At 66.8% G+C, this 45,351-nt stretch carries 49 protein-coding genes and 1 pseudogene; 24 read left to right on the forward strand and 26 right to left on the reverse strand.

From position 1 onward, the window contains the following. Positions 1-116: 116 nt before the first annotated feature. On the forward strand, positions 117-266 hold the full coding sequence (locus AC1DVA_RS20260; protein ID WP_476807095.1) for a hypothetical protein: 150 nt from the start codon (positions 117-119) through the stop codon (positions 264-266). A 14-nt stretch (positions 267-280) separates the two neighbouring features. Continuing rightward, positions 281-1,183, forward strand: coding sequence for a DMT family transporter (locus AC1DVA_RS20265; RefSeq protein ID WP_476807092.1), 903 nt, complete (start codon positions 281-283; stop codon positions 1,181-1,183). A gap of 40 nt (positions 1,184-1,223) precedes the next feature. On the opposite strand, the gene AC1DVA_RS20270 is transcribed toward AC1DVA_RS20265, so the two are convergent. Beyond that, positions 1,224-1,589, reverse strand: a complete 366-nt coding sequence (locus AC1DVA_RS20270; RefSeq protein WP_476807093.1) for a gamma-butyrobetaine hydroxylase family protein — start codon at positions 1,587-1,589, stop codon at positions 1,224-1,226. Between the two features lie 151 nt (positions 1,590-1,740). Between AC1DVA_RS20270 and moaA the strand changes: the two genes are divergently transcribed. The 4 genes from moaA to AC1DVA_RS20290 all read left to right on the forward strand — a co-directional run bounded on the left by moaA (position 1,741) and on the right by AC1DVA_RS20290 (position 5,666). Next, positions 1,741-2,754, forward strand: coding sequence for a GTP 3',8-cyclase MoaA (gene moaA / locus AC1DVA_RS20275; RefSeq protein ID WP_476807094.1), 1,014 nt, complete (start codon positions 1,741-1,743; stop codon positions 2,752-2,754). A gap of 141 nt (positions 2,755-2,895) precedes the next feature. Then, positions 2,896-3,432, forward strand: coding sequence for a hypothetical protein (locus AC1DVA_RS20280; RefSeq protein WP_476807052.1), 537 nt, complete (start codon positions 2,896-2,898; stop codon positions 3,430-3,432). Then, positions 3,422-4,891, forward strand: a complete 1,470-nt coding sequence (locus AC1DVA_RS20285; RefSeq protein WP_476807053.1) for a hypothetical protein — start codon at positions 3,422-3,424, stop codon at positions 4,889-4,891. The genes AC1DVA_RS20280 and AC1DVA_RS20285 overlap by 11 nt, the downstream gene beginning before the upstream one ends. 10 nt (positions 4,892-4,901) lie before the next feature. Then, complete coding sequence (locus tag AC1DVA_RS20290) at positions 4,902-5,666, forward strand: hypothetical protein (RefSeq protein WP_265052607.1); 765 nt, start codon at positions 4,902-4,904, stop codon at positions 5,664-5,666. 39 nt (positions 5,667-5,705) lie between these two features. Here AC1DVA_RS20290 and AC1DVA_RS20295 read toward each other — a convergent pair whose 3' ends face one another. Further along, positions 5,706-7,430, reverse strand: a complete 1,725-nt coding sequence (locus tag AC1DVA_RS20295) for a methyl-accepting chemotaxis protein (protein ID WP_476807054.1) — start codon at positions 7,428-7,430, stop codon at positions 5,706-5,708. Between the two features lie 206 nt (positions 7,431-7,636). Between AC1DVA_RS20295 and solA the strand changes: the two genes are divergently transcribed. From solA to AC1DVA_RS20310, 3 genes are read left to right on the forward strand one after another with little or no spacing between them, the layout of a single operon-like run. After that, entirely contained in the window at positions 7,637-8,776 is a 1,140-nt protein-coding gene (solA, locus tag AC1DVA_RS20300) for an N-methyl-L-tryptophan oxidase (protein ID WP_476807055.1), read from the forward strand. A 21-nt stretch (positions 8,777-8,797) separates the two neighbouring features. Further along, positions 8,798-9,700, forward strand: a complete 903-nt coding sequence (locus AC1DVA_RS20305; protein WP_265052604.1) for a DMT family transporter — start codon at positions 8,798-8,800, stop codon at positions 9,698-9,700. Continuing rightward, on the forward strand, positions 9,697-10,887 hold the full coding sequence (locus AC1DVA_RS20310; RefSeq protein WP_476807056.1) for a multidrug effflux MFS transporter: 1,191 nt from the start codon (positions 9,697-9,699) through the stop codon (positions 10,885-10,887). The genes AC1DVA_RS20305 and AC1DVA_RS20310 overlap by 4 nt, the downstream gene beginning before the upstream one ends. Before the next feature lie 53 nt (positions 10,888-10,940). Here AC1DVA_RS20310 and AC1DVA_RS20315 read toward each other — a convergent pair. Next, positions 10,941-11,816 (reverse strand): annotated as a pseudogene (locus tag AC1DVA_RS20315) (NAD(P)-dependent oxidoreductase); the annotation flags it as partial. A gap of 121 nt (positions 11,817-11,937) precedes the next feature. On the opposite strand from AC1DVA_RS20315, the gene map reads away from it, so the two are divergent. Beyond that, positions 11,938-12,690: a type I methionyl aminopeptidase gene (map, locus tag AC1DVA_RS20320; protein WP_476807057.1), complete on the forward strand. Its 753-nt coding sequence runs from the start codon at positions 11,938-11,940 to the stop codon at positions 12,688-12,690. A gap of 7 nt (positions 12,691-12,697) precedes the next feature. Here map and AC1DVA_RS20325 read toward each other — a convergent pair whose 3' ends face one another. The 4 genes from AC1DVA_RS20325 to AC1DVA_RS20340 all read right to left on the reverse strand — a co-directional run bounded on the left by AC1DVA_RS20325 (position 12,698) and on the right by AC1DVA_RS20340 (position 16,388). Next, positions 12,698-13,414 carry an ABC transporter permease gene (locus AC1DVA_RS20325; RefSeq protein WP_476807058.1) on the reverse strand — a complete coding sequence of 239 codons (717 nt, stop codon included), beginning with the start codon at positions 13,412-13,414 and terminating at the stop codon, positions 12,698-12,700. Further along, complete coding sequence (locus AC1DVA_RS20330) at positions 13,411-14,121, reverse strand: ABC transporter permease (protein ID WP_265052600.1); 711 nt, start codon at positions 14,119-14,121, stop codon at positions 13,411-13,413. The genes AC1DVA_RS20325 and AC1DVA_RS20330 overlap by 4 nt, the downstream gene beginning before the upstream one ends. A gap of 75 nt (positions 14,122-14,196) precedes the next feature. Beyond that, a complete protein-coding gene (locus AC1DVA_RS20335) occupies positions 14,197-14,970 on the reverse strand; it encodes a transporter substrate-binding domain-containing protein (RefSeq protein WP_476807059.1) in 774 nt (257 codons plus the stop codon). A gap of 215 nt (positions 14,971-15,185) precedes the next feature. Next, positions 15,186-16,388 carry an MFS transporter gene (locus tag AC1DVA_RS20340; protein ID WP_476807060.1) on the reverse strand — a complete coding sequence of 401 codons (1,203 nt, stop codon included), beginning with the start codon at positions 16,386-16,388 and terminating at the stop codon, positions 15,186-15,188. Between the two features lie 178 nt (positions 16,389-16,566). Between AC1DVA_RS20340 and AC1DVA_RS20345 the strand changes: the two genes are divergently transcribed. After that, a complete protein-coding gene (locus AC1DVA_RS20345; RefSeq protein ID WP_476807061.1) occupies positions 16,567-17,241 on the forward strand; it encodes a polyamine aminopropyltransferase in 675 nt (224 codons plus the stop codon). Positions 17,242-17,251: 10 nt separating this feature from the next. On the opposite strand, the gene AC1DVA_RS20350 is transcribed toward AC1DVA_RS20345, so the two are convergent. Genes AC1DVA_RS20350 through AC1DVA_RS20360 form a run of 3 tightly spaced genes read right to left on the reverse strand, consistent with a single transcriptional unit; the run spans position 17,252 to position 19,612 of the window. After that, positions 17,252-18,025: a hypothetical protein gene (locus AC1DVA_RS20350; protein ID WP_476807062.1), complete on the reverse strand. Its 774-nt coding sequence runs from the start codon at positions 18,023-18,025 to the stop codon at positions 17,252-17,254. Then, on the reverse strand, positions 18,022-19,074 hold the full coding sequence (gene speB, locus AC1DVA_RS20355; protein WP_476807063.1) for an agmatinase: 1,053 nt from the start codon (positions 19,072-19,074) through the stop codon (positions 18,022-18,024). Before speB ends, AC1DVA_RS20350 begins: the two co-directional genes overlap by 4 nt. Positions 19,075-19,099: 25 nt before the next feature. After that, positions 19,100-19,612, reverse strand: a complete 513-nt coding sequence (locus AC1DVA_RS20360; protein ID WP_476807064.1) for a GNAT family N-acetyltransferase — start codon at positions 19,610-19,612, stop codon at positions 19,100-19,102. 187 nt (positions 19,613-19,799) lie between these two features. On the opposite strand from AC1DVA_RS20360, the gene AC1DVA_RS20365 reads away from it, so the two are divergent. The 3 genes from AC1DVA_RS20365 (at position 19,800) to AC1DVA_RS20375 (ending at position 21,658) form a co-directional block, all read left to right on the forward strand. After that, entirely contained in the window at positions 19,800-20,888 is a 1,089-nt protein-coding gene (locus tag AC1DVA_RS20365; protein ID WP_476807065.1) for a TRAP transporter substrate-binding protein, read from the forward strand. A gap of 133 nt (positions 20,889-21,021) precedes the next feature. Continuing rightward, positions 21,022-21,258, forward strand: a complete 237-nt coding sequence (locus AC1DVA_RS20370) for a hypothetical protein (RefSeq protein WP_476807066.1) — start codon at positions 21,022-21,024, stop codon at positions 21,256-21,258. Between the two features lie 16 nt (positions 21,259-21,274). Next, the gene (locus AC1DVA_RS20375) at positions 21,275-21,658 is read left to right on the forward strand and encodes a hypothetical protein (RefSeq protein WP_476807067.1); all 384 of its coding nucleotides are present in this window, start codon (positions 21,275-21,277) and stop codon (positions 21,656-21,658) included. Here AC1DVA_RS20375 and AC1DVA_RS20380 read toward each other — a convergent pair. From AC1DVA_RS20380 to AC1DVA_RS20400, 5 genes are all read right to left on the reverse strand, one after another. Continuing rightward, a complete protein-coding gene (locus tag AC1DVA_RS20380; RefSeq protein ID WP_476807068.1) occupies positions 21,652-22,296 on the reverse strand; it encodes a uracil-DNA glycosylase family protein in 645 nt (214 codons plus the stop codon). The two genes, AC1DVA_RS20375 and AC1DVA_RS20380, sit on opposite strands and share 7 nt — an antisense overlap. Continuing rightward, the gene (locus AC1DVA_RS20385; RefSeq protein ID WP_265052590.1) at positions 22,293-22,760 is read right to left on the reverse strand and encodes a hypothetical protein; all 468 of its coding nucleotides are present in this window, start codon (positions 22,758-22,760) and stop codon (positions 22,293-22,295) included. Before AC1DVA_RS20385 ends, AC1DVA_RS20380 begins: the two co-directional genes overlap by 4 nt. Further along, positions 22,760-23,227 (reverse strand): hypothetical protein, encoded by a 468-nt coding sequence (locus AC1DVA_RS20390; protein WP_476807069.1) that lies wholly within the window; start codon positions 23,225-23,227, stop codon positions 22,760-22,762. Before AC1DVA_RS20390 ends, AC1DVA_RS20385 begins: the two co-directional genes overlap by 1 nt. After that, on the reverse strand, positions 23,227-23,838 hold the full coding sequence (locus AC1DVA_RS20395; protein WP_265052588.1) for a glutathione S-transferase family protein: 612 nt from the start codon (positions 23,836-23,838) through the stop codon (positions 23,227-23,229). The genes AC1DVA_RS20390 and AC1DVA_RS20395 overlap by 1 nt, the downstream gene beginning before the upstream one ends. Positions 23,839-23,960: 122 nt before the next feature. Then, on the reverse strand, positions 23,961-24,512 hold the full coding sequence (locus tag AC1DVA_RS20400) for a thermonuclease family protein (RefSeq protein ID WP_476807070.1): 552 nt from the start codon (positions 24,510-24,512) through the stop codon (positions 23,961-23,963). An 85-nt stretch (positions 24,513-24,597) separates the two neighbouring features. Between AC1DVA_RS20400 and AC1DVA_RS20405 the strand changes: the two genes are divergently transcribed. Together AC1DVA_RS20405 and AC1DVA_RS20410 are read left to right on the forward strand one after the other, a co-directional pair. After that, positions 24,598-26,115, forward strand: coding sequence for a sensor histidine kinase (locus AC1DVA_RS20405; protein ID WP_476807071.1), 1,518 nt, complete (start codon positions 24,598-24,600; stop codon positions 26,113-26,115). Between the two features lie 91 nt (positions 26,116-26,206). Then, on the forward strand, positions 26,207-27,325 hold the full coding sequence (locus AC1DVA_RS20410; RefSeq protein ID WP_476807072.1) for a D-alanine--D-alanine ligase family protein: 1,119 nt from the start codon (positions 26,207-26,209) through the stop codon (positions 27,323-27,325). Positions 27,326-27,514: 189 nt separating this feature from the next. Here AC1DVA_RS20410 and cobT read toward each other — a convergent pair whose 3' ends face one another. After that, positions 27,515-28,534: a nicotinate-nucleotide--dimethylbenzimidazole phosphoribosyltransferase gene (gene cobT / locus AC1DVA_RS20415; protein WP_476807073.1), complete on the reverse strand. Its 1,020-nt coding sequence runs from the start codon at positions 28,532-28,534 to the stop codon at positions 27,515-27,517. 116 nt (positions 28,535-28,650) lie between these two features. Between cobT and AC1DVA_RS20420 the strand changes: the two genes are divergently transcribed. Next, positions 28,651-29,496, forward strand: a complete 846-nt coding sequence (locus AC1DVA_RS20420) for an adenosylcobinamide-GDP ribazoletransferase (protein WP_476807074.1) — start codon at positions 28,651-28,653, stop codon at positions 29,494-29,496. Further along, positions 29,493-29,666: a DUF1289 domain-containing protein gene (locus tag AC1DVA_RS20425; protein ID WP_476807075.1), complete on the forward strand. Its 174-nt coding sequence runs from the start codon at positions 29,493-29,495 to the stop codon at positions 29,664-29,666. The genes AC1DVA_RS20420 and AC1DVA_RS20425 overlap by 4 nt, the downstream gene beginning before the upstream one ends. Before the next feature lie 103 nt (positions 29,667-29,769). Here AC1DVA_RS20425 and AC1DVA_RS20430 read toward each other — a convergent pair whose 3' ends face one another. Together AC1DVA_RS20430 and AC1DVA_RS20435 are read right to left on the reverse strand one after the other, a co-directional pair. After that, entirely contained in the window at positions 29,770-30,243 is a 474-nt protein-coding gene (locus tag AC1DVA_RS20430) for an N-acetyltransferase family protein (protein WP_476807076.1), read from the reverse strand. A 14-nt stretch (positions 30,244-30,257) separates the two neighbouring features. Then, positions 30,258-31,091: a sulfite exporter TauE/SafE family protein gene (locus AC1DVA_RS20435; RefSeq protein ID WP_476807077.1), complete on the reverse strand. Its 834-nt coding sequence runs from the start codon at positions 31,089-31,091 to the stop codon at positions 30,258-30,260. Positions 31,092-31,370: 279 nt separating this feature from the next. On the opposite strand from AC1DVA_RS20435, the gene AC1DVA_RS20440 reads away from it, so the two are divergent. Then, entirely contained in the window at positions 31,371-32,618 is a 1,248-nt protein-coding gene (locus tag AC1DVA_RS20440; RefSeq protein WP_476807078.1) for an SMP-30/gluconolactonase/LRE family protein, read from the forward strand. A 66-nt stretch (positions 32,619-32,684) separates the two neighbouring features. On the opposite strand, the gene AC1DVA_RS20445 is transcribed toward AC1DVA_RS20440, so the two are convergent. From AC1DVA_RS20445 to AC1DVA_RS20470, 6 genes are all read right to left on the reverse strand, one after another. Then, positions 32,685-33,401 carry a DUF1428 domain-containing protein gene (locus tag AC1DVA_RS20445; protein ID WP_476807079.1) on the reverse strand — a complete coding sequence of 239 codons (717 nt, stop codon included), beginning with the start codon at positions 33,399-33,401 and terminating at the stop codon, positions 32,685-32,687. Between the two features lie 94 nt (positions 33,402-33,495). After that, entirely contained in the window at positions 33,496-34,248 is a 753-nt protein-coding gene (locus tag AC1DVA_RS20450; protein WP_476807080.1) for a DUF899 domain-containing protein, read from the reverse strand. 83 nt (positions 34,249-34,331) lie between these two features. Continuing rightward, positions 34,332-34,766 (reverse strand): SRPBCC family protein, encoded by a 435-nt coding sequence (locus tag AC1DVA_RS20455; RefSeq protein ID WP_476807081.1) that lies wholly within the window; start codon positions 34,764-34,766, stop codon positions 34,332-34,334. A 16-nt stretch (positions 34,767-34,782) separates the two neighbouring features. Next, a complete protein-coding gene (locus AC1DVA_RS20460; protein WP_476807082.1) occupies positions 34,783-35,127 on the reverse strand; it encodes an ArsR/SmtB family transcription factor in 345 nt (114 codons plus the stop codon). A 243-nt stretch (positions 35,128-35,370) separates the two neighbouring features. Next, complete coding sequence (locus AC1DVA_RS20465; RefSeq protein WP_476807083.1) at positions 35,371-36,147, reverse strand: SDR family oxidoreductase; 777 nt, start codon at positions 36,145-36,147, stop codon at positions 35,371-35,373. A gap of 26 nt (positions 36,148-36,173) precedes the next feature. Continuing rightward, positions 36,174-36,929, reverse strand: a complete 756-nt coding sequence (locus tag AC1DVA_RS20470) for a GntR family transcriptional regulator (protein WP_476807084.1) — start codon at positions 36,927-36,929, stop codon at positions 36,174-36,176. 107 nt (positions 36,930-37,036) lie between these two features. Here AC1DVA_RS20470 and AC1DVA_RS20475 point away from each other — a divergent pair, with 107 nt between their 5' ends. The 5 genes from AC1DVA_RS20475 to kce all read left to right on the forward strand — a co-directional run bounded on the left by AC1DVA_RS20475 (position 37,037) and on the right by kce (position 44,019). Further along, the gene (locus tag AC1DVA_RS20475) at positions 37,037-38,299 is read left to right on the forward strand and encodes an ABC transporter substrate-binding protein (protein ID WP_476807085.1); all 1,263 of its coding nucleotides are present in this window, start codon (positions 37,037-37,039) and stop codon (positions 38,297-38,299) included. Between the two features lie 172 nt (positions 38,300-38,471). Further along, complete coding sequence (locus tag AC1DVA_RS20480; protein WP_476807086.1) at positions 38,472-39,347, forward strand: branched-chain amino acid ABC transporter permease; 876 nt, start codon at positions 38,472-38,474, stop codon at positions 39,345-39,347. 7 nt (positions 39,348-39,354) lie between these two features. Then, positions 39,355-41,898: a branched-chain amino acid ABC transporter ATP-binding protein/permease gene (locus AC1DVA_RS20485; RefSeq protein WP_476807087.1), complete on the forward strand. Its 2,544-nt coding sequence runs from the start codon at positions 39,355-39,357 to the stop codon at positions 41,896-41,898. A 202-nt stretch (positions 41,899-42,100) separates the two neighbouring features. Beyond that, positions 42,101-43,039 carry a 3-hydroxyacyl-CoA dehydrogenase gene (locus tag AC1DVA_RS20490; protein ID WP_476807088.1) on the forward strand — a complete coding sequence of 313 codons (939 nt, stop codon included), beginning with the start codon at positions 42,101-42,103 and terminating at the stop codon, positions 43,037-43,039. A gap of 47 nt (positions 43,040-43,086) precedes the next feature. Further along, positions 43,087-44,019: a 3,5-dioxohexanoate:acetyl-CoA acetone transferase gene (gene kce / locus AC1DVA_RS20495; RefSeq protein ID WP_476807089.1), complete on the forward strand. Its 933-nt coding sequence runs from the start codon at positions 43,087-43,089 to the stop codon at positions 44,017-44,019. 46 nt (positions 44,020-44,065) lie between these two features. Here the strand turns inward: kce and AC1DVA_RS20500 are convergent, their stop codons facing one another. Continuing rightward, complete coding sequence (locus AC1DVA_RS20500; RefSeq protein WP_476807090.1) at positions 44,066-44,662, reverse strand: IMPACT family protein; 597 nt, start codon at positions 44,660-44,662, stop codon at positions 44,066-44,068. 96 nt (positions 44,663-44,758) lie between these two features. Continuing rightward, positions 44,759-45,351 (reverse strand): LssY C-terminal domain-containing protein (locus AC1DVA_RS20505; protein WP_476807091.1); only part of this gene is annotated, 593 nt, incomplete at its 5' end.

Below are 45,351 nucleotides of genomic sequence, written 5' to 3' on the forward strand. Positions count from 1 at the left end.
CCGGCACGGTATCGGGCGTGGAATCGATCGTCCCGCCCCAGGCCTCGGCGATGCGGATGTCCTTGAGCGCGGGGTTGCCGGCGATCAGCGCGGCCAGCGCCGAATTGACCAGCTCCATGTCGGGCGCGGGGTCCTGCACGCGCACTGCCTCGAACGGCGCGGGCTCGCCCTGCCCGACCGACCTCTTGCGCCTCTCGACCGGCATCGAGGATGTCGGCGATCTCTACGACGATCTCGACCAGGCGCTGAAGGCAGCGCACCGCTGAGCCGGCTCGTGGCTATGGGCAGCGAGGCAGCGGCATCGGCCGAAACCGCCCATCAGCGGTCCGGCCAGATCCTTCTCATGATCACGGCCATGGGCTGGGGGCTGAACTGGGCTGTGCTCAAATTCGTCCTTCAGGACTGGCCGCCCCTGTTCGCGCGCGGCACCGCCGGGCTACTGGGTGCGATCGGGCTGGCCGCCCTCGCCTGGCTGCGCAGCGAACGTTTTGCAGTTCCACGCGACGCCCGCCTGCGGCTTGCCGCGTCGGCCGGCATCAACGTCTTCGCCTGGATGGGCTTCACCGCCCTGTCGCTGAACTGGCTGAAAGTCTCGGAAGGCGCCCTGATCGCCTATTCCATGCCGATATGGGCGGTGCTGATCGCATGGCCCCTGCTCGGCGAGAGGCCGAACCGGCAGAGCCTGCTGGCGCTCGCCCTGGGCATTGCTGGTATCGCCGTGCTGATGGGCGGTCCCGATCTCGCCGGCGGCAAATGGCCGGGTATCCTGTTCGCGCTCGCCGCGGCCATGCTGTTCGCGCTCGGCACGGTCACGGCTCGCAAGCCCATACCGATGCCTCCCACGGTACTGGTCGCCTGGCAGGTGGCACTGGGCTGCCTGCCGATGGTGATCCTCGGCCTGCTGCTGGAACAGCCGCGCGTCCTAGCACTCTCGGCGCCGGGTCTCGCCGGCCTGGTCTATATGGCGGTGGGCCCGATGGCCCTGTGCTACCTGACCTGGTTCGGCGCCCTCAGACGGCTGCCCGCTTCCGCCGCCGCAACCGGCATGCTGCTCGTGCCGATCATCGGGACGCTCGCAGCCGCCCTGCTGCTGGGCGATTCCCTGGGTGTCCGGGAGCTCGTCGCCATGGCCCTTACCCTGAGCGGTGTCGGGCTGGCGCTCCGAAGAGCCTCCCGATCATAGCCTTCCGAAGGCCGCGACAGCGCCAAGGGCCAAGCTGCGCCTAGCCGGGCCGCTCCCGCGACAGCCCTTTTTCGGCCAACGCGGCCTCGTAGGCGCGCATCTTCTCGCCGGCCTGCTCGCCGAGCTCGCGCAGATAGTCCCAGGCGTAGATACCGGTCTCGTGCATGTCGTCGAAGCCAAGCCTGACGGCATAGTGGCCGACCGGCTCGACCCGCAGGATCTCGACGGCCGCCTTGCCGGGAACGATCGTCTTCTGGCTGGGGTGGTGGCCCTGGACCTCGGCGGAGGGGCTTTCGACGCGCAGCAGCTCGGCCGGCAACGCTAAGCTCGCGCCGTCCTCGAACGTGACATGCAGGGTCCGGCGATCCTTCGACAGGCGGATTTCGGTCGGCCAGGATGACATGATCGTGTAAGCCCTTCGCAGCGGGTAGCAGCCATGCGCTTGACCTTGGCCGCATCGATGCCAATGTCTCGCTATAGCAATGTGAAAACCTGTTCGCATCCTGTGCGGAGCGGACAGTGCGTTTGGAGTTGAGGCAGACGTGCTGCTCGACGACATGAAACCGCTGACCCGGTCGCCACTGGTCGATCCGTTCGGCCGGACGATTTCCTATCTGCGCATCTCGGTGACGGATCGCTGCGATTTCCGCTGCGTCTATTGCATGGCCGAGAACATGCAGTTCCTGCCGCGCAAGGAACTGCTGACGCTTGAGGAACTGGATCGGATCGCGACAGCCTTCGTCACGCGCGGCACGCGCAAGCTGCGACTCACCGGCGGCGAACCGCTGGTGCGCCGCGACATCATGAGCCTGTTCCGCTCGCTCTCACGCCACCTCACCTCCGGCGCGCTCGATGAGCTGACGCTGACCACCAACGGCTCGCTGCTGCATCGCTATGCCGACGAGCTGGCCGGCTACGGCGTCCGTCGCATCAACGTCTCGCTCGACACGCTCGATGCCGACAAGTTCCGCGAGATCACCCGCCGGGGCGACCTGAATGTCGTGCTCGCCGGCATCGAAGCCGCGCGCAAGGCCGGCATGCGGGTCAAGATCAACGCGGTCGCGCTGAAGGGCGTCAACGACGACGAGATCGAGGAGCTGATGCTGTGGTCGCACGGCCTCGGCATGGACCTCACGCTGATCGAAGTCATGCCGATGGGCGAGATCGAGGCCGGGCGCATCGATCAGTACCTGCCGCTTTCGGTGGTGCGCGGACGGCTCATGGACAAGTACACGTTGGTCGACGATCCCTACCGCACCGGCGGCCCGGCGCGCTATGTCCGCGTCAAGGAGACCGGGGGGCTCGTCGGCTTCATCACGCCGCTCACCCATAATTTCTGCGAGAGCTGCAACCGGGTGCGCCTGACCTGCACCGGCACGCTCTATATGTGCCTCGGCCAGGAGGATGCGGCCGATCTGCGTGCCGCCGTGCGCAGCTCGCAGGACGATGCGCTGCTCTATCGCGCCATGGACGAGGCCATCGCCCGCAAGCCCAAGGGCCACGACTTCATCATCGACCGGCGCCATGCGCGCCCGGCCGTCGGCCGGCATATGAGCGTCACCGGCGGCTGATCGGCCTGGACGGAGGCCGCCGCTCGCTTGACCGGCCCGCCGAATGCGGTCACCGTCCGCGGACGGGTGGAGTTGCTGCGGGTCATGTTCAAAGCGATCGCAGGCCGCGTGAGAGCGGCCGCAAGCGCAATCGATGACGCCGTGAGGCAGACCCACGCGGCGCGGCTCGCCATCATGGCGGCGCGGTTGCGGCGTTCCCTCCCGCTTCTCGCCATTCTCATCGCTGCCGCGCTGCTCTTCTGCCTTTACCTGGCCTGGTCTTCCGCGCGCGGGGTGTTCACGGTGCTCGCTCCCGCTTCGCCAACCGGGATCGGAGCCGGCATGGCAGCCGTGATCGCCGGGCTCGTCGTGCTCGAGCTCTGCGCGGCCCTCGCCGTCACGATGATGACCGCCGCGCTGCAACTCGCCTACGACACCGGCCGCCACCGCGTTCGCGCGCTGCTCGTCATCGCAAGCGCCGTGGTGCTGGCTTGCCTCGGCTGGCGGCTGGCGGAGCTCGATGCGGCGTCGCTTTCTGCCGCCACCATCCTGCCGATCCTGGGTAGCGCCGCCTTGATTGCGCTGACGCTGTGGTTCGAACGGGCCTATCTGCGGCCTTCCTATCCCGGCTTCCGCGATTTCTGGGTCGATGTCGTCGAAGCCCGGCTTTTTCTGACGCGAGCCGCCCATGGCGAATGAGAATGGCGGCGTTGGCTCGCTGCGTGGCACCAGCCCTGCGGTGACCGCGCATCACCTGGCGGAATCCGTCAAGGCCGGCCATAACGGCGCGAGCGATGCGGTGGACAATCTGCCGCCGGCCGATGCGACGATGCTGTCCCAGACCGAACAGACTCTGATCGCCCGGGCACGCGAGCATTACGCGACGCTGCGGCAGGACGCTGCGGCGAGCCTCAACGCCATCCAGGCCGAGGTCGCGAGCCGGCGCGAACTGTTCACGCAGCAGCGCTTCGAGGGTCGCGTGCGCGGCGTCGAGGCCACGATGCGCGCGATGCTCAACAAGCACGGCAGCGAGCTGGAGCAGCGCGTCTACGATGCGCTCAGGGCCAAGCGCGAATACGCCTTCTTCAACTACGAGAACAAGCGCCGCGCCGATCCCAAGCTCGACAAGTGGCAGTTCATCCTGTTCTTCCTGGTCGTGCCGCTGGTGATCGAGAGCCTGCTCAACGGCAATTTCTTCGCCGAGGCGAGCGATTTCGGCCTGGTCGGCGGTGCGGCCACGGCCGTCATCATCTCGGCGCTCAACATCGCGCTCGGCTTCTTCATGGGGGTCGGGCCGGCGCGATACTGCCAGCATGTGAAGAGCTCGCACCTGTTCTGGGCCCTGCCCGCCTATGCCGGCATGATCGCGCTGATCGTATTGTTCAATCTCGCGGTCGGGCATTACCGCGAGATGCTGATCGCGAGCCCGGATACGCGCTCCTTCCAGGTCATGCCGCGCATGCTGGAGAACCCCTTCGCGATCTACGACATCAAATCGGTCGCTCTGGTCATCATCGGCTGCCTCGTCGCCTTCGTCTCGGCGACGAAGGGCTATACGGCCTTCGGCACCTATCCGGGCCATGCAGCCGCCTACAAGCGCTGGCGGCAGCGCTGGGGCGCGGTCGAGGAGGAGCGGCGCCGGCTCGATGTCGAGCTGCTGCCGGAGCTGGAGGCGATCCGCACCCAGATCGACGGTTTCCGCGAGGATTGCCGCGACGAGCTCGGCAAGCTGCAGGGCGTGAAGGCCGCGGCGGAGAAGGCGCGAGACCTGTTTATGTCCCGCCTCGGGCAATTGCGCGCGGCCAAGGACGCCGCGATGATGCAATATCGCGAGGCCAATCTGCGGGTCCGCACCGATCTGCCGCCCGCCTATTTCTCGCAGTCGCTCAACCTGGCCGAGATCGACCAGCCGGGGGAACTGCCGGAATATGTTGCGGCCCGCCGCCAGATCGAGGATTTCGAGCAGCAGCTCGCGAGCATGCCCGCCCTGATCGAAGCCAAGCTGAAGGACAGGCTGATCCTGCTGCGCGGGGTCGACCTCGCCGGCGAGATCGAGCAGGTCAAGCTGCGCGCGGCGAAGGCCGGCCGCGAGGCCTTCGAGAGCGACGAGGCGGCGCAGAAGCAGGCGGCCGAGGATTTCGCCGCAATGCCGCGCTAGAGAGCGACAGATGAAGACCGAGAACCTGGCCATCGTCGCTTCCGTGCTCGCCGGCGTTGCGCTCGTCGGGTTCTTCGCGGCCCCTTCCCTGCTGCGCGGCCCGCCGCGCGACCAGGAGACGCTGTGCCCGAAGAGCGGGCCGGTCGGGCATACGCTCATCCTGGTCGACAAGAGCGATCCCTGGAGCGAGGTGCAGGCCGGGCGGCTGAAGAAGCTGGTCAAGCAGATCGGCGACGAATTGCCGGCCGAGCGGATGCTGTCGATCTACGTTTTCAACGACGTGTTCGAGCCTGGCTTCCCCTCGCTGATCTCGCTGTGCAACCCGGGCAAGACGGCGAGCGAGCTGATCGGCAACCCGCGCCGCGAATATGTGAAATGGGTCGAGAAGTTCGGCCGCCCGCTCGACGATGCTCTCACCGTCCTGACCCAGCCGGCGAAGGGCAACCAGTCGCCGATCGTGGAAGCCATCGGCGACGTCGTCTCCCGGCGCGAGAACCGCGTGGCGAACGGCGATCGCTCGCTCGTCCTCGTCTCGGACATGCTCCAGAATTCGGGCCAGTTCACCGTCTTCGGCAACGCGGCCGGCGCGCGCGATCCGGAGCGCCTGCGGCGCCTGCTCGACAAGGTCTGGCAGGATTCGGGCGCCAAGAGCTGGGCGCTGAGCATCCATCAGGTCCAGGGCGTCTACGACCAAGCCCGGCTCGAACAAGCCGCATCGCTGTGGAAGCAGGCGTTCCAGAAGCTGAGCATCACGGTGAACTGGGACAGGCTGTAGCGCCGCTGCCGTCGTTGCGGCCGGTGCGAACCGCGATCGTCAGAGCCTGTAGGCCATCCGCACGCCGCCCCAGTGGCGGCCGCGCACCCGCAACGGCGCATTGATCTCGCTCAAGGCCTCGATCCGGCCGTCTCCGAGGTCGTGATGGCAGAGCTGGACCAGGAACGGGCGGACCGAGCGGCTCGCGCTGATCCCGGAGCGGCTGTCGAGAATACGGCGGTTGCAGGCATGGGCCGCGTTCCAGTCCGGATCATGGCCGCGCTGGGGCTGCGACGTCTCGGCATGATGCACCGGCATGTAGCCGTTGCGATCGCTCGGCACGGCGAAGACCAGACGTGGATCGCTCGCGAGCGTCTTCCTGAGCAATGGCGGCAGCACGGCCTCCAGAGCCTGCAGGCTCGGGCTCAGATATTGCAGCGGCTCGCTCTCGGGAACCGGCGTGTAGCTCGCCTCGAACAGATCCTCCTCGGCTATCAGACCTTTCTCGATGGCCGTTTCCATGGCTGCGGCGATTTCGTTCGCGAAATCCTGGGCGCGCTCGATGAAGGGGCGATAGGAGCGCTCGATATCCTCGATCATCAGCGCCAATGCGCCGCTGCCGGCGGCAGCATCCGCATCGAAGGCGAGATGCAACCCGCGCTCGCTGTGACCGGTCATCCGGCAGGGGAGCGGCGGCAGGCCGTCGATGGTGATCGTGCCGTCGCCGCCGCCTAACCGGATGGCCTGCGCATCGGCCAGAAGCGCTCCGCCGCGACCGACATCGACGATACGGCTCGACAGGTCGATGCCGCCGATCCTCAGCTGCGCGCGCCGCGCGGTCGGGAAACGGTCGAAGCGCCGCCGGTCGGCGAAGGCGGAGTGCCGCAGGACGGGTTTGAAGCGGCGCAACATGCGGCCGACGAGCCGGCTGCCCTTCTCCGAGGCCCGGCGCGCGCGCTCGCTCTCGGCGACCGTGACATGAGCGATGCGATCGATTTCATCCGCGCGGCGCGCGACGCCTTCGACGAAGAGCGCGGCTTCGCGGGCATTGCGGGACAATTCCGCTGTCGACGCCGCCTGCTCCTGCGAAGCCTGACTGATCGTCGTCATAAGCGGGTTGACGTCCCGCACGATCTGCAGCGCCTCGTTGACGATGCCCGTAGAGCTCTGGGCCGCATGCGTGAGCCGGTCGACCCGGCTGCGGATATGCTCGACGGCTTCGCTCACCTCGACCGAGAGCGACTTGACCTCGTAGGCGACGACGCCGAAGCCACGGCCGGCCTCTCCGGCGCGGGCCGCCTCGATCGCGGCGTTGAGCGCCAGCAGATTCGTCTGGCGAGCGATCTCCGCAATGGAATCGACGATGCCGCGGATTTCGCCTGTCGCCTCGCTGAGGCCGTCCAACATCAAGGTGGCCTGCCCCGCATGCTCCACAGCAGCGTCGAGCCGGTCGCGGACGCTCGCCATGGCGCTGTCGACCTGCTCGGCCGACTGGGAAACCTGCTGCGTCGCGGCGGCCAGGACGGAGGCGTTCTCGCTCGCCGCGCCGACGGCCATGCGCATGCTGCCGGCACTTTCCAGAATGGTGCGGGAGCCGCTTTCGGAATCGGCTGAGAGCTTCTCGACCTCACCCAGTTCCTTCGTGAGCCGATTCATCGCGAACAGAATGTCGCGCTCGATATCATCAACCGCATCGCGGACGGACAGGTCGTTGGAAGCAATCGCCACGATGGGGGCTTCTGCGACCTCGATCGGCGCCGGTTCGGTCGGGGCTTCGCTACCCATGGGAGTTCGGGCGCCCAGCCAGCGTCGAATCCTGCCCTTCATCCCAAGCCCAGTCTCACCTAAGGTCAGCCCTGCCTGCGGTTATGGGCGGCGTCCGTTAACAAAAGCTTCCTCCGCACCTGCACGGCGCCTGTGCCGCAGAAGCATTGGACCACCTCTTGCGCGGCCTGTATGGCTGGGGTTTCCACGTCGCACGGGCACGAGCCATGAGCCAGCACAGCTATGACGTCATCGTCGCCGGCGTCGGCGCCATGGGGTCGGCCGCCTGCTGGCACCTCGCCAAGCGCGGGCTCAAGGTTCTCGGCCTCGAGCGCTTCGAGCTCGGCCATGCGATGGGCTCCTCGCACGGCCTGACGCGGATCATCCGCCTCGCCTATTTCGAAGGCTCGCACTACGTCCCGATCGTGCGGCGTGCGCATGAACTCTGGGCGGAAACCGGCGAACAGGCCGGCATGAAGCTGCTCCATGTCACCGGCTCGCTCGACCTCGCGCCGAAAGGCGGCGGACCGGTCGAATCCTCCCTGCAATCCTGTCTCGACCACGGGTTGACGCATGAGGTTCTGGAGGGAGCCGAGGTGATGCGCCGCTTCCCCGGCTTCCAGCTCCCGGCCGGGCATGTCGGCCTGTGGCAGCCGGATGGCGGTTTCGTCGCCTCGGAAAAGGCGATCTACGCTCATGTCGGGCTGGCGCAATCGCGCGGGGCCGACATCCGCACCAATGAACCGCTGCTGGACTGGACGCCGACGGCGCAGGGCGGCGTCGTCGTCCGCACCGAACGTGGCACCTACTCGGCCGGCCGCCTCGTCATCACCTCGGGTGGCTGGATCGCCGACGCGGTGCCGGCCCTGTCGGAACGGGTCAGCACCGTGAAGCAGGCGATCGGCTGGTTCACCACGCGGCGGCCCGAACTCTTCCGCGAGGGTGCCTTCCCCGTCTTCATCCTCAGCGTCGAGGAAGGCAATTTCTACGGTTTCCCACTCTACGAGCATCCGGGCTTCAAGCTCGGCGGGCCGCATTTCGGGCGCGAGCCCATGGACCCGCGCGAACCGGACCGGACGCCGAGCGAAAACCAGGTCCAGCGCATCCGCGAGTGCCTCGCGCGCTATATTCCCGATGCGGCCGGCGAGCCTCTGACGGTGAAGGGCTGCGTCTACAGCGTTTCGCCCGACGAAGGCTTCATCATCGACACGGTGCCGGGCGTGCCGCAGGCCGTCTTCGCCTCGGCATGCTCGGGCCACGGCTTCAAATTCGCCAGCGCGATCGGCGAAATCCTGGCCGATCTTTCGACCGCCGGCCAGTCGCCCTTCGATCTGACACAGTTCTCGCTTTCCCGCTTCGCGGCCTAAGCCTTTCCCGCAGGATACCTCTTGGCCAGCGCAGCCGAAAATCGCCGCGGCGTCGTCTTCATGCTCGCGGCCATGTCGCTCTTCGTCGTCAACGACACGCTGATGAAGCTGGCACGCGAGACCTATCCGGCCGGACAGGCGATCGCGCTGAGGACCGTCTTCGCGGTCGTCGTCGGTTTCGCGCTCGTCTTCGCAGCACGCGAGAGCGACCGCCTCGCCACGGCCTTCCGGCCACGCGTGTTGCTGCGCGGCCTGCTCGAAGCCTTGAGCGCGTTAACCTTCGGCTGGTCGCTGGGCCTGTTGCCGCTCGCCAACATGACGGCGATCAACATGGCCTCCCCCCTGCTCATCGTCGCTCTCGCGGTCGTGCTGCGGATCGAGCGCGTCGGCTGGCGACGGGCGCTGGCACTCACCGTCGGCTTCATCGGCGTGCTGTTCATCGTGCGGCCGGGTGCGGCTTCCTTCAACGCGGCCGCTCTCGTCGCCCTGCTCAGCACCTTCCTCGTCGCCTGCCGCGACCTGACGACGCGCAGCATCGGCGACGACGTTCCCTCGACTGTCATCTCGCTGACCACGACGGTCGTCGTCGGCCTCGTCGCGTTCGGCTACGGGCTGACCGAGCAATGGCTGCCGGTCTGGCGGATCGAGAGCGTCTATGTGGCGCTGGCCGCCGTCCTGGTAACGGTCGGGACCTTCTTCATCATCAGCGCCTTCCGCCGCACCGATGTCGCCGTGATCTCGCAGTATCGCTATGCCGTCATCGTCTTCGCCACGCTGCTCGGCTATCTCGTCTGGGGCGACGTGCCCGATCTCTTTGCCTTCCTCGGCATCGGGCTGATCGTCGGCAGCGGACTCTATACGATGCACCGGCAGCGCGTGCGGCCCGATTCGAACCTCAAGCTGACCCGAAAGCCGACGGCGTGACGGCCGGATCGGCCAAGCCGACGCTGGCGATCCTGGTCGCGATCTCCGCGCTCCAGCCGATCGCGCTCAACCTGCTGGCTCCGGCGACGCCGGCCCTGACCCGCCACTTCGCATCGAACTACGCCACGATCCAGCTCACGCTGACGCTGTTCCTGGTCTCGGTCGCCCTGACGCAGCTCGTTATCGGGCCTTTGTCAGACCGCTTCGGCCGCCGCCCCTGCGTCAATGCCGGGGTCGGCCTGTTCGTGCTGGGCTCGGTAATGGGAGCGCTGGCGCCTTCGACCGAAATCCTGCTGACGGCGCGCATACTGGAAGGAGCCGGCTCGGGCGCCGTCTTCGCGCTGTCGCGGGCGATCATCCGCGACAGCGCCAACCGCGACGAGGCGGCGAGCCAGATCGCCAGCGTGACGATGGTGATGGTGGTGGCGCCGATGCTTGCGCCCTGGCTCGGCGGCCAGATCGAGACCGCGCTCGGCTGGCGCACCATCTTCTGGTTCATGACCCTGTTCGGCACCTGCGTGCTCGCGCTCACCGTCCTGCGCCTGCCGGAGACGGCGCCCCGTATCGGCGCGCAGAGCTCCCTGCTCGGGGTCTTCCGAGCCTTTCCGGAGCTCGTGCGCAACCGGGGTTTCCTGCTGAACGTCGCGGCCGGAACCAGCGCGGTGTCGGCCTTCTTCGTCTTCATCGCCGCGACGCCGTTCATCGTCGTCGAGACGATGGGGCACGGCTCCGACGCCTATGGCAGCTACTTCATCCTCAATGCACTCGGCTACATGCTCGGCAACTTCGCCATGTCGCGGCTGGCAGTGCGCGTCGGCACGCCGAAGATGGTGCGGCTCGGCCTCGTGATCTCGTTCATCGGAACGGGCGCGGCGCTTGCCCTGTCGTTCTCACCCTGGTGGTCGCCGCTGACCCTGTTCCTGCCACTGGCGGTGAACGCCATCGGCAATGGCCTGACGATACCCGGCGCCACCGCCGACGCGCTCTCCGCACGTCCCGAGCTTGCCGGCTCCGCCGCAGGACTGCTGGGCGCGATCCAGCTCGGGATCAGCGCCGGGCTGACCGTGCTGATCAGCTGGCTGGTAACCCTGTGGCCGCAATCCATGAACGTGCTGGTCTGGATGCTGATCGCGCTCGGCCTCGTCGCGGTCGGCTTCGCCCGCAAAGGGCGCGGCCCGGCGATCTGAGCCGGGCCGTCCATCTTCTTGTCAGAGCGTCGTGTGAATCCGACGCTCGAGCCTCAGCCCTCGAGGCGGGCGATCAGGCTGGAGGTGTCCCAGCGCTTGCCGCCCATCTTCTGGACTTCGGCATAAAACTGGTCGACCAGCGCGGTCACCGGCAGCTGCGCGCCGTTGGTCCGGGCCTCGTCGAGGACGATGCCGAGATCCTTGCGCATCCAGTCGACGGCGAAGCCGAAATCGAACTTGTTCTGATTCATCGTCTTGCCGCGGTTCTCCATCTGCCAGGAGCCGGCAGCCCCCTTGGAGATCACCTCCAGCATGGCCTCGACGTCGAGGCCGGCGCGCTTGGCGAAATGGACGCCTTCCGACAGGCCCTGAACCAGGCCGGCGATGCAGATCTGGTTGACCATCTTGGTGAGTTGGCCGGAGCCGGCAGGCCCCATCAGCCGGCACATCCGGGCAAAGCTGACGATGACGGGTTCGGCGCGGGCATAGGTCTCGGGCTCGCCGCCGCACATCACGGTCAGCACGCCGTTCTCGGCGCCAGCCTGCCCGCCGGAAACGGGCGCGTCTATGAAGCCGAAGCCGCCGTGCTTCGCGGCCTCATAGAGCTCGCGCGCGACATTGGCGGAGGCGGTGGTGTGGTCGACGAAGACCGCGCCCTTCTCCATGCCGGCGAAGGCGCCGTTCTCGCCGATCGTGACCGAGCGCAGATCGTCGTCGTTGCCGACGCAGGCGAAGACGAACTCCTGCCCCTTGGCGGCATCGGCCGGCGTTGCCGCCGAAAGCCCGCCATGCTGGGCGACCCAGGCCTGAGCCTTCGTCGGATTGCGGTTGTAGACGGTGACGTCATGGCCCTTGGCCTTGAGATGGCCGGCCATGGGATATCCCATCACGCCGAGACCGAGGAATGCGACTTTGGCCATGAACAGCTCCCGCGTTACGAAGACCTTGGCGCTTTAGCGCGGGGCCGGCGGGCTGGGAAGCCGGAAGAGCGTGAGCCGCCCATGCGGTTTTCCCGTTGCAGCCGGAACGCCGGCGGCTTAGCTCAGGTCCATGACCATATCCAACGACGATGAATTGCGCGCACTCGGCGAGATCGGCCGGATCGTGGCGCGCACCCTGGCTGCCATTGGCAAGGCGCTCGAGCCCGGCATGACCACCGCGGAGCTCGATGCGATCGGGCGCGATTTCCTCGAACGCCACGGCGCGCGCCCGGCCCCGGAACTCGCCTATGACTTCCCCGGCGCGACCTGCATCAGCGTCAACGAGGAGATCGCTCACGGCATCCCCGGCGAGCGGCGCATCCTCGCGGGGGACCTCGTCAATATCGACGTCTCCGCGGAGAAGGACGGCTTTTTCTCCGACACCGGCGCTTCCTTCGCCGTGCCGCCGGTCAAGCCAAAGCTGGAGCGGCTGTGCCGCGACGGCCGGCGCGCGCTCTGGGCCGGTATCGCGCAGGTCGGCGCGGGCAAGCCGCTGGCCGGCATCGGCCAGGCTGTAGGACGCTTCGCCGACAAGAACGGCTATACGCTGGTGCGCAACCTCGCGAGCCACGGCGTCGGTCGCTCGCTCCATGAGGAGCCGACGGAGATCGCGACCTGGCCTGACCGGCGCGAGCGCCGGACAATGACGAACGGGCTCGTCTTCACCGTCGAGCCGTTCCTGTCGCTGGGAGCGGACTGGGCGGAACAGGGGGACGACGATCGCTGGACGCTCTACAGCGAGCCTTGCGCGCCCACCGTGCAATATGAGCACACCGTCGTCGCAACCCCGCGCGGCGCCGTCGTCCTGACCCTGCCGGGCTAACGCCGGGTCAGCGCAGGGCCAGGTGGCGGCTGAGTCTAAGCTCCAGCCTGTCCCAGATGCGCCGGATGATCTCGACCAAAACCAGATAGATCAGCGCCGCATAGAGATAGATCGACAGGTCGAAGGAGCGGGCGAAGGCAAGCCGCGTCGCGCCCATCAGGTCGAACAGCGTCACCAGCGAGACGATCGCGCTGGACTTGATCATCACGATCAGCTCGTTGCCGAGCGGGCGCAACGCCAGGATCATCGCCTGGGGCAGCACGACGCGGCGCAGCGTCGCCCAGCGATGCAGGCCAAGCGAGAGCGCACCCTCGAACTGCCCGCGCGGGATCGCCTGGATGGCGCCGCGCAGGATCTCTGCCTGGTAGGCGGCGGTGTTGATGGTGAAGGTGAAGGCCGCGCAATAGAACGGCTCGCGGAAGAACCACCACAGACCGATATCCTGCCAGAACTCGCGGAACTGGCCGAGGCCGTAATACACCAGGAAAAGCTGGCAGAGCAGCGGCGTGCCGCGCAGGAAGGTGGTGTAGCCGCTGACCGCCATCCGCGCCCAGCGCGGACCATAGAGCCTGGTAATGGCGAGGCCGAGCGCGAGCACGAAGCCGATGGCGACCGACACCGCCACGAGCTCGAAGGTGACCCAGAGGCCGCTCGCCATCCGGCAGCCATAGTTCTGCAGAACCTCGCTGCCGACCCAGGAACCGGGATATTCGCACCAGTTCATCGCGTCGCTCCGCCGAAGGCGGCCTGGCCGCGTTGGGTGCGTTGTTCCAGCCTGTCGATGCCCCAGGCGGAGACCAGCGAGAAGAAGAAATAGAGCAGCATCGCCGTGCCGAAGAACAGGAACGGCTCCTTGGTCACGACATTGGCGCGCGTCGCGATGAACATGATGTCCTGCAGCGTGATGACCGAGATCAGCGAGGTTTCCTTCAGCAGCACCATCCAGTTGTTGCCGAGCCCCGGCAGCGCCACGCGGATCAGCTGCGGGAAGACGACAAGCCGGAAGGCCTGCGCCTTCGACAGGCCGAGCGCCGAGGCCGCCTCGCGTTGGCCCTTCTGGATCGAGTTCAGCGCGCCGACCCAGACCTCGCTGGAGAAGGCCGCCAGCACCAGGCCGAGCGCGACCATGCCGGCGACGAAGGGCGGTATCGAGAAACCGGTCCAGACGCGCTGCACCAGGACCTGGATGCCGAAATAGATGATGTAGAGCGTCAGAAGCTCCGGCACGCCGCGGAACACGGTGGCGTAGATCGTCGCCAGCCCCCGCAGAATCACGTGGTCGGAGCGCTTGCACAGCGCGATGACGAGGCCGAGCGCCAGGCCGAACGGCAGGGTCGCGAGCGCGACCGAGATGGTGTTGGCAGCGCCTTGCAGCAGGGCCCAGCCCCAGCCGCCGGGACCGAAGCCGAGCAGAGCAAGTTTATCGAACATGGCATGGCCGGCGCGCGAGGAACTGAAACCCGCCGGCCTGAAATGGCCGGCGGGTGAGCGTCAGCAGGCGTCAGGTCACTCGTACTTGAACCACTTGTCCTCGAGCTTCTTGTGCGAGCCGTCGGCCATCGTCTCGGCGATGGCCTTGCTGATCATGTCCTTCAGAGCCGTGTCCGACTTGCGGACCGCACCGGCGACACCGGCGCCGTGGATGGCATCGTCGCGCTTCACCTCGGCGATCTTCTTGCAGCAATCCTTGCCCTTCCCCTTGAGGAAGTCGGCGAGGGCGAGCGCGTCGGCGACGATATAGTCGAGGCGACCGTTGAGCAGGTCGAGATTGGCCTCTTCCTGGGTGGGATAGAGGCGCGCGGTCGAATCCTTGTAGAATTTTTCGACATAGTTCGCGTGGATCGTCGAGCCCTGCGCGCCGATCGACTTGCCCTTGAGAGCAGCAGGCGAAATATCGTCCGACTTGGTGTTCTTGGGCCCGATCACCCAGATCGGGGTCTTGCTGTAGACCGACGTGAAGTCGACCTGCTTCTTGCGCTCATCGGTCGCGTTCATGCCGGCGAAGATGACGTCGTACTTGTTGGCCTGCAGCGCCGGGATGATGCCGTCCCAGTCCTGCACGACCCAGGTGCATTTCACCTTCATCTTCTCGCAGAGCAGGTTGCCGTAGTCGATCTCGAAGCCCTCGAGCTCCTTCTTGGCGTTCAGGTTGTTGTAGGGCGGATAGGCGCCTTCCGTGCCGATCCGAATCTCCTTCCACTCCTTGGCCTGGGCGAGAGCGCCTGTCGCACCAGCCAGCGTCAACGCCGCAGCCGCGACGAAACGAACGAAACTTTTCATGGGACCTCCCGCAGTTTCGGAACCGCCGGACTTGCATTCGTCCCGGTTCGGCCCCGTCGCGACAGATTGGGCGCAGTTTAGCGCCACCCGCAAGAGGGGCTCGCGCAGCTTTTCGCAGCCTACCCCGCTCAAAGGGCCGGCAGCGGGCGCGATCCTGCCAAAGGAGAAGCCATCAAGCGCTGGGGTCGACCGTGCGGGAGCAGCGCCCTGCCCGCTCAGCGGCGGGCGTCGAGAACCGCCACGATCCAGATCGCGAGGCCGCCGAGCGCCAGCGCCGCGCCGACCCAGCCGGTCGAGGTCCAGCCGTAGCCGGCGGCGATCGCCATGCCGCCGAGCCAGGGGCCGAGCGCATTGGCGGTGTTGAAGGCGCTGTGGTTGAGCGCGGCGGCGAGCGTCTGCGCATCGTCGGCCACGTCCATCAGGCGGGTCTGCAGCATGGCGCCAAGGCCACCACCGGCGCCGATCATGAAGACGACCAGCGAAACCGCCCAGATGTTGCCGGCGGCGAAGGGGAAGGCCGCGAGCCAGAAAGAGCTCCAGAGCAGCATGCCGGCCGTCGCGGGAACCAGCGCCCTGTCGGCCGCCCAGCCGGCGAAGAGCGTGCCGAGCGTCAGCCCCACTCCGAAAACGGCGAGCACGACGGGCACGAGCGCGGGCGAAACGCCGGTGACGGCCACCAATGTCGAGGCCAGATAGGCGTATACTGCGAACAGCCCGCCGAAGCCGATCGCGCCGGTGGCGAGCGTCAGCCAGACCTGCCGGCGCTTCAGCGCGCCAAGCTCGCGCAAGGGGCTCGCACCAGGCTGAACCCTGTCGCGCGGTGCGAAGAGCCCGATCAGCAGCGCCGTCATAAGGGCGAGAACCGCGACGATGGCAAAGCCCGAGCGCCAGCCCAGCACTTGCCCCATCCAGCTCGCGGCGGGAACGCCGAGGATCGTCGCGATCGTCAGGCCCAGCATGACCCGCGCCACCGATTGCGCGCGCCGGTTCGGAGCCGAGAGCGAGGCGGCCACCAGTGCCGCGACGCCGAAATAGGCGCCATGCGGCAAGCCGCTGAGGAAGCGGAAGGCGAGCATCCAGTGATAGTTCGGCGCCAGCGCGCTCAGGCCGTTTCCGATCGCGAAGACGCCCATAAGACCGATCAGCAGCGTGCGGCGCGGAATCCTGGCCGCCAGCACGGCGATGAGCGGCGCCCCGACGACCACGCCGAGCGCGTAGATGCTAATGACGTGTCCCCCGGTGGGCTCGTCGATTCCCAGCCCGGCCGAGAAATAGGGCAGCAGGCTCATCGCCGCGAATTCGGTGGTCCCTATCGCAAATCCGCCCATGGCCAGCGCAAACAGCACCAGCCCGACCGGCGTCGAACGGACGGCGGACGTGTCTGCGTTCAGGCTGCGATCATGCGCGGCGAGGGTCATAAGTCGCTTTCAAGAGATTGGCGACATGCTGCGCCGCAACATGAAATAGCCATTCCACTGACGCCGATACAAGAGCGTAAACGGCGACATTTCATGCATCATGCGCATATCGATACGCCAGCCGGACGGATCCGCCGGATCCGGCTATAAGGCCGCTTCCGACACAGGCGACAACGACGTGATTCCCTGGACCGTACTCGATACCGCAGCGCTGCCGGATCGCAGCGGCGACCTCAGGCTCAAGCAGCGCGGCAGCGAATTCTCGATCATGCTGGGCAGCAACGAGCTGATGAACAGCCGCCTCAGCGGCTCGGAAGAAGCCCTGGCGAAGCTGGTCTGCGAGCGGCTGGGTCAGCGCGCCCAACCCAGCATCCTGATCGGTGGATTGGGAATGGGCTTCACCCTGCGGGCCGCGCTCGCCAACCTGCCGCCGGATGCACATGTCGAGGTCGCCGAACTCATACCGGCAGTCGTGGCATGGGCGCGCGGGCCGATGACCGCTGTCTTCGCAGGCTGTCTCGACGACCCCCGCGTGCAATTGACCGTCGCCGACGTGGCAAGCGTCATCGCTACGGGCAAGGGCGGTTACGACGCCATCCTTCTCGATGTCGACAACGGCCCGGAAGGGCTGACCATCGCGGGCAATGACAGCCTGTACGCGGCGGTGGGGCTGGCTGCCGCCAAGGCCGCGCTGCGGCCGGGCGGCATCCTCGCGGTCTGGTCTTCAGGGCCGGACCATGGCTTCACCCGTCGCCTGCGCAACGCCGGCTTCGCCACCGAGGAGGTGACGGCGCGCGCCCGCCGGACCGGCGGCGGCGCGCGCCATGTGATCTGGCTGGCGGCACGCCGCTAGCGCGGCTGCCTCAGTTGAGCCGGCAGAGACCGTCGCAGGATGCAGCCGAGACGGTCTGGATGAACTCCGAGATCGCCTTCTTCGCATCCGGCTTCAAGGCGGGCTGGGCCGCCTGCAAGGCCGCGATCAGCGCCTGCCGGTCGGGAGGCGCGGTGCCCGCGGCGAGAGCGGCCGCGTTCTCGGCGAGACTGCGTGCGATCAGAAGCTGGTTCGCCGGGCGCAGCGCCGGAATGCGCAGGGCCAGCGCCGCCCCAGCCACGATTTCCTGCAAGCCCAGGCGCATCTGGCGAAGCCCCTGGAAGCGAGCCTCGGTCTTCTCCTCGACCTTGAGATGCGCGCCAAAGCTGTTGATCGCTTCCAGCGATGCGGCAACGGCCTTCAGCAGGAAGACATGCGTTCGCGTCAGCTCGTCCTGAAACTCGACCGTATTCCTGGCCGTATCGGGCGCCTTCCGGTCCGGCGAGAACAGCGTGTAGGCCTTCAGGATCAGGGTCTGCTTCTGGACGATGGCGAGCAAGGCCGGAATGTCGGCCTCGGCATAGGGCGCCTTGCCGAGAATGGCCGCCTCGTTCCAGACATCCTCGAGCACCTTGCCTTCGACCGGATCGGCCAGGCGTGGGAGGGTCGGCTTGCCCTGGGAGGCCTTGATCAGCGTGTCGACCGAGGCGAATGCGGCGTCCATGTAGCCCGGGCCGTTTGCCGGCACTTCGGCACGCGCGACCGTCCCCAAGATGCAGAGCGCGCCGAGAGCGGCGAACCGTGCAATCGAACCAAACCTCGTCATGGTCTTCCTTTTCCTGCGGCGCGGGCCTCCGCCAGAAGGCAGAGTTCCGTGAACAGCACTTGCGCCGCGCATTGAGCGGTGTTGCTCGTGGCATCGTATTGCGGCGCAACCTCTACGACATCCGCTGCAACGATGTCGCGCCCCTTGAGGGCGCGCAAAATCGCCAGCGCCTCGCGCGGCGTCAAGCCACCGACCTCCGGGGTCCCGGTGCCGGGCGCGAATCCGGGGTCGAGCGAGTCGACGTCGAAGGACACGTAAGTCGGCCCCTCCCCGATCACCGCCAGGGCCTTGGCGATCACGGCATCGAGGCCGAGCTCGTCCACCTCGTTGGCGTGGATCACGGTCATGCCGGACTCGAAGGAGAACTCCCAGAGATATTCGGCGCCGCCGCGGATGCCGATCTGGATGACGCGCTCGGGGTCGAGCACACCGGCGAGCACCGCCTGGCGGAACGGCCCGCCGTGATGGAACTTCGAGCCTTCATACGGGCCGGACGTGTCGCAATGGGCATCGATATGCACCATGCCGACCGGCCGCTTCGCGCCGACGGCCTTCAGGATCGAATAGGTGATCGAATGGTCGCCACCGACGGCAAGCGGCGAGACGCCGGCTTCGACGATCGTGCGGAACGTCGCCTCGATGTCCTCATGGCAGTTTTCGAGCGAGAAGCGCGAGCGGAACGGCACATCGCCGATATCGGCGGCCTTCACCATGGTGAGGGGCGCGGTGCCGAGCACATGGTCCATCGGGCCCACGCGCTCGATGGCGCGGACGGCGCGCGGGCCGAGGCGCGCACCCGCCCGGTTGGTGACGCCCAGATCCATCGGCACACCGATGATCGCGACATCCAGCCCACCGAGATCGGGCTTGGTAAGCGCCTCCGGCCGGTAAGGTGTGCCGAGGAAGGTCGCGACATCAGCAAACGGCCATTTGCGCTTGTCGCCGGTGAATTGGCCCGCAGCGACCCTGGCGAAGCGCGGATCGTGGATGTCGCCGCCGCCGGCGCCGGCATAGCGCTGCCGCAGCTTGGTGAGCTTGTCCTGATCCATGCCTGATCTCCTCGGCGGCGAGCTGTCAAAACGGAATGCGTTCGAGCATCGTCACAGGCCCGCCCTGATAATCGACCTGTCCGAAGCTCTTGTAGCCGAGCTTCTGCGCGACGCGTAGGGACGCGAGGTTGTCGGGCGCTATGATGCAGACGCTGCGCTGCTCGCCATGCGTCTGCGCAAACCAGCGATGGGCGGCAGTGGCAGCCTCGATCGCATAGCCTTTGCCATGGGCCTCAGCCGCCAATATCCATCCCGCCTCCGGCGCATTGTCGAAATCCGGAGACAAGCCCCTGTAACCGTCGAACAGGCCGACCTCGCCGATGACGTGTCCGCTCGCTTTCGCGACCACGATGAACATGCCGTAACCCCGGAGCGCCCAATGGCCCGTGAGGCGGGTCAGCCGGTGCCAGGCCTCCTCGCGATTGAGGGGCTTGCGGCCGAGGTGGCGTATGACGGCGGGGTCGCGGCGCATGGCGTGGATCGCATCGAGATCCTCCGTCACGGGGCGACGCAGTTTCAGGTTTTCGGTCTCGATCATCGTCGCTTTAAGCACCGCCACAGGAGCCAGCCTAGGCATGTGCCGGAACTAGCCGAAAGTCGCAAGAATCGGCGATAAAATCCCTCGCACTTCGAAAATCCATTCGGTACAAGGCGATTCTGAACGTCGAGCGACAGAACTGGTTCGAAACGCTCGCACCCGCCAAACGTCCGAGGAGAATCGCTAGATGAAGCGTCGTCAGTTTATCCAGACCGCAGCGGCTGGCGCCGCCGCCACCGCTGCCGTGGCCATGCCGGCTGTCGCGCAGTCCAATCCGGAGGTGAAGTGGCGTCTGGCTTCCAGCTTCCCGAAGTCGCTCGATACGATCTATGCCGGCGCCGAAATCATGGCCAAGATGGTCTCCGAGCTGACCGACGGCAAGTTCCAGATCCAGGTCTTCGCGGCGGGCGAAATCGTGCCGGCGCTGCAGGCTGCTGACGCGGTCAGCAACAACACCGTCGAGATGTGCCATACCGTTTCGTATTACTATGTCGGCAAGGACCCGACCTTCGCGGTCGCCGCCTCGGTCCCGTTCGGGCTCAACGCCCGCCAGCAGAACGCCTGGCTGTTCCAGAACGGCGGCAACGAGCTGTTCAACGAGTTCTACAAGAAGTTCAACATTTACGGTCTGCCCTGCGGCAACACCGGCGCCCAGATGGGCGGCTGGTTCCGCAAGGAGATCAAGTCGGTCGCCGACATCCAGGGCCTGAAGATGCGCATCGGCGGCATCGCCGGCTCTGTGCTGCAGAAGCTCGGCCTCGTGCCGCAGCAGCTCGGCGGCGGCGACATCTATCCGGCGCTCGAAAAGGGCACGATCGACGGCGCCGAGTGGGTCGGCCCCTATGACGACGAGAAGCTCGGCTTCGCCAAGGTCGCGCCGTACTACTATTACCCGGGCTTCTGGGAAGGCGGGCCGACGGTCCATGCCTTCGTCAACCTGGAGAAGTGGAACGCGCTGCCCAAGGCTTACCAGGCCGCTCTGACAGCTGCCTGCACCTATGCCAACACCCAGATGGCGGCGAAGTACGACGTGGTGAACCCGCCGGCGCTGAAGCGCCTCGTCGCGGCCGGCACGCAGCTGCGCCCCTTCCCGCAGGACGTGATGGAAGCCTGCCTGAAGGCCTCCAACGAGCTCTATGGCGAAATCGCGGCCAAGAACCCGGACTTCAAGAAGGCGATCGAGACCATGGCCGCCTTCCGCTCGGACCAGTATCTCTGGTGGCAGGTCGCGGAACTCAGCTTCGACGTCTTCCAGGTCCGTACGCGGGCGCGCTGAGCTCTCCGAGCGATTGGATCAACGTTTCAGGGCCCGGCTTCGCCGGGCCCTTTTTTGTGACGCCGAGCCTACCCGTTCTGACGCACAGCATGACGCAGCCGGCCAGCGCCACGATAACCCATGACAAAATTGCATGCTCGACATGCAAAAACCTCTTGCTTACGTCTCCAAATCTGCTTTTCTGAATTTTCGAAGTTATCGCGTTCCAATCCGCTCGCGCTTTCGAACCGATCCCGATCCAACGGGGCCGCAGCGCGAGGGGAACTTACCCCGGCGCGAGCCGGGGTTTTTCATGAGCGCCATCCGGCAGCCGTGTTACGATGACGTCGATCGTCATAACCGCGCCTCGTTTCAGGGCCACCAAGCCTGATCGCTCGGATACCGCCATGCCTCGCTCAATTCTCGCTTTGCTCCTGACCTGCCTCGCGACGGCGGCTGCAGCACAATCGATCGGCGAGCCCCTGCCCGGGCGCGCCGCCCCCCGCGAATCCTTCAGCAAGCCGGCTCCCGCTGCGGGTCGCGGCGCCCGTCCCTGCCCTGAATACGGGGCGGGCTTCGTCAGGCTCGAAGGCTCGTCCTTCTGCGTCCGGGCCGGCGGCGCGGTGCGTGCAGAATTCGGCAAGAGCTCGCGCAGCGGTTACGGCAGCCGCGCCGATGGCATGGTCTATCTCGAAAGCCGCGGCGAAAGCGCATTCGGCCCGGTCCGCTCGGTACTCAGTGTTCGCGGCGGGGTCGATCGCGGGCTGGATTCCGGCCCGTTCCGCTACTGAGTATCGCTCGGCGTCGCAAACAGCCGGGCGACCTCGGCCTGAAGCACCGGAACCAGCTCCGCCTCGAACCAGGGATTGCGCTTGAGCCAGGCGTTGTTGCGCCAGGACGGGTGCGGCAGCGGCAGCACGCGCGGATGGGTCGGGCGCGCGAGGATTTCCCGCCAGTTCTCGACCGTGGCCGAGAGGTTGGCGGCCTCCTTCGCACCGAGATGCCAATTCTGGGCGTAGCGCCCGATCGCGAGTACGAGCTCGATCCGCGGCAACACCGCGAAGACACGCTCGCGCCAGGTCGGCGCGCATTCGCGGCGCGGCGGCTTGTCGCCGCCCTTGGAATCCAGGCCGGGAAAGCAATGGCCCATCGGCACGACCGCGACCTTCGCCGCATCGTAGAAGATCGTCTCGTCGATGCCGAGCCAGCGGCGCAGGCGCACGCCCGAGGGATCGGTGAACGGGCGGCCGCTGGCATGGACCCGCGTGCCGGGCGCCTGGCCGGCGATGCAGAGCCGCGCCGTGGCGGAGGCCTGGATGACCGGTCGCGGCTGATGCGGCAGCGGCGGCAGATAGAGCGGCGTGTCGCGGCAAATCCGGCAGGCGCGCAGTTCCGCCAGCACGGTATCGAGCGCTTCCGCCTCGCTCATCGCCTTGCCAGCCTGGAACGCCCGGGCGCTTGCGAGATCAGGCCGTCGCAGGCCCATTCGGGCTGCTTCTGCGCATAATCATGCGGATCGCCCTTCTCGATGCGGGCGAGGCCATTGATGCGCCCGCTGGGCCGGCTGCGGATGACATAGAGATCGCCGCTGGTCTCGATGGTGAAGCAGTAGGTGCGGCGCGTCTCATGCGGGCCGTAATAATAGCAGACGGCATCCTGCGTCGTGGTCCAGCAGGCATCCTTGTTGGGCACGCCGCGATTGTGGCCGCTCGCCCGGCCATCGGGGTGGTGATACTCGCTGAACGGCAGATTGGAGCCGGAATAGAGGCCCGTCACGGTGTTGCCTTCGAAGACGCGCCGGATCTGCTCGCCGTTAAGTCGCTCGGCGGCACCCACACCGGTCGCGACGACGAGGCCGAGGGCCAAAGCGATGACGGGCGCGCCGCGGCTCATCAGCGTTGCGCCAGCTTGCGGCTCATGGGCGGCGCGGGCGCGCGCGAGATCAGCCCGTCGCAATACCAGGACGCGCCGTTGTCGCCGTGATTGCGCGGATTGCCGAGCTCGACCTTGGCGAGCGCATTGACCATGCCGTTGCCGGTGTTGCGCAGCACATAGAGCTCGCCGCTCATCTCGACGGAGAAGCAATGCACGGTCCGGTCGCTCTGTGGGCCGTAATAGTAGCAGATGCGGTCAGGCTTGGTGATCCAGCAAGCGTCGGTATTGGGCTGCCAGCCGTTATGGCCGCGCGCCCGCCCGTCGGGGTCATGGTACTCGGTGAAGAAGCCGCCATTGGTATAGCGACCGGACACAGTGTTGCCGCGGAAGGCCCGTTCGATCGCCTCTCCGCTCAGCCGCTCGGCAGCTTGCAGCGCGACCGTCGACGTCAACAGGACGAGCAGGGCGAGAAAACGCCGGCGCATCACGCCTTCCAGCTCGGGCGCGTCGAGAGCTGGCCGTGCCAGCGGCGGATGTTGACGAAATCCTCCGGTAACGGAATGCGCGACGGCTTCATGAAATCGATGGCGATGCCGGCGGTGATGTCCGCCACGGTCAGCGCCTCGCCGCAGATGAAGCCGCTGCTCGCTAGCTGAAGCTCCAGCAGCCAGAGATGATCGTCGACCTGCTCGCGATTGGCCTCGGCCCATTCGGGAACCTGCTCTTCCAGCTCAGCCATCGAGGGATGGCTGTGGCGGAAGACGGCAGCCACGCTGGCGAACAGGCCAAGCTCGACGCGCCGGTTCCACATCTCAATGGTGCCCTGCTCCTTGGCATCCCGGCCGAACAGCGGCGGCTGCGGGTGCAGGGCCTCGATGTAGCGGCAGATGGCGATCGTCTCGGCCAGGGCCGTCCCGTCGTCGAGTTCGAGCACCGGGAGGCGCTGCGCCGGGTTGATCTTCGTGAAGGCTTCGGACCTGTGTTCCTTCTTGGCCATGTCGATCGGCACCAGCTCCGGCAGCGACACGCCCTTCTCCGCGAAGAAGATGCGAACCCGTCGCGGATTCGGCGCCCGCCCGCCATCATAGAGCTTCATCAGATACTCTCCGTCTCCGGCCGCACCGGATCACGGCCCGCGCCGGAAGGTCAACCACATGCTGGCGTTTCGTGACGCGAACATGGCGAGGTGATGCCGCAATCGGCAGGCTCCTTGCGGTCTCAACGCGGATGGGACCGCCGCCAGGCTTCGGGCCGTTCGAACTGCAGCGCCCAGAGCCCGCGCCCGGCCGCCCGCGCCTCGTCCTCCTCGGAGCGATAGGCGCCATAGGACACCGCATGGCCGTCGCGGACCAACCTGGCGTTGATGTCGGTTTCGCCCAGTCGGCACCGGGCCAATCCGCGACCGTAGCGATCGGCCTTGCCGATCTCGCATAACACCAGGCCGCTCGCGAGCATCCCCTGCAGGGCACGGCGCGCTTCCCGGCCGCAGGCGACCTGCCGCCCGCCGGGCCCGGCGCAGCTCTGGCGGTATTCCGGCGCGTCGATCCCTTCCAGCCTCAATTCCTCGCCCAGCAGCCGCAATGAATCGCCGTCGATCGCCTGCGCTGGCCCGACGAGCGTCCGGGCCGGGCCGAGGCGGTATTGCAGGATCGCGCCGGCGAGCGCGAGAAAGCCCAAAAGCCCGAGCGCCACGACGAAATCAGCCATGCGGCCGACGCGGCGCCAGCCGAAAGGTCCGTAGCGGGAAGAGCCGAATCCGAAGGGAGCCATCAGGAAGAGCTTAACGATTTGGTGTCCATGATGGCGAGCCGTCCGTGCATGCCGCACGGCGGAACGAGGATACACGCTCCCGACCATGGCGGAAGTGACGGCCGAACAGGTGCAGCGCGGGCGCGGACCCGACCCTTCCGCAATGGCGCGCCGCAAGGTCGTTTCGCGCGAGGTCAAATCCGTGCGCGAGCGGCTGACCTCCTCGACCGGGCTCGAACGCGCATTCGATTCAGAACTGCTGCGGGTCTTCGCGCAGTACCGCCTTTCGGGCTCCGTCGGCACATTGGTGCTCGTCACCGGCATCGCCGCTGCCGCCTGCCTCTGGCTGCCGAYGTCGCGTGTCGCGCTGTGGAGCAGCGCGGTGCTGCTGAGCACGCTCATCGTCGTCGCCCTGTCGCGCCGCTATCTGGGCAAGCCCGCCGATACGGTCCGATTGAAGCGCTGGCGCCGGCTCTTCACCGTAGCGGAAGGCCTGCACGGCCTGTCCTGGGCGCTGCTCCTGCTGCTGTTCGCGCCCGTCGAGGCGGCTGGCGCGAAGGTCTTCGTGACCACGGCGCTGCTGATCGTCAGCGCGCTCACCGTCATGCTCTCCGCCACGATACCGATGGCTGTTTATGCCGGGTTGACGCCGATCATCGCGGGCATCATGGCGTTCTTCTGGGAACGCCGCGACATCGACAGCGTCACCATGGCGCTCATGGCGGCCTCGGCGCAGCTCTTCTTCATCTTCCTCGCCAACCGGCTCTACGCCAGCTCGGTGGATTCGATCGGTTTCCGGGCCGAGAAGGACGCGCTGATCGCCGAACTCGAAACCGCCAACGCGAATTCCGACGAGGCCCGGCGCAAGGCGGAAGAGGCCAATCTCGCGAAGTCGCGTTTCCTCGCGACGATGAGCCACGAGCTGCGCACACCGCTCAATGCCATCCTCGGCTTCTCCGAGGTGATGAAGAACGAGATCTTCGGCGTGCATGCCAACGCCGCGTACAAGGAGTATTCGGGCGACATCCACGGCTCGGGCCAGCATCTGCTCAACCTCATCAACGAAATCCTCGATCTGTCGCGCATCGAGGCCGGCAAGTACGAGCTGAACGAGGAGGCGCTGTCGCTCGCCGGGATCGTCGACGACTGCCAGCATATGCTCGCGATGCGCGCCAAGGCGAAGGGCCAGAGCATCCGGGCGCTCGCCGAGCCCGAGCTGCCGCGGGTCTGGGCCGACGAGCGCGCCATCCGGCAGGTCGTCCTCAACGTGCTGTCCAACGCCATCAAGTTCACGCCGCAGGGTGGCGAGATCACGATCAAGGTCGGCTGGACGGCGACAGGCGGGCAATATGTCTCGGTCGCCGATACCGGGCCCGGCATCCCCGAGAACGAAATCCCGATCGTGATGCAGAGCTTCGGGCGCGGCTCGCTCGCCATCAAGACGGCCGAGCAGGGTTCGGGGCTAGGTCTGCCGATCGTCAAGGGCCTGATCGACCTGCATGGCGGCGGCTTCAGCCTGAAGTCGCGGCCGCGTGCCGGCACGGAGGTGACGATCACCCTCCCGGCAGAGCGCGTGATGGATACGCTCGCGGCCCTGCCGGAGCCGAAGTCGCGGGCGGCGTGAAGCCCATCGCCCGAATCTCGCCCCACAGTTGAGAAACATCTTTGCCGCCCCACCCTGCGGCGCCTGCCCTCTCTCCTCGGACTATCGGACCATGAACCGGAAAACGCGCGTCGCCGTGCTCTACGGCGGAAAATCGGGCGAGCATGAGGTCTCGCTGAAATCGGCTGCCTCCGTCCTGCGCTATCTCGACCGCGAGCGGTTCGAGCCCGTCCCGATCAGCATCGACAAGCAGGGCCGCTGGCAGTGCCACGATCTGCGCCGCATCGAGGCCGCGAATACCGAGAGCCTTCCGATTCCGACCGACTCGCCCGCGATCCGGCTGGAGCCGCAGGGCGATCTCACCGCGATCCTTCCCTCCGACAGCGCCGCGCCGCCCATTCCGCCGGTGGACGTGGTGTTTCCCGTGATCCACGGCCCGCTCTGCGAGGACGGCGCGATGCAGGGCCTGCTCGAGCTTGCGGGTGCGGCCTATGTCGGATCGGGCGTGCTCGCTTCCGCCGTCGGTATGCACAAGGACATCGCCAAGCGCCTCGCCGCGCTCGCCGGATTGCCGGTCGCGCCCTATCTCGCCCTGTCGCGGCGCGATTACCGACGCGCCCCAGAAGGCGCGGCAAAGGCAGCGCGCGAGGCGCTGGCACTGCCCGTCTTCGTCAAGCCCTGCAACATGGGCTCCAGCGTCGGCGTCCATAAGGTGAAGCGCTGGGAGGACCTCGACGCCGCACTAGCCGATGCGTTCCAGTACGATCTCAAGGTGCTGGTCGAGCAGGGCATCGACGCCCGCGAAATCGAGATCGCGGTGCTCGACGGCGATCCTCCCGTCGCCAGCGTCGCGAGCGAGCTCAACGCCGGACCGCAGCACGAGTTCTACTCCTACGAGGCCAAGTATATCGACCAGGACGGCGCCACCGTCGACTTGCCGGCGAGGCTCGATGCCGCGCAGATGGAACGCGTGCGCAAGCTGGCGATCGACGCCTTCGTCGCGCTGGAATGCAGCGGGCTGGCGCGGGTCGACTTCTTCCTCGACCGGCAGAGCGGCGCCTTCTACTTCAACGAGATCAACACGCTGCCGGGCTTCACCGCAATCAGCATGTATCCGAAGATGATGGAGGCCTCCGGCCTGCCCTACCCGGCGCTGCTGACGCGCCTGATCGAACTGGCGCAGGAGCGTCATGCCGAGCGGGCGGGGTTGAAGACGGATTACGAGGGATAGCGTTCGCAGGAACCGCTGCCGTCATTCCGGGGCGCGCCAAAGGCGCGAGCCCGGAACCCAGAACCGAGGCGGATGATTGATGGGCGAACCGGACGGTCGCCCTTTCGAGAACACTCATCGGTTCTGGGTTCCGGGCTCATTGCTGCGCAATGCCCCGGAATGACGGCGGTGGTTCCGGCGAAAGCCGAACTACCCCTTCCGCGCCACCTGCGCCTGCTCGAAGGTCGCCATGCCGGAATGGACGGCCGCAGCGGCCTTGACGAGGCCGGCCGCCAGCGCTGCGCCCGTGCCTTCGCCGAGGCGCATGTCGAGCGCCAGCAGCGGCACCTTGCCGAGGCGTGCGAGCACATCGGCATGGGCGCCTTCGACCGAGAGATGGCCGGCGATGCAATGGTCGATGGTCGAGGGTTCGATCGCATGCAGGATCGCGGCGGCAGCCGTGACGACATAGCCGTCGAGGATCACCGGGATGCGCTGCGAGCGCGCGGCGATGATGGCGCCGCAGATCGCCGCGACCTCGCGCCCGCCGAGACGGCGCAGCACTTCAAGCGGATCCTTGAGATGGGAGCGATGCAACGCCAAGCCCGCCTCCACCGCCGCGACCTTGCGCTTCAGCCCCTCATCGTCGACGCCGGTGCCGCGGCCGCACCAATGCGCCGCGTCGCCGCCATAGAGCGCCGCATAGATCGCCGCCGCCGAGGTCGTGTTGCCGATGCCCATCTCGCCGAGGCAGAGCAGATCCGTGCCGCCGACGAGCGCTTCCATGCCGAAAGCCATGGTCGCGACGCAGGCACGCTCGTCCAGCGCATCTGTCTGGGTGAAGTCGCCGGTCGGCAGGTCGAGGGCGAGGTCGAAGACCTTGAAGCCGAGATCATAGGCCGCGCAGATCTGGTTGATCGCGGCGCCGCCGGCCGCGAAGTTCTCCAGCATCTGGCGAGTCACGGATTGCGGATAGGCGGACACGCCCTGCGCCACCACGCCGTGATTGCCGGCGAAGACGCAGACCAGCGGCCGGTCGACGGTCGGCTTCGCCTTGCCCTGCCACGCAGCGAGCCATTCGGCGATTTCCTCCATGCGGCCGAGGCTGCCGGCCGGCTTGGTGAGGTTGGCGTCGCGGGCGCGCACCGCATTCGCGGCCCCCATGTCGGGGCCGGGCATCGCGGCGATGAGTTCGCGGATATCGTCGAAGGGTAATCCGGAGGCGGCCATGGCAGTTCCGTCAGGCAAAGGGCTTGGCGCCCACACGCTAGGCGTGGCGGCGCGGTCTGCGCTGCTGCTATAGGCTCGAGCGTGTGAAGACAATCGAGCGGAGCGGCGCAGCAGGCATGGCGGAGGCCGACACGACGACGGAGACGCCCCCGCCAAGCTGGCCGGGCTGGCCGATCGCGACCGCGATCTGCCTGCGCTTCTATTCGCGCCTGCCCGTGCCGCAGTTGCCGGGCGAGGCCGACAGCCATGCCATTCCCGATTTCCGGGCCGTGCCGCGCGCCCTGCCCTTCGCCGCGCTGATCATCGCCCTGCCGGCGGCGCTCGTCGCGCTTGCGGCTGGACTGGCGGGCCTGAGCGGAATGGTCGTCGCGGGGCTTGCGCTGACTGTGCTGGTGCTGACCACCGGCGCCTTCCATGAGGACGGGCTGGCCGACACCGCAGACGGGCTGTTCGGCGGGCATACGCCGGAGCGCCGACTGGAAATTATGAAGGACAGCCGCGTCGGCTCCTATGGCGCGCTGGCGCTGGGCTTGTCGCTGCTGTTGCGGGCGAGCCTGCTCGCCATGATCCTCGACCGCTCCGGCGCCTGGGCCGTGGCGGCGGCGGTGCTGGTCGCCGCACCCTGGTCGCGCGCCGAGGGCCTTTTCCTGCTTGCGACGCAACCGGCGGCGCGCAGCGGCGGCGCCTCGGCTTCGGTCGGTCAGCCGACAGACCTGACGGCGCGGATCGCGCTGGCCTTGAGCCTGCTGCTGGCGAGCGGGATCACGCTGGCGGCGCATCTTCCGGTCGCCGGGCTGCTTCTCGGCTTCGCGCTGGCGCATGGCGTGGCGGCGATTCTTTCGCGGCTGGCGCGGCGGCTGATCGGCGGCCAGACGGGCGACATCCTCGGCGCGGCCCAGCAGCTCGCCGAGATCGCGATCTATCTCGGTCTGGCGCTCGCCCTGGGATGGGCAGGACGGTGACCACCGCCTCGACGCCCTGCATCAAGGTCTGCGTCATCGACCCGGCGAGCAAGCTCTGCGAGGGCTGCGGGCGGACGCTGGCCGAGATCGCGCAATGGGGCCGATTGAGCGAGGCCGAGCGGCTGAAAATCATGGCCGAGCTGCCGGAGCGGCTGCGGGAGAAGCCATAGGGCCCTGCGTCATGCTCGGGCTTGACCCGAGCATCTCGGAAACGAGGGTCTTCTCGTCACGAGTTTCTCGAGTCTACGCTCCGCTACGCCCGAGACTGACGGCCTATGTCTTCGCTACCGCCTCCAGTGCCTCGCCGGTCAGTCGATAGAAGATTTTCTTCGTCTGTGCGACCGCGCCGAGGCCTTCATAGAAGCGCAGCAACGGTGCATCGTCCGCATCGGCAGTCCAGTCGATGCGCCGGTGGCCGCGCTCGATGGCGAGTTCAGCCAATGCCCTCATCAGCGCGCGGCCGAGGCCCGCGCCACGAGCGGCGTCGGCAACGTAGATCTCCTTCAGGAAGAAGCCGGATTTCAGCCCCGGTCCCGGATAGAGATTGCAGGCCGAGGCGAAGCCGAGGATCGGCTGCCCTTTCGCCGCGACCAGGATATCGACGCCTGCCGGCAGGGCCGCGAGACCGGCCCTGATCTCATCGAGCGGCGGGCACGGCACCGCGTAATGGCCCTGCATCTCGGCCATCAGCGCGGCCAGCGCCGGGTGGTCTGCGAGCTGAAGCAGGCGGATGACCGTTTCGCTCATCGTCCGGCACCCGCTCAGTGCAGCAGCGACCAGATGAACCGGCTGGCGACGAACAGCAGGAACACGCCGAAGGCGACTTCGAGGCGCCGTTTCGAGAGCCGGTGCGCCATCCGTGCGCCGATCGGCGCCGTCCAGATCGAAGTCGGGATGAACAGGATCATGCCGATCAACGAGACATAGCCGAGCGAGAGCGGCGGCAGGATGTCCATCTTCGGCCAGCCGGCATAGATGAAGCCGAGCGCGCCGGGGATCGAGATCAGCACGCCCAGCCCCGAGGAGGTCGCGACCGCCTGATGGATCGGGCGGCCATAGAAGGTCATGAACAGGCTGGAAAGCTGGCCGCCACCGATACCCATCAGCGCCGAAAGCACGCCGATGACGCCGCCATAGGCGACCATCAGCGGCTTGCCAGGCATCTCCTCGCCGAATTTCCAGCGGTCGGCCGCGAAGAGCAGGCGGATCGCAGAAATCAGCGCGACGACCACGAAGATGATCTTGAACAGGTCGGCAGGCGCATAGCGGGCGATCCAGCTGCCGACGATGACGCCGAGCACGACCGGCACGGCCCAGACCTTGAGAATGGAGAGATCGACGAGCCCCTTGGCGCGATGCGCATTGAACGAGCGTATCGAGGTCGGGATGATGACCGCGAGCGAGGTGCCGACGGCGAGCGGCATGCGCACCTCGTCGGCGACGCCGATGACGCGGAAAACCTCGTACAGCACGGGAACGATGACCGCGCCGCCGCCGACGCCGAAGACGCCGGCGAGCAGGCCGGTGGCCGCGCCGGCAAGCACCAGCGACACGGCGAGGAAGGCGAGATCGCCGAGAGGAATGCCTGCAAACATGGGGAGTATCCGGTGGGGCTGCCCGATCTCTCGGTCATTTGGCGGGCGCGGGCAAGATGCCGCCCCTGCATGGCGGCCGCGAGAAATCGAGCCGCATCGGCGATGCGTCACCTTTACGCCTTGCGCCTTGCGCAGGATAGTTCTGCGCGAAGCAGGGCTCGACCCGGCCAAGCGATCCTGCTGACCTTGCTTGCCCTTCGAAAAGGAGAACCGAGCGACCGAGAACTTCGACCTTTCTGCAAATTTAAATCGTTTCAACCATAAAATCAGGAGGACACGATGTCAGAGGGCCACCGTTCGACGCATGACGATTCAAATCCGATCTCATCCACGCAGCGGCTCTCTCGCCGCAGGCTGATCCAGGCCGCCGGCGCCAGCGCCTTCGCCGCCGCTTCCACGCCCGTCTTCGCGCAATCTCCGACCGACCGGGCAAGCCCGCCCACCACCATCACCACGCCGCCGCGCGATTTCAGCCGCCGCGGCGCGCCGACGACCTATTTCTGGGACCCGGACGTCATCGCCGTCGATCCCTCCTTCAACGGCCTCGCCCAACCCAACGCCGCAATCCAGCGACTCTGGACCGGCGGGCTCTGGCTCGAAGGCCCGGCCTGGAACGCGCAGGGGCGCTATCTGGTCTGGAGCGACATCCCGCGCAACCGGCAGATGCGCTGGCTCGATGACGACGGCAATGTCAGCGTATTCCGCATGCCTTCGGGCTACAGCAACGGCAACAGCTTCGACTTCCAGGGCCGGCAGCTCTCCTGCGAGCATCTGAACCGGCGCGTCGTGCGCTACGAGCTCGACGGCTCGGCGACGGTGCTGGCTGACGCCTTCGAGGGCAAGAAGCTCAATTCGCCCAACGATATCGTCGCCCATACGGACGGCAGCTACTGGTTCACCGACCCGCCCTATGGCGGGCAGCTCTATGAAGGCGCGCCGGACGCAGCCGGCGGCCCGAGCAATGCCAACGGCAAGATCAATCCTCGCCTCGGCCAGCCGCCCGGCATCGGCCTCGCCAAACGCGAACTGCCGACCAATGTCTACCGGATCGACCCGAGCGGGCGGCTCGACCTCGTCATCCGCGAAGAACAGGTTCCGGACCCGAACGGGCTGTGCTTCTCGCCCGATTTCAAGAAGCTCTACGTCGCCTCCACCGGCAAGGGACCGGGCGATACCGGCCCCGGCGGCAAGGGCGACATCCATGTCTTCGATGTCGGTGCCGACAACAAGCTGTCGAACGGGAAGGTCTTCTCGGACTGCATGATCGACGGCATCAATTGCGGGCCGGACGGCCTGCGCTGCGATGTCGAGGGCAATCTCTGGGCGTCGAGCAATGCCGGCCGGAATGTCGGCTACAACGGCGTGACCGTGTTCAACCCGGCCGGCAAGGTGATCGGCCGCATCCGGCTGCCGGAGGTCTGCGGCAACATCTGCTTCGGCGGGCCGAAGCGGAACCGCCTGTTCATGGCGGCGAGCCAGTCGATCTACGCGCTCTATCTGGCGACGCAGGGCGCCGGGCCGGGCTGAGCACGCCGGACCAGCCCGACTCCGTCACTCCGGTTCAAGCCCGGAATGACGGAGTCGTATTGCGCATCACACGTCCAGCAGCGGCGCGAAGCCGCCATAGACGACGCGCTTGCCGTCGAAGGGCATCTTGAGCGCCCCCATGCGCGGGTCTTCCATCATCTTGCCCCAGGCGGCGGCGCGCACCGCCTTGGACGGCCACTCGACCCAGCTGAAGACCACCGTCTCGCCGGCCTGCGCCTTCACCGCGCCCTTGAAATCGGTGACCTTGCCGTCCGGTACGTCATCGCCCCAGGCATCGACGACGCGGCGGGCGCCGTGCTCCTTGAACAACGCGGCGTGCTTGACGGCGAAGCTGCGATAATCGTCCATGCGGTCATTGGGCACGGCGACGAGGACGCCGTCGAGATAGCCCATCGCGCCGCCCTCCCCTTCGTCCAACAGCGAGGCGAAGCCGCCATAGATCATGCGCTTGCCGTCGAAGGGCATGTCCTGGCCCATCATCTCCTTCATGCGCGGATCGCTCATGATCTTCTCGTTGGCGGCGTCGCGCGTTTCCCGGTCGGGGTACTCGAACCAGGAGAAGACCACGACCTYGTCGGGCGTCGCCTTCACCGCCCCCTTGAAGTCCGTGACCTTGCCGTCCGGGACGTCGTCGCCCCAGGCCTCGACGTGGCGCCTGACGCCGAATTCCTTGAAGAGCGGCGCCGCATCGGCCGCGTGCTTGCGGTAGATGTCCTTGTTCGCGGCCGGCACAGCCACGACGAAACCATCGACATAAGCCATTTCGTTCTCCCTCACGCGCAGCCGTCAGTGCAGCCGCGCTTCAAACGTTGATATCGACCCGGAACGCTTCACGCGGATGCGCGAAGCCCGGTATTCAGCCGCAGCAGGAGCCCACGGCAGCCAGAGGCAGGACGCTCGCGGCACCATCGGGCTTCTCGTCGTAGCGATCGTGATGACGCATCCATTTCATGATCGTCGCCTCGTTGCGGCCCTTGGGCGTCAGGTCGAGGAAGTTGTAGGCGCCGATCAGCAGGTCGCCGCCGCGCGCATAGGTCGAGTAGGTGTGGAAGATCTCGCCCGCCTCGTTGCGGTGGAAGATGCTGAAGCCCGGCATCTCGCCGCCTTCGCCCTCATGCATCTCGTAATTGTATTCATAGCGCCCGGCCGCCTTCTCGGCCGGGCTCGGCGAGACGTGGAAGTCGTGGTTGAAGTCGCTGCCGGCCGAGGAAACCCAGGGGAACTCCCAGCCCATGCGGCGCCGGAACGGCTGGAACTCGCCATAGGGCGCCCGCGAGACCACGACCAGGCTGACGTCGTGATGCTTGAGGTGCAGGTTGGCGCCGTCGAAGTGATCCGCGAGGAAGGAGCAGCCTTCGCAGCCTTCCTTGGCGCCCGGCCCGAACATGAAGTGATAGACGATCAGCTGGCTGTTGCCGTTGAACAGATCGGCCAGCGACAGCCGGCCCTTCGGCCCCTCGAAGGCATAGTCCTTGTCGACCCTGACCCAGGGCAGTTCGCGCCGCTCGGCCGAGAGCGCATCGCGCCGGCGGGTGAACTCCTTCTCATGGGCGAGATGCGCCTTGCGTGCGGCAAGCCACTCCGCACGGGATACGATCCTGTGTTCCATCGTCTCCGCTCCTGTGCTTCCGCCGGCGCCGTGCCGGCGGCCGTTCAAATGCGTGCCCGAACAGGGCAGCGCTACGCTCCGCCTCAGGCGAAGTAGGCCTCCAGCTTGACCATGGTTCCGGTCCAGCCATGGGTGTGGCCGCGCACGGCCGCGTCGTCGAACAGCTTCTCGTGCAGCAGGGTCAGGATCGTGCCCTCGCCATCGGGCTTCAATGTGACGGTGACGCGCGAGATGCGCTCCGGCGTCGTCACCCAGGACCAGCTGAAGACGAGGCGCTCGTTCTCGACCACCTCCAGATAGCGCCCCGACACCTCATGGCGCTCGCCATTGTCTTCCCGCATCACGACGCGATAGACGCCATCGACGCGCGGATCGATCTCGGCCTCCTGGGCCACGACGTTCTCGGGCCCGAACCAGCGGACGAGCAGCTCGGGATCGGTCCATGCCTTGTAGACCTCGGCAGGCGACACGTTGAGGCGTCGCTTCATCGTGAGGCTCGGTGTCACCTGTTGATGCATCGGCCCGCTCCTCTCCTCAGCCTTCGCTTTTGCGCCGCGCTTCCAGCAGCGCCTCCAGCGCATCGAGCCGCTCGGTCCAGAACCGCTGATAGTGCGCCAGCCAGCCCATCGCCTCCTCCATCGGCTCCGCATTCAAACGGCAGGACACCGTGCGCCCCGCCTTCGTCCGCGTGACCAGTCCGGCATCCGAGAGCACGTCGAGATGCTTCATGATCGCCGGCAGCGAGACCGGAAACGGCTTGGCCAGTTCGCTGACGGAGAGCCCGTCCTCCCGCTCCAGCCGCGCCAGCAAGGCCCTCCGCGTCGGGTCCGCCAGCGCTGAAAATGTCCGGTCGAGCTGCGTCTCTTGAAACTTAACCATTGAGTTAAGTTTAGGCGCAAGCTTCGCGCGCCGTCAAGCCCCTAGGCTTCAGGCGTATCGCGGGCGATGTAGGGAAACGCAAAGTTTGCCGCGGTTGAACAAGGCGAACCGCAATTTCGCTGGTTCGCGACGGCATATGTCCAAAACGGACATCCGGAGAGCCAAATCCGGGGGCGGTATCGGCTGGCCTACGTCCGGTGAAAATCGCGGCATAGTGCTGCCGCGATTGTCGGCCTGATCCAACTAGGCCAGCATCCTGGTGTCGCCGCAGACCGAGATTTCCTGGCCCGAGATCGTTTTTGCGAAGGGCGACGCCAGGAAGACGATCTGCTTGGCGATGTCGGCCGGATCGACGAACTGCTTGATCGAGACGCCGGCGAAGAGCCGCTGCGTCATCTCCTCATGCGAGACGTTGAAGCTGCGCGCCTTGTTGGCGATGACGCTCTGGATGCGCGGCCCCTCGACGAGGCCGGGGCAGATCGCATTGGCGCGGATGCCGAACTCGCCGAGCTCCGCCGACAGCGCCTTGGTGAAGCCGATGACGCCCCACTTCGCCGCCGCATAGGGCGAGCGCAGCGGAAAGCCGTGCTTGCCGGCCTGGCTGGAGAGATTGACGATCGAGGCGTTGCTCGACTGCTTCAGGTGCTGGACCGCGAGCCTTGTGCAGTTGAACTGCCCGGTCAGATCGATGGCGACGCAGGAATCCCAATCGGCGGGGTCGATCTCGTCGACGCGGCCGGTCGGTCCGGCGATGCCGGCATTGTTGACGAGGCAATCGAGCCCGCCGAGTACCGCGAGCGCTTCCTCGAAAAGCTGGCCGACAGCAGCGCGGTCGGAGACATCGCAAACCGACTGCGTCATCCCGGGGTCGCTCTTCGCCATCTCCGCGAGTGCCGCATGGTCGACATCGCAGATATGGACCTTCGCCCCCTCCGCCGCGAAGGCGCGCGCTGTCGCGCGGCCGATGCCATTGGCGCCGGCCGTCACCAGCACGCGCAAGCCCTTGATCTGCAAATCCATCCTTGCGTCTCCCGTCCAGATTGATCTCAGGCGCTGAGCTGGCCCGTTTCCTCGATATGCGCGGCGGCGGCCGTGATGTCGTCTTCCAGCGCGGCGCGCGCGGCGGCGGCGTCCTGGCTTCGCAACGCCTCCAGCAGCCGCGTATGCGCCTGCATGGCGCTTCCACCCTTGAGGCGGCGCGGCTCGTCGCGCATGTCGATGTTGAGGATCGGCCCCGCCTTGAGCCAGAGCCGCTCGATCATCTCGATCAGGCTTGGCATCCCGGCCGCCTCGTAGAGCGCGAAATGCAGGTCGCGATTGGCCGAAACGGCGCCGGCGCTGTCGGGCGGATCGGCGCTCGCGGCCTTGCGGAAGGCGGCATCGAAGGCCTCGATCCGCGCGACATCGTCGGCCGTCGCCTTGCGCGCTGCTTCTTCGGCGGCAAAACCTTCGACGACGAGGCGCAGCCGCGTCAGCTCGCGGAATTGCGCGAGCGAGAGCACGGGAACGCGTACCGCCCTGCCCGGCAGCACTTCCAGCGCCCGGTCCGCCGCAAGCCGGTTGACCGCTTCCCGCACCGGCATCATCGAAACGCCGAGCGCCTCGGCGACACGGCGCAAAGAAAGCTTCTCGCCCGGGGCGAGCCGCCCCGCCACCAGCAACGCACGCAGCTCGCCGGTGACGCGCTCGCCAAGCGTCTCGCGCTGCAGCGCGCCGATCTCATCGAGCGCGGAGCCGTCCTGCTCCGTCGAGGAAACAGTCCGCTCTGCGGCGACCGGCAAGGGCTGGACACGGGCCATCATGTCTGCCAACCTAACTGTGATCACAGATCACGACAAGCGGCATCAGACCGCTGATCAAAATCAGCCGGCGCCAAAACGGCGCGGCGCTCGTTCTGGGAGGAACGCCAATGTCAGACCTGTTGAAGACGACCCGCTTCTCGCGCCGGCAGGCGCTGGCCGGGCTCGGCGCCGGTGCGGCGACCGGGCTGATCGCCAGCCCGTCGATCATCCTGGCGCAGACGCCGGACGCGATCCGCTTCGGCCACCTGACCCCGCGCACCGGCTTTCTCGGCCCGCTCGGCGAATATGGGGTGATGGCCGTCGACCTCGCGGTCGAGGAGATCAACGCGGCTGGCGGGGTCAACGGCCGCAAGCTCGAGGCGCTGAAGGAGGACTCGGTCAATCCGCAGACCGCCTCGACCAAGGCCGAGCGCATGATCGAGCGCGACAAGGTCGCCTGCATCATCGGCGAGATCTCTTCAGCCTCGGCGCTGACGATCGCGCAGGTGGCCGGGCGCACCAAGACGCTCTTCGTGAATACGGGCGCCAATTCGGACGCGCTGCGCGGCGAAAGCTGCAACCGCTACATGTTCCATGTCGAGCACCAGAACTCGATGTATGTGAAGAGCTGCGGCCGATCGCTGATGGCGCAGGGCCTCGTAAAGGGCAAGAAGTGGTTCTCGCTGACCGCCGACTACGCCTTCGGCCATGACCTGCTCAGGGTCGCCAAGCGCTTCATGGAAAGCAATGGCGGCCAGTTCGCCGCCGACAAGCTGGTGCCGACCGACGCGACCGACTTCTCGGCGCTGCTGCTCGAAATCCGCGCCGCCAAGCCCGACCTCGTGATCTCGAACCTCGCCGGCAACCAGATCACCAACTTCCTGAAGCAGTATTCCGAGTTCGGCCTGACCTTCCCGGTCGCGGGCTTCGGCTTCGATACGGCGCTCGCCTGGGCCGCCGGCAAGGACAATTTCGGCGGGACCTGGCCCTCGGTCTGGCACCACCTCATCGACACGCCCTCGACAAAGGCGTTCGTCGCCGCCTTCACGAAGAAATACGGCAAGCCGCCGGAGAACCAGGCCTGGGGCGACTACATCGCCGTGAAGATCATGGCGCAGTCGATGAACGAGCTGAAGAGCACGGATACGCCCAAGATCCTCGAGCATTGGGAAAAGGGCGCGAAGTTCGACGTGATGAAGCCGCGCCAGGGCTATTTCCGCGCGTCCGACCACCAGCTCATCAGCGAGATGTACACGATCACCGCCCTGCCCGCCGCGCAGGTGAAGAACCAGTGGGACCTGTTCACCTCGTCGCCGCCCGTGCCCGGCCCCGACGAGAACATGGAGGTCATCGCGACAAGCGGCGACGAGGCCGTCTGCAGGATGAGCTGAGGCTGCCGACATCATGACACCCGCGCCGTCATCCCGGACAAGCGGCGCAGCCGCGCCGATCCGGGATCCATCGTAGAGCGCAGTTCCCTACGATGGATCCCGGAGCTCCGCTTCGCTGCGTCCGGGATGACGGCGCGTTTCCCAGCATCGCGTTCCGACCGAAAGCCAACCCTTGCTCACCCTCTTCATCCAGCAGGTGCTGAACGGGCTGCTCGACGGGGTCTATTACCTCCTGATCGCGCTCGGCCTGTCGCTGATCTTTTCGCTGGGCGGCATCGTCAACCTGGCGCACGGCGCGTTCTATGCGATCGGCGCCTATCTCACGATCGTGCTCGCGCCCCATATCGGCTTCGGCGGCGCGATGGTCGCCTCGCCAGTACTGGTCGCGCTGATCGGCATCGTCGTCGAGCGCGGGCTCTTTCAGCGCTTCTACCGATCCGATCCGATCCTCTCGCTGCTCCTGACCTTCGGCCTCGCCATGGTCGCCGAGCAGTCGCTGCGGATGATCTTCGGCGCGCCGCCGCTCTCCTTCTCGATCCCGCCGGCCCTGCGCGGCCAGATCTTCATCGGCGACTTCATCTATTCGCGCTATCGGGCGATGCTGCTGTTGATCGCGGCCGGATGCGTGCTCGGCCTCTGGTTCCTGCTCCAGCGCACCGCCTTCGGCCGGGTCGTGCGGGCGGGCGTGCAGAACCCCGACATGGTCGGCGCCCTCGGTATCTCGCTCCAGCCCTATATGGTCGCGGTTGCCGGCATCGGCATCGGGCTGGCGGGACTCGCCGGCGTGCTGCTCGCGCCGATCTATTCGATCCATCCCGCCATGGGCCAGGAGATCATCACCCCGGCCTTCGTCGTCGTCGTCATCGGCGGGCTCGGCTCGTTCTGGGGCGTGGTCGTGGCCGCCCTGATGGTCGGCGTGGTCAAGGGCATCACCATCGGGCTCGGCTACACGCAATGGTCGACCGCCGTGATCTATCTGATGATGCTCCTCGTCCTGCTGTTCAGGCCGCGCGGCCTGTTCGGCGAACGCATCCAGCGCTTCGAGTGAGGACGCGATGACACCCGCCCAGCGCGATCATGCGCCCCTCCTCATCGCCGCAGCCGGCCTCGTCGGCCTGCCCTTCCTGATGCATGGCGTCGGGCTCGGCACGACCTCTGCCACCGAGATCGTCGTCTTCGCCATCGCCTGCATGGCGCTGAACATCCTGGTCGGCACGACGGGACTTGTTTCCTTTGGCCATGGCGCCTGGTTCGGGCTTGCCGCCTATGCAGCCGGCTTGATCCAGCGCCATTGGCTGCCCGGCCAGTTCGCCCTGCCGATCCTGCTCGGCGTCGTCTTCGTCGGGCTCATCGCCTTTGCCTTCGGCGCGCTGATCCTGCGACGCAAGGGCGTCTATTTCTCGCTGCTGACGCTGGCGCTCGCCGCCATGACCTATTCGGTCGCGTTCCGCTGGACGGCGGTGACCGGCGGCGAGGACGGACTCGGCGGCATCAGGCGCCCGCTCTTCCTCGGCATCGATTTCGAGCAGGCGTCGAACTTCTACATCCTCGTCGCCGTCATCGGCATGGCGGTGGTCTACGGGCTCTGGCGCTTCCATCGTTCGCCGGTCGGTACGGTGCTGGTCGCGATCCGCGAGAACGAGCAGCGGGCGCGTTTCCTCGGCTACGCCACCGATCGCTACAAGCTGATCGCCTTCACGCTCTCGGCAGCGCTGACGGGGCTCGCCGGCACGCTGCTGCTCTTCAACAACCGCATGACCTCAGCCGAGCCGATCTCGGTCGCGTTTTCCGGAGAATTGCTGGCGATGGTCGTGATCGGCGGCATGCGTTCCTTCCTGGGGCCGGCGCTCGGCGCGCTCTTCTTCGTGATCTTCCGCGACTATCTCTCCAGCATCACGCCGAACTGGCTGTTCTGGTTCGGCCTGCTTTTCGTCGCCTTCATCGTGTTCTCCCCGACCGGCCTCGTCGGCGTCGGCGAGCGGATGCTGCGGCCCTTCCGCAAGCAGGTTGCGGGCGATGCGGCGATGTCCGAGCGCAAGGCCGGCAGCGTGACGCTGCCCGACTTCATGAAGCCCGACGATGCCGGAGACGGTCCGATCCTGACCGCGACCGGGCTCGCCAAGAGCTTCGGTGGCATCAAGGCCGTCGAGGGCGTCGATCTCACCATGGCCGACCGGCGGCTGCACGCCCTGATCGGCCCCAATGGTGCCGGCAAGACTACCGCCTTCAACCTGATCTCGGGGATGTTCGCGCCCGACCGGGGCGAGGTCCGCCTGCGCGACCGCCAGATCGGCGGGCTCTCGCCCGAAGCCATTACCCGGGCGGGTATCGGGCGCGCCTTCCAGATCACCAACCTGTTTCCGACGCTCTCGGTCGAGGAGAATGTCCGTCTCGCCGTCCAGGCGCGTGCCAGCGAGCGCTTCGGATTCTGGCGGCCCGCCGGCTCGCTCGATGAGGTCAACACGCAGACGACGACGGTCATCGACACGATGGGCCTGCGCGGGATCGAAACGGCCGAAGCCGGCTCGCTGAGCTATGGCGGCCAGCGGCTGCTCGACATGTCTCTGGCGCTCGCGACGAAGCCGCGCGTGCTTCTGCTCGACGAGCCGCTCGCGGGGCTGGCGGCGGCCGAGCGCGAGCGCGTCGGCAATCTGATCAAGTCGATCTCGACCGACCTGCCCGTCCTGCTGGTCGAGCACGACATCGACCGCGTCTTCGCCATCGCCGACCATGTCACCGTGATGAACGAGGGCTCGGTTCTGGTCGACGGCACGGTCGAGGATGCGCGCTCGTCGCCGCGCGTGCAGGAGGTCTATATCGGCTCGGGCTCTCATGCGCTGGCGGAGAAGCCACGCCAGAGCGCCGCGCGCCACGGCGTGCTGCTGGGCCTCGACAAGGTCGATACCTTCTACGGCAAGAGCCATATCCTGCGGCAGGTCTCTCTCGACGTGCACGAGAACGAGATCGTCGCACTGCTCGGCCGCAACGGCGCAGGCAAATCGACCCTGCTCAAGACGATCACCGGAATCGCCCCGCCGGCAGCCGGCACGATCACGCTGGCAGGCCAGGACATGTTGGCAGGCAGAAATTTGGCCGGCCAGCCGCCTGCCACGATCGCCCGCGCCGGCATCGCCTATGTGCCGCAGGGGCGCGGCCTCTTCGCCGGGATGAGCGTCAAGGACAACATGGAGCTCGGCCGGCTCAAGCGGATGACCGGCAACGGCTCGCGCTGGGAGGACGAGAAGATCTTCGCCTTCTTCCCACGCATCAAGCAGCGCTGGCATTCGCCGGCCGACTACCTCTCGGGCGGCGAACAGCAGATGGTGGCGGTGGCACGGGCGCTGTCGGGCGACACCCGCGTGCTGCTGCTGGACGAGCCCTTCGAGGGGCTGGCGCCGGCCGTCGTCGAGGAGTTGTTCGAGGCCTTCGACAAGCTCAGGCAGGAGATCGGCATCGTCATCGTCGACCACCATCTCGACCTGGCGCTGGCGCTGTCGGACCGCACCGTCGTGCTGGAGCGCGGCAGCGTCGTCCATACCGGCCCCTCGCGCGCGCTGAGCCAGGATCTGGCGCTCAGGCGGCAGGTGTTGTGGCTGTGACGTCGGTTCCGTTCCACCGTCATTCCGGGGCTTCGCGCAGCGAAGAGCCCGGAACCCATAAGCGCTGCCGGCTCCGAATGAATCGCGGCCATCGGCGCGCCTTGCCAACAACCACCAGCGGTTATGGGTTCCAGGCTCACGCCTGCGGCGTGCCCCGGAATGACGCGGTGGTTTCCGTACTTCCGAATTGGGATCGCCTCGCATGACCAACATCGCTATCGTCGGCTCCGGGCTCATCGGCCGTGCCTGGGCCACCGTCTTCGCCAGCCATGGCTTCGCCGTCGCGCTGCATGACGTCGCGCCGGGAGCGGCCGAAGCGGCGCGCGCCCATATCGGGACCAATCTCGAAGAACTCGCCGGGCACGGCCTCGTCGATGACCCCAAAGGCTCACTCGCCCGCATCCGGGTCGCCTCCGACCTAGCGGACGTCCTGACGGGTGCCGACCTCGTCCAGGAGAACGGACCGGAGACCATCGAGGCCAAGCAGAAGCTGTTTGCGGAGATGGATACGCTGGCGCCGGCCTCGACCATTCTGGCGTCCTCGACCTCCTTCATCATGGCCTCCGTCTTCAGTGAGAGCCTGAAAGGCCGCGCCCGCTGCCTCGTCGCGCATCCGGTCAACCCGCCGCATCTGGTGCCGATCGTCGAGCTGGCGCCCGCGCCCTGGACCGACCCAGCCGTCGTCGAGCGGGCCAAGGCGATCTATGAGCAAGCCGGACAGGTCGCCATCATGCTGCGCAAGGAGAAGCCCGGCTTCGTGCTGAACCGCCTGCAAGCCGTGCTGCTGGCCGAGGCCTTCCGGCTCGTCGGCGAGGGCGTGGCCAGCGCCGAGGATGTCGACAAGACGATCCGCGACGGGCTGGGGCTGCGCTGGTCCTTCATGGGGCCGTTCGAGACGATCGAGCTCAATGCGCCCGGCGGCATTCCCGACTACTGCGCCCGCTATGGCGCCTCGCTGACCCGCATGGTGGCCGACAGCGCCGGCGGGGATCCCTTCGGCCCGGAGACGGTCGCCACCGTGATGAGCGAGTGGCCGGGCACGCAATCGGCCGATCGCGTCAAGCGGCTGAGCGACTGGCGCGACACGCGCCTGGCGGCATTGCAGGCGCATAAGCGCGGTTCGCCACGCAAGCCCGCCTGAAGCCGCCCGATTTCCGTTCGAGACACAGCCTGAAGGGACACCACGCCATGGCGAAGAACCGCAAAGTCATCATCACCTGCGCGGTCACCGGCGCGATCCACACGCCCTCGATGTCGCCCTATCTGCCGGTGACGGCCGACGAGATCATCGACGCGGCGGTCGGCGCGGCCGAGGCCGGCGCGGCGCTGGTCCATGTCCATGCCCGCAACCCCAAGACCGGCCAGCCCGACCAGTCGCCCGAGGCCTTCGAGCCCTTCCTGAAGGTGATCAAGCAGCGCTCGAACTGCGTCATCAACATCACCACCGGCGGCGCGCCCACCATGAGCGTCGAGGAGCGGCTCGGCCCCTGCGCTCATTTCAAGCCGGAGGTCGCCTCGCTCAACATGGGCTCGATGAATTTCGGCCTCTATCCGATGCTGGCCCGGTTCAAGGACTTCAAGCACGACTGGGAGCGGCCCTATCTCGAAGGCTCGAAGGACCGGATCTTCAAGAACACCTTCCAGGACATCGAGAACATCCTGACCACCTGCGCCGAGAACAACACCCGCTTCGAGATCGAGTGCTACGACATCGGCCATCTCTACACGCTGGCCCATTTCGTCGATCGCGGGCTGGTGAAGCCGCCCTTCTTCGTCCAGTCGGTCTTCGGCATCCTCGGCGGCATCGGCCCGCATCCGGAAGACGTCATCCACATGAAGCGCACCGCCGACCGGCTCTTTGGCGACCAGTACCAGTGGTCGGTGCTGGGCGCGGGCCGGCACCAGCTCCCGATCGCCGCCATGGCGGTCTCGATGGGTGGCAATCTGCGCGTCGGGTTGGAGGATTCGCTCTGGCTCGGACCGGGACAGTTCGCCAGGTCGAATGCGGATCAGGTCAAGGCGGCACGGATGATCATCGAGGGGCTCGGCCTCGAAGTGGCGACGCCGGACGATGCGCGCGAGGTGCTGCAGCTCAAGGGCGCCGACAAGGTCGCGTTCTGATCATCTGACATATCAAGGCGGCCGGAATTGACCGGAAGCCGCGCCGCTATTCGTTCCATCGGATCACGGCGCGTCCGCTGGTGACGTCCCTCACCAGCTGGGAGACCAGATCGGCCTCCGCCTTTGGAACGGACACCGACAGCACTGCGCCGGTGTTCGTGAAGGCCTGATCAAGCACCTGCACCCCCGGCCGATCACCGAGCCGCGCCTGAACGCGCGCCAGGTCGCCGAATGCACAGGTGATCATCGCCGCGGCAGCCTCGATCAGCGCCGTCTTCTCGGCGCCGCGCAAGCACAGGGCAGCCGTGCCGCCGTAAGCCCGGACCAGTCCGCCGCTGCCCAGCAGGACGCCGCCAAACCAGCGCGTCACGACAACGGCGACGCCATCGAGCGCTTGCCCGTCGATTGCCGCTAGGATCGGCTTTCCCGCGGTGCCGCTCGGCTCGCCGTCGTCGTTGAAGCGGTAGCTCGGACCGCAACGCCACGCCCAGCAATTGTGATTGGCCGTCCGATCGGACTGCGCAGCAACAAAGTCCCTGGCGGCTGYTTCATCCACGACAGGAGCGGCGGTCGCAACGAAGCAGCTCTTCTTGATGTCCTGCCGGAACGAAAAGGACCCAAGGAGTGTAAAGCGGGTTTCCATGCGTCCATGTACCGGCTCAAGAGCAATCCGGGCCAGTGCCAATGACAGTTAAGACACGCCGGGGTTCGGGCAGTTCCTCTAACCTGAAGGCCGCGATCAGTCTGCGAATGCAGCGCCGACGCCGTGCCAGATTTGATCCTTTAGCGTGATGAGCGGAGGCGCGGGAATGGTCACGGGCGGCTCGACACGCCTGATGCCATCGGCCACCAAGGTGGCGATAGAGATCTCCCCATCGGTATAATAGGGATCGCCTTCGCCATTCCGGCCGAACAGGGTCGGGCCTGCTCCGGAAATCTGGAAGAAGTCCTGGACCATGCCGGCCTTGCCGAGGTCACGCATCAGCATGTCACGCTCGGCATCGATGTTGGGTGCAATGTGGTGCGTCACCTGACCGGTGTCATGGCTGAAGCCTACGCCCCGGTCGAAGGTAACCGAGCCGAGCCAGACTGGCCGCCCACCGTTCCCCTTCTCAAGGACCATCCAGAACCGCACGTGGTGTCGGCGGTCCGCGCTCGTGCCCTCGGGCTTTTCGAATGCGAGCTGTTCTTTTCTTCCATCGTAGTACAGCGAGCTGACAGGCGCGTCATGATAGGGCCGGTCGAGCATCACGCTGCCGACGATCTCGATGCTCGTCCGCAATGTAATCGGGTCGGCCGGATACCAGCCTGCCGCGTGCATGGCGCGCAGGG

The sequence above is a fragment of the Allobosea sp. P4_C6 genome, assembly GCF_056402015.1.

Excerpts from the sequence above, each read along its gene's own strand:
- AC1DVA_RS20260 (WP_476807095.1), top strand. The coding sequence starts at position 117 with ATGTCGGGCGCGGGGTCCTGCACGCGCACTGCCTCGAACGGCGCGGGC.
- AC1DVA_RS20265 (WP_476807092.1), top strand. The coding sequence starts at position 281 with ATGGGCAGCGAGGCAGCGGCATCGGCCGAAACCGCCCATCAGCGGTCC.
- moaA (WP_476807094.1), top strand. The coding sequence starts at position 1,741 with ATGAAACCGCTGACCCGGTCGCCACTGGTCGATCCGTTCGGCCGGACG.
- AC1DVA_RS20285 (WP_476807053.1), top strand. The coding sequence starts at position 3,422 with ATGGCGAATGAGAATGGCGGCGTTGGCTCGCTGCGTGGCACCAGCCCT.
- AC1DVA_RS20290 (WP_265052607.1), top strand. The coding sequence starts at position 4,902 with ATGAAGACCGAGAACCTGGCCATCGTCGCTTCCGTGCTCGCCGGCGTT.
- AC1DVA_RS20295 (WP_476807054.1), bottom strand. The coding sequence starts at position 7,430 with ATGGGTAGCGAAGCCCCGACCGAACCGGCGCCGATCGAGGTCGCAGAA.
- solA (WP_476807055.1), top strand. The coding sequence starts at position 7,637 with ATGAGCCAGCACAGCTATGACGTCATCGTCGCCGGCGTCGGCGCCATG.
- map (WP_476807057.1), top strand. The coding sequence starts at position 11,938 with ATGACCATATCCAACGACGATGAATTGCGCGCACTCGGCGAGATCGGC.
- AC1DVA_RS20325 (WP_476807058.1), bottom strand. The coding sequence starts at position 13,414 with ATGAACTGGTGCGAATATCCCGGTTCCTGGGTCGGCAGCGAGGTTCTG.
- AC1DVA_RS20330 (WP_265052600.1), bottom strand. The coding sequence starts at position 14,121 with ATGTTCGATAAACTTGCTCTGCTCGGCTTCGGTCCCGGCGGCTGGGGC.
- AC1DVA_RS20335 (WP_476807059.1), bottom strand. The coding sequence starts at position 14,970 with ATGAAAAGTTTCGTTCGTTTCGTCGCGGCTGCGGCGTTGACGCTGGCT.
- AC1DVA_RS20340 (WP_476807060.1), bottom strand. The coding sequence starts at position 16,388 with ATGACCCTCGCCGCGCATGATCGCAGCCTGAACGCAGACACGTCCGCC.
- AC1DVA_RS20350 (WP_476807062.1), bottom strand. The coding sequence starts at position 18,025 with ATGACGAGGTTTGGTTCGATTGCACGGTTCGCCGCTCTCGGCGCGCTC.
- speB (WP_476807063.1), bottom strand. The coding sequence starts at position 19,074 with ATGGATCAGGACAAGCTCACCAAGCTGCGGCAGCGCTATGCCGGCGCC.
- AC1DVA_RS20360 (WP_476807064.1), bottom strand. The coding sequence starts at position 19,612 with ATGATCGAGACCGAAAACCTGAAACTGCGTCGCCCCGTGACGGAGGAT.
- AC1DVA_RS20365 (WP_476807065.1), top strand. The coding sequence starts at position 19,800 with ATGAAGCGTCGTCAGTTTATCCAGACCGCAGCGGCTGGCGCCGCCGCC.
- AC1DVA_RS20370 (WP_476807066.1), top strand. The coding sequence starts at position 21,022 with ATGCTCGACATGCAAAAACCTCTTGCTTACGTCTCCAAATCTGCTTTT.
- AC1DVA_RS20375 (WP_476807067.1), top strand. The coding sequence starts at position 21,275 with ATGCCTCGCTCAATTCTCGCTTTGCTCCTGACCTGCCTCGCGACGGCG.
- AC1DVA_RS20380 (WP_476807068.1), bottom strand. The coding sequence starts at position 22,296 with ATGAGCGAGGCGGAAGCGCTCGATACCGTGCTGGCGGAACTGCGCGCC.
- AC1DVA_RS20385 (WP_265052590.1), bottom strand. The coding sequence starts at position 22,760 with ATGAGCCGCGGCGCGCCCGTCATCGCTTTGGCCCTCGGCCTCGTCGTC.
- AC1DVA_RS20390 (WP_476807069.1), bottom strand. The coding sequence starts at position 23,227 with ATGCGCCGGCGTTTTCTCGCCCTGCTCGTCCTGTTGACGTCGACGGTC.
- AC1DVA_RS20395 (WP_265052588.1), bottom strand. The coding sequence starts at position 23,838 with ATGAAGCTCTATGATGGCGGGCGGGCGCCGAATCCGCGACGGGTTCGC.
- AC1DVA_RS20400 (WP_476807070.1), bottom strand. The coding sequence starts at position 24,512 with ATGGCTCCCTTCGGATTCGGCTCTTCCCGCTACGGACCTTTCGGCTGG.
- AC1DVA_RS20410 (WP_476807072.1), top strand. The coding sequence starts at position 26,207 with ATGAACCGGAAAACGCGCGTCGCCGTGCTCTACGGCGGAAAATCGGGC.
- cobT (WP_476807073.1), bottom strand. The coding sequence starts at position 28,534 with ATGGCCGCCTCCGGATTACCCTTCGACGATATCCGCGAACTCATCGCC.
- AC1DVA_RS20420 (WP_476807074.1), top strand. The coding sequence starts at position 28,651 with ATGGCGGAGGCCGACACGACGACGGAGACGCCCCCGCCAAGCTGGCCG.
- AC1DVA_RS20430 (WP_476807076.1), bottom strand. The coding sequence starts at position 30,243 with ATGAGCGAAACGGTCATCCGCCTGCTTCAGCTCGCAGACCACCCGGCG.
- AC1DVA_RS20435 (WP_476807077.1), bottom strand. The coding sequence starts at position 31,091 with ATGTTTGCAGGCATTCCTCTCGGCGATCTCGCCTTCCTCGCCGTGTCG.
- AC1DVA_RS20440 (WP_476807078.1), top strand. The coding sequence starts at position 31,371 with ATGTCAGAGGGCCACCGTTCGACGCATGACGATTCAAATCCGATCTCA.
- AC1DVA_RS20450 (WP_476807080.1), bottom strand. The coding sequence starts at position 34,248 with ATGGAACACAGGATCGTATCCCGTGCGGAGTGGCTTGCCGCACGCAAG.
- AC1DVA_RS20455 (WP_476807081.1), bottom strand. The coding sequence starts at position 34,766 with ATGCATCAACAGGTGACACCGAGCCTCACGATGAAGCGACGCCTCAAC.
- AC1DVA_RS20460 (WP_476807082.1), bottom strand. The coding sequence starts at position 35,127 with ATGGTTAAGTTTCAAGAGACGCAGCTCGACCGGACATTTTCAGCGCTG.
- AC1DVA_RS20465 (WP_476807083.1), bottom strand. The coding sequence starts at position 36,147 with ATGGATTTGCAGATCAAGGGCTTGCGCGTGCTGGTGACGGCCGGCGCC.
- AC1DVA_RS20470 (WP_476807084.1), bottom strand. The coding sequence starts at position 36,929 with ATGATGGCCCGTGTCCAGCCCTTGCCGGTCGCCGCAGAGCGGACTGTT.
- AC1DVA_RS20475 (WP_476807085.1), top strand. The coding sequence starts at position 37,037 with ATGTCAGACCTGTTGAAGACGACCCGCTTCTCGCGCCGGCAGGCGCTG.
- AC1DVA_RS20485 (WP_476807087.1), top strand. The coding sequence starts at position 39,355 with ATGACACCCGCCCAGCGCGATCATGCGCCCCTCCTCATCGCCGCAGCC.
- AC1DVA_RS20490 (WP_476807088.1), top strand. The coding sequence starts at position 42,101 with ATGACCAACATCGCTATCGTCGGCTCCGGGCTCATCGGCCGTGCCTGG.
- kce (WP_476807089.1), top strand. The coding sequence starts at position 43,087 with ATGGCGAAGAACCGCAAAGTCATCATCACCTGCGCGGTCACCGGCGCG.